This window comes from Pseudomonas sp. OV226, from assembly GCF_003148705.1.
In the GTDB taxonomy this organism is placed as follows: Bacteria; Pseudomonadota; Gammaproteobacteria; order Pseudomonadales; family Pseudomonadaceae; genus Aquipseudomonas.
Genome location: NZ_QGGS01000025.1, coordinates 1 through 53996 on the forward strand (window position 1 = coordinate 1; position 53996 = coordinate 53996).

Consider the following 53996-nt stretch of genomic DNA (forward strand, 5'->3'; position numbering starts at 1 on the left):
CGAGCTGCGCCGACGTTACAAGCTCAAGGCTGGCGCTAAGGTCAGCGCATAAGAGGCTACTTCGGCGTCGAAACCTCTCTCGCATAGGCCTGGCACGCCTTCAGCGCAATCAGTCCCTGATCGCCGGCGTCGGTGATGGCGACAATTCGTTGAGCATGCGCTGGGTCAAGTCGGGCGCGCGCTCCTCCATGAACCACGCCGACGGCTTCGGTACCGGCTGGCATTGAACAGCCACTGGCTGGATCCGTGGTGTCGAGAAGGACTGACAGCCGCAAATCAGAAGTGGCAAGGCGATCGCGCAAGCGCGCCTGATCAGTTTGAGCATCTGTCAGTTCCTTGTGGTGGGTTTGATCGCTGGTCGTCAGCCGCTGCTCGAGCACCAGCCGCTTGTCTTGATCGGCACGCATCTGGGCGGCGGCTGCGTTGCTGATGGCGGTCAGGTCGACCTGATGCAGCCCAGCCTGTTCGGCGAGCTGCTTGCCATAGCGCCAGTCCTGAAACCGCCAGGCGCTGCCGGCGGCGACTAAAGCCAGCGCCAGCGCGCCAACCAATTTCCACGGAACGGCGGTCATACCAACACCTTCAGAGCCTTTGCGTAGAGCGCGTCACGATCCTGCGCACCGTTCGGCACACGCCCCTTTCGACCGGTGTTGATGATGCTTCCGATATTCGTGTTATCGCCGGCATCGGCCAAGGTGTTCAGCCCATGGGTAGCCCAGAACCAAGCGGCGGACATGCAGGCGTATTGCGGTTGCTCCAGTTGCTCGGGATGATTGATCAGGTCCACACCTAGCGCTTCACCGCATGCAGCGTAGTTGGCCCGTCCGGTGATTTGGATCAGACCCCGACCGCGATACTTGAAGCCGTCGCCTGCCACGGTATTACCCAGGTCCGCCCTACCCTCGTATTTTTTCTGGGCAGCCGTCGGCCCCCAAATCTCACGCACATAAACCAGTTGGCCGGATTCATGCCCGATCTGGGCAATGAACGCAGCAACCCGCTTGGCGCCCACGATTTGGTACCGCTGCATCGCGGTGTTGATGACAGGTGCAAAAACGCCGGCTCTTTGGCCGGCGTTCGGGAGTATCTGCAGCAACTGCTGCGCGGTTATGGGCATTACTTTTCTCCAGGAATAAAAAAACCGCCCGGAGGCGGTTTGTTTTAACCAACGATTTCAGTCACTGGTTTTGATGTAGAACGAGAGCAGTCTCGCATCGTCGCTGCCGGACCACGCAGGGCTAAAAGCCTGGTTGGAGTAAATAGAGACTTTATCGCCTCTTTCAAGATTCCCCAACTTCAGCTCACCGTGCTTGCTTTCGGCTGAAAGACTTATCCGGTCGAGTTCGCCATTTTTCCCATAGGCCACAATTTCTTGCGTAGAACATCCTTCGGACTCAAAGAGCGTGCTGAAACACTCCAGCGTCATATTGCAGATTGATTTCTCTACGACTAACTCGGCAGCCGGGGCACACCAGCGATAACCGTTGGCGTTTTCATAGGCCCCGCGGCCAAATCGGATTGATGCATCCTTCGCTCGATGAGGAAATATCTCATCAAGTCGGCCTTGTTTTTTGGCGCATATTGCGAGGTTCATCTGCTCAGCGGAATCTAGCAGCAAGTCCCCCATGATCGGCGCCATGGGATCACTAGGGGAAAACCAGCCATTGACGGTGCCGATGAATTCGACCTGCGTTAACCCGGCGATGTGTAAAGCGTTTACAAGATGATCTCTTGGGTACGGCCGCTCGAGGGTATCAAACTCACGCATAACCTCCATGTACTCAGGCTTTATTTCTCCGCGCCGATTCTCAAACTCGATCAGTACAATTACACCATCCGGCTTTAAAGCTGCAGAAAGATGTTCAAGCGCAGTAATCGGATCGACAAAGTGGTGCAAACAGGATTCCAGCCAGATGTAATCGAACGTCCCGACCAAATGACTTGGCAACGGAGAAGTCTCGATATCATGAACAGAAAATCTTGATGCTGCCTCTGTCTCGGATACAGACAACGAAGCGTCCCTGGAAAGCCGCCTAGCCGCGAGGTTTACGAAGTCCTCAGATATGTCGATCCCGTAGGTCCAATACCCCATCTTACTGAGCAAGTGGGATACCCAGCCCCCTCCGCAAGCAACATCAAGAATTCTTGACCCTAGTGGTGGCTTCAAGAACTGTAAGGCGTTCGCAAAGTTGTTGATGTAATGGACGGACTCTGTGATTGCCGGGCCTGGATCACTAGCGCCAACAGAACTGAAGGGCTTGTTCATCGCAAACTCTTCAATGCCTTCACGGCCAAGTTTCTCAACAAATGCGGCTACGTACTTCTCTGCGCCCGCCTTCCAGTCAACTCCTTTTGGAATATCCTCGTTGATCGCCTGCAACAAACTCTCTCTGTTTAACATCCACTGTCACCGAGCCGTAAGTTTTCGTGCGCGCACGATAGCATGAAAAATTGCGGCCGGTGACAGGGCTCACGCGGTGAAAACAAAGCTATCAAACCGCCGGTGGTGCCGGCCACACAGGTGATGGAGTGCTGATATCAACTGCCTCCAGTTCGCGATAATAGGTCTGCCAGGCCTTTGCCTTTACCGTCTCAGCATCTGTCGCATTACCCAAGGTCAGCGAAAGCATAAACGGAGTCATGGCCTGCGAAGCGATTGTGAACAGCGCGTTTTGCTGAGCTTGGTTCTCGGCCAGAATCTGCTCTGGAGTAGGCTGATATGGAACAGGCGCGGCAAAAATACCATCCTGATAGGTCCATCCCTCGACAGGCATAGGGACAAGATCTGTGATGTCATAGGTCGACTCCAGAAACCCCGGGGTACGACGCTCTGTAATCGGAATCTCTTTACCGATGCGGCTAGGATCTCCCTCCACCCACCCAGGCATCTCTGCGTCATAAACTATCGGCTGGATAATTTCTTGAATGGAGCCGCTATATACATATGCATGAGTCTTCAAAATGCAAACTCCTCAATGATAAGAATGCCACCGACTCCATTGCCGCCAGCCAGTCCCGCACCACTACTTATCCCTGCTTGTGCGCCGCCTCCACCAGAACCATACCCAGCCCCCGCCGCACCAGCGCCATAGCTTGAGCCAATACCGCGGCCGCCAGCGCCAAATGCGCTAGATGCCCCTCTGCCAGACTGATAGGCGTTGGTATTCAGCGATACTGCTGGCTCTCCCGACTGTCCAGCACCATTAAAGATGTTGCCACCCGAGGCCGTTCCAGAGTTTAGTGTGTTGCCCTGTATGGTCGGTGGGACTTGTGCGGCTGCAGCTGGAGAGCCCGGTCCGCCTGGGGCAGAAAATAGAGCGCCGAGCGCAGTGCTTCCGCCAGCCCCACCACCAGCACCCGCAACACCAACACCGCCAGCGCCAACCACAATAGATGCACCGGAAAACCCAGAGGTGTAGAAGCCCTCGCAAAGGGCGCCCGCAGATCCGCCAGCCCCACAGCCAACCTGCGTAGATGTGGTAATGGGGGAGCCCGCACCAGCACTGCCAGCACCTTGACCGATTGCATGTATCGCAGTAGTCAACGCTAATGGCGTAAATGTCGAAGCCGCTGTGACAAATGCGGCGCCGTTTACCGATACCTGAAGCGTGCCGGCGTTGTTGATGTAGACCGACTTACGCAACAGTCGGCCCGTGGCCTGGCCAAGCTGCATTGCATGCAGTGGCTTTGTAGCCGGGGCAACTTGCGATGCACCTCCCAACGACTCAAGGATGATCCATGCACCATTGCCGCCGTTTACCCCGGCTTGAACCAAGTACATCAGCACAGCTATTCCGGCTGGAAGCTCGCCGCCCTGCAATGGCTGAAGGCCAAGACCATAAATCGGCTTCGCCGCAAGCCCGTCAGGGGCGTAGGTTGAGGCGCCCGGGTTCAAGTTGGCAATGCTCACACGCTGCACATAACCGGTGGCCGGAAGTACCGTGAGTGCCGGCGTGTTCGCTGCCGCGTAGGCGCCTGCGGTTCCGGTATCAGTGAGGATGGTCGCCTGTTTATTCACGGCCCGAATGGCGGCTGTCAGTTGGGTGAAATTCGACTTGGAAGGCGTAACACCCCCCGCACTCAAAACCCCCAAGATCTCCATCATGACCATGTTCATGAATTCGGCAGGCATGATGGTTGCCGAAACGCCAGTTGCCGGGTTTCCATCAGTGAAGAAGCCAGGTGTTCCGGCGGCAGTGCTCGCCGGGATGACGGCCGCCGCACTTGAGTTATCAATTTGATACATCTAGAGCCTCACGAATAATGGAATTGCAGAATGGTGTGTGCCGGTTTGGCTTCGGATAATTCGCACTCGAGCACTGAGTTTCCCCATGAGGCCAATGGGTCGCCCATGGCGGATTGCCCAGTGCGGAAATAGGTAATCGTGTTGAGTGGCGAGTTGATGGCCCAGGTAAAAAACCAATCTTCTCCACCGAGTGGCTGACCACAGGTGCTTTGTCCGCATCGAAACGGTGCGTATTGCGTGATAGTCACCGTATACCCAAGCCCCAGCGCAAAAGACTCGAAGAACTGGATCGATTGGCCGCCTGTGTTGGTGAAGCGCGCAACAACCTGGTTCCGGCGCCCCTGAAACGTCGGAGAGACACCTGCGCACGGGTCAGGCAAGCCAAGCGTCGACTCCCATTCTCCAAGCAGGTTTACGGTCGTCGCTGGAAACGCATCAACCAACAAACCCAAGGCCGAATCACTGAGTCGTTGGAAGGTGGGGGCGAAGCAGGAGACTGCCTGTGCATGGACACTGCTGAGTTCTTTCGGCCAAACACGGCCGCGCGGAAGCAGCCCAAGCAGCGCGGATGTGAAATCGGCGCTGGTGAACGAAGGCTTTGGCATAGGAGATCAGCTATAGGTAATGGTGCCGAGAGTGGGGAGGTAACCGAGGACGTTTGCTATGTTCGCAACCGGCGAAGTGATCACGAACCCCTTGGTCGATGCGATTGCCGCGATCGCTGAGTCGATGTCAGAAAGCGCCACAAAAGACCCATCTGTCACTGGCACCCCTAGTCCCACAAACACCTCTGCGATGGCTGCTGCAACGGCATTACGGGTGGTTGTCGAAGCCCCTGTCAGTCCAGTAATCGTGAAATCTTTCGGGGCAGCGATTGGCGAGCAGACGTAGACCAGTGCTGTAACCGGCTGTTTCGGAAAAATACTGTTGGCCACTGTGAGCTGATCGCCGGCGGCAAGGTTGCCGGAGGTGACCCTGTTGTCGCTGGACGAAATGCCGTTTGTTCCCTGAGGAAATCCCTGATGATCAGCGTTTGCCTGATCAAACATCACATAGACCACAACGGTTCCGGTACCGAAACCGTTCGGGGCGCACCACGCCCGGGTCACACCCTGGACTGCCTTGGCCCAGATTGGGTAATCGGTAACAGATCCACCGTTTGGCGTGTTCTGGTAAGCCTCCAGCATGCGCTGGAAGAACGCATCGTCCTCCTCCTGCTCGGCGCCGCCAGTAATAACGGTTGTTACCGTACCACTGGACGGAATCCCGGGAATGGAGACCCCCAGTGTCATCAGGCTTCCTACCGGCGTGTTTCCGAGTTCTCCAGCCACATCGGCCTTTACCTGAACCGTCACCGTCCCACCAACGCCTACAGTGGCGCTTGCCTGCACAGTGAAAGTCGTCGAGTCGCTACGGGTGATCTCTGTGCCAATATCGATTATGGCCCCGACGGTCCCGGGAAAAGTGACGGCGCCAGCGGCGAACGATGCAGTCTTGGGATAGACATTCTTCAGCGCCCCCCATGCGTACAAGTACTCGCCCGATGAGGTGTAGGGCACTGCTTGCTTGGCGATCCAATCCAGATATCCATAGTTCAGATGGCCAAGCCCGGCAACAGCCTTGCCAAGGATCTGAAGATTGGAAAAGCGTAGTAACCCGTCAGCGGTGGGAAGTCCGGAGGTGATGTCGGACGCTACCCGCGATCGCAGCTCCGAGAGCGTCGGTCTCGTAAATGGCATAAGGGATGAACTCCAGGCGAAAAAAATCCCGCTCGTGGCGGGATCATAAAAAGTCAGCGGTCAGCTTGGTCGCCATGCCCAGTTGAATTTGAGCGGGATCACTGTGCCGTCGCTGCGAGTGATCGTAATGATCGAGTTCAATTGGCTGTTGTCTGCAATCGCGGTCAGCACCTTGATGCTGGAGGCCACTTCATCATCAACCATCCACTTGAGTGCCTCCTCCATGTAGATACGTGCTGTGTTGGCAACGGCGGGAGTCAGCCGTGAACGATCAAGGAGCCAAAGCCTTGAGCCGATCGGAACGTCTTCATCATCATCTCCCCACCAGCCCCGGCGATCATCGCCGCCGTCGGGTGGGATATCAGCAGCATCTGCTTCGCGATCACTGAACAAACTGATCAGTGCGGCAGTTTCCAAATCATCCCCACTGGCCAATGCGCCACCGCTGATTGACCAGTCACCCGTGCCTGATTCGACGATCCAGGTTGTTGTGATATCGCTCATTGTTGTGGTGTCGGCGTTGTCGTGCCGCTCCCGTTGTTGTGCTCATTGAAGATCAGGCGATCAGCAGCCATCGTCCGAACGCTATCGCTAATGTCGCCGTCAGCTAGGATATCGCCAGTAACGTGCAGCAACGGCGTGACCATCTCAATGCTTTCTGCTGCATTGATGGTCACCACCGTTGCATTGTTTACGGTCACGGGTGTGCCTTTGGCTTCGACCACAATGCCACCGTCCTTGGTGAGGTAGACGCTTTTTCCCCACAGGTCATAAACCATGCTTTCGCCGGAGGTCAGGCCAGCTGGCCGGCTAGCTTGATGACCAGTGGCAACCACGACTCCCTTAGATCGGTCGCCGCCCATGAAGACAATCAGAACGTCGGAACCATTGGGCGGCATGGAGGTAAATCCAAACTCGGCTATGCGGGGTGTTGCGTCGCGCGTTTCGGAGTCATTGAGTTTCACCTGCAGGAGCTGAGCGGTTTTGCTGTCGTCTGCAAACGTCACGCGCCCCCAACTAGACATCAGTTGAACTCTTCGCCATAACCGTTGAAACGCGCCAACATCATCGCGAGGCTGATTCGTTGGATGGCTCATTACGTCACCGGTGTAGAGAATTCGCCATATAGCGGCGTAAGGTTGATCGGTTGCGGCAGGAAGGCTTCAGGTGCCATCAAGGTTACCTCCGCAGTGGTCCCCGAATACGAGTTCCGCAGGAAGGTGACTTCGCTGATCAACATGCTTTCTGCGACGAATTTCAGTTTCGGCAGAGAAACGGAGACCAGAGTGTTTGGCTCCCACAGGGCGCCAGAAGAGTCTCGCCAGCTGTCGGTCGTGAGCCTGATCACCCGCGAACGTCCGAAGCGCCTGGCGGCCTCCCATTCAGCGCGTTGCACCGCAATTTCATTTCCCAGCCCACCACCTTCGGAGATGATGACCATCGCCCTGTGCCGCTTGCAGTTGAGATCCTTCACCTTGTAGAGCTGGTTACCGGCCTGCCCAAGGTCCGTGAAGGTATCAACCGATTGGATGTAAACGTTGTAATCGGAATAAATGAGGTTCGAGGAGTAGTCGATAAACGCACGCTGGACGTTTTCGCCCTCCGCAAATCCACTCGCGGCACGGCGGGTACCAGCTCTGGTTAGAAACAGGCTGCCGTCTGCAAGGTCGTAAGCAAGTACCGCAGAAAAGCGCGCCATCCTGTCGATGATGTCGAAGGCCGACTCACCCAGCATGACGTTGGTTTGAGGCAGGATCGGTAAATCAGTTACATCGGATGCCACCCGAATCCCTTCAGGAGCCCCATTGATGGTCGTGCCGTAAATTGAGGCAAGCTTCTGCGCGATCCCCAACACCGTCTGATTAGTGATCTGGCCGCCGGGCCACTCCGCAGCGCAATCAATCAGATCGGCGCACTTTGATCGACCGTTGACACGGATCGAGTGTTCGCCGGCCGTGATGCTGGGCACAAAATGATCGACATACCCGGTAATCACTGGGTCATCGCCCAAGCGAACCTGACAGGGCGCATCAGGCTCTATCGTCAAGCGATTGAGCTCGCCCGGGTAGAGCTCAGTCATTCCTATGTTGAAGTCGCTCGGCAGCCGCTCAATACCCCGAGTCACCCGGATATCCGTCCAGCCGGTCACGACCTGGTCCCCGGAGGTCAGGTAGAGTTCGTCTTCTTCCACAAGTTTTCCTTACCGGGCCAGGGCCTTGAAAGTGGTCGGCATGAATGCCGGGTGTATGGGGTCCGCCTGCTGGATCAACTCATCAGCGCGAGATGCGTCCTGATAAAGCCTGTTGGCTATGACCAACGCTGGCAGGGCGGTGCGGAAAGTGAAGGTTTCAAGGTTAGGCAGTGTCGCGCCAGTTGTGGTCAGCGCCACGACCACCGCCTGCCGGAGCGCAAGCAGCGCGTTATAGCTTTCGTCGTCACCGGTATCCCCCGCCGATAGAACCTCCGCATCGATAAAACCAGTGACGACGCCCATGGTGTCGATGGCCTCGTCATAGGAAGTTGGCACATAAGTCGCCACCACTTTCCCGATTGCCGCCAATGCCGATCGCCGCAACAACGCGGCTGTTGCGTCTTGAGCGACGACTTGCGCCGAACCAATCGCTCCCGTCCCGGTAAGAGCATCAGGGGTGTAACTGGCAAGTGGACCGAGAAGCACGATCGCATCGCCCGGGTCAGCGATACCTGCCACCAATGAATCCATGAGTGCTTGAACGGCATCGGTAAAAACCTCGCCATTACTCGCATCAAGGTTTGCGGCAGCGTCAACCAGGTTATCCATAGCTGCGTCAACGGCAGCGCGGTTTTCAGTGTTCTTGGCGATCAAGTCCGCCATCGTTGCACTGCTGTCCTTTGATTTTTTGCTGGTGATCAAGGCGCTGCTGACGTTGCCGTTGGCATAGCGCCCGAAGTCGCCAGTCATTAGGCTGGCCAGGCTGGTAATGCTGCGCACGTCCCGCGTGATTCGCCCCACCAGAACCTTGAAGTCAGCGATGACACCTACAACCATGCCGACGATGGCCTTGCCAAACTTAATCACCCCTTCGACCGCGTTGATCACAGCAGTGACACCGCCGATCACCTTGCGAACGAAGTCCAGAGCAGAGGACAAACCGAGAGCCGCCGCCAACTTATCCAGCAAGCTGCCGGAAGAAGAAGTAATGCTCGGAAATACCCGGTCGCCTGATTCGATGAAAGTGAAGCTGATCTCGAAATAACGCCCCATATCCCAACGTTCGACGACGCTCAAGCCTTCGGCCGGCACGCTGACAGTCAGAGCCCCAAGCGTTGGATGAATTAGCGCTCCGGGCCCCGGCTTCTCTGCCGCCGCCACCAACGCATCGCGCTGGGCAAGCGCACTTCCACCACCGTAGATGAAGCTGTCGGTGACGAGAAAGCCACTCATGCGGATACGCCGAGTCGAACGCCCCATGTCTTCGATATACGGTTTATCCCGACCTGGATATTCATGGAGAGCCAGTCGACGGCCAAAGCGAGCATCCCCGCCGTAGACCGCGAACGGCACCCCGCGGAACGAGGCCTTATGCAAGGTCTCAGTCCAAGTCTTGTTGGACTCCTTTGCGATCTGGATGATATCGGATAGTAAACTCATACGCCTGCCCCTACTCCGGTGTAAGCGATACGACTGGAGCCCTGCACATTCCCTTCGGACTGAACGCTCACCTTGGTCCCCTCAGTCGCACCTTTAAGCTCAACTTCGACCTTAACTTTCCCATTGGATGGGCCAGGAACGTTGCCCATGTTGTACGGGCCTTTTGGGGCAACGGGCTGGTCTTGTGAAGTCGGAGATGCAGCTGAGGTGACAGGTCCTTCCAATACTCGAGCCAGCGCAGCACGAGCAGACGCTTCGCGATCCTTCGCCTCCTCCGTGGTACCGGGTCTCAACCAGCTGCGCGAGGCAATTGCACCAGCCTCTTCAGCGGTTTTGGCCCCCCGAAGTTTTGCGCCGGCGCCCGACTCTGTTCCCTGAGTCAGTTCGTAGTTGGCAAACTCCAACTGTTTCATGGTGTCCGCGCGCGGATCCATCATGTTGAAGCCGGCCCACTTCTCGAAGTTGTCCTGCCGATCCCGGTGCCATTGGAAAATCCCGCGAGCTCTCCCCCAATCACCTAAGGCTGTGGGGTCGAGGTTACTTTCAGCAATGCCATTACCGACAATGCCGGCGGCGGCCTGCTTGCTCCAGCCTTGCGCCTGAAAATAGTCCTGAGCAAAGTTGGCCACATCCTTGTTCGTACCCTGAACCTTGTTCCAGGCAGTCGCGAGCAAATCCAGCTTCGGGGTTTTAGGCTCGTTCTCAGGTAGGCCCTGCGAAGCGCGAATGCGGCGAACCGCCTCGTCCTCACCTTGATTGAGGGACGGGGAGTACAGCATGGCGCCGGCCCCGACCGCAGCTGTTGTTAGTCCAACGGCAGCACCTGAGGCCAGCCAACTAACGCCCTGACCTGCGGCCAACGAATTCTGCGCCACCGCCACGGCAGTGGCCGCGTCTTTCCAGCGGCCGAGCAGGCTGATAAACGACAGAATCCCAACGCCCGCACGGCCAAGCGTCAAGCCCAAAGAAAGGACGCTTCCAATCAAACCTGCGTTCATCACCAGAACAACTGCGATCGCCGCGTTTTCCCAACCACCCAGCCAATCAACGATCTTGCCAATGCCTTTTCCGAAGCTGACGATCCCATCACCGACCTTCTTCCAGTCGATCTTGCCAATCCAGGTAGCGAAACCTTTCGCCCAGTCACCGACATTGGTGGCAATCAGGTCGCGATTGACCGATAGCCAGTTGGTGAACTGATCGATCAGCGGTTTCATGACGGGGATCAGCTTATCGCCGATGGCGTTCTTGGTTCCGTCCACGACCACGCCGAGACCGGCCAGCGACTGTGAAAATTCCTTGCCGCGCTTTACTGCGTCCTCGCTCATCACATAGCCAAGACGCTTGACCATGGTTTCATAGCGCTCGATGCCAGCAGCCCCCTCACGAAGGAACGGCAGCATCCCCTCCATACCAAACGCTCTGGCAATGAGTTTTTGCTTCTGCGGATCAGCTTCCTTGGCAATGGCGTTGGCCACCGCCTTGTACTGCCCAACCACATCCCACGCGCCTTCCTTGGTTTTCTTCAAGCCAATGCCGAGCTTGTTGAACATCATCAGAGCGCCCTGGTTACGCCCCCACTGCGCGTCCTGCATCGTGGTCGCCAGGTTGTCCAGACTCGAAGTGGTATCAGCAGCATCCACGCCGACCATCTTCGCCGCGCCGCGAAAGGACTGCAGCTGACCGGTCGAGATACCAATGCTGTGCGCGCTGTTATCGATGGACCGGCCGAGGTTGGCCCAGTTACTGGCCAATGCAGCAATCCCGGCCACCGAGCCGATACCGGTAATTGCCGCCATCGGCGCGACAATCGAACCAATACCTCTGGCGGCAGTGCTGGCCTCGCGACCAATATTGCCCAGATTCTTGCCGATTTTTTCAAAGCCCAACTCACGCCCCAGGCCTTTGAAGGACTTGCCAACCTCCTCAAACGGCCGAGTCAGCCGGTTGATGGAATCATTGACCTTGCGCACCGTGGCGGTGGCTTTATCCACCGCGTCGATCGTGATCGTGAAGGTATTACCCACTGTCGTTACCCCGCCATGCGCTTAGCTTGGTCATTCCACCAGCTCAATTCCTTCAAACTCAACGACCACGCCTCGCGCGGGCCCCAGCCGTAGTACTTGGTCAGTTCGGCAATCAGCTCTGGCCAGCCTCCTCCACCGGCAGGCCAGAGTCGGTAAAACCCTCGAGGAAGTTGTTTGCCGCCACCAGGTCCCGCTTGCAAAGCTTTTCTGCCGCCCCGCGCGGAATGCCGGCAATCAGACCGATCAGCGTGATCGCCGCGCCAACGGACGTGTCCGCGCGGGTGGCCTTTTCAATTTCGCCGGCATTCGGCTCCCGCAACTTCAGTTCCGAGTAAGTGATGGCGGAATCGCCCTTCCCGAGCACTACAGGCTTAACCAGGGTGATGGTGATTTCTTCTTCGAACATGGATCAATTCTCCGTTACGGAAGGGCTTTCCCACTTCACTTCGATAGTGGCGTCGGAAGATTTGGCTTCTTGTTGATCGAGGGCCCACATGTTGCGGCCGATGATGGTTTTGCCGTTGGCCAGTTCGGCCACAACAGTGGCGTTGCTCATGCCGTTGATGTCGGCCAAGCTCAGGTTCGCCGAGTCACGCAGTGTTGCGGCGATGTAGCCAGGCTGTGGCGTCTCGCTGTAACCGTGGACCCCGTCCTGACCTTTCAGGGTTTCACGGGAAACCCCGGAAACCTTGTAGGAAAAGTCACCGGCAAGCATGTAGCTCACGCCGTCGACAGTCAGGTAGCAGGTCCCGGCGAGGCGGTTGGTGTTGTCAGCCATGTTTATCTCCAGGCGAAAAAAAACCGCTCGAAAGCGGTCGTTGACGGGCGGCCTGGGTTACAGGCGGAATTGAGCGAGCAGCGCGAAAATCCGCAGCTGGTTGATCAGGGTGCCGGGCCACAACACGTCAACCCGATTGGGATTGATGCTGTTCTTCTCGACGATCAGTCCCTTGGCGAAGCCCGCGGCGTCCTGCACGTAGCCGTTGAATTCCAATTCACCGTACTGGGCGATCAGATCGGCCTTGATGATGTTGGGGGTGACGATGGCAGAGCCCGGCGCGAAGCGGGTGCCGTTGGCTGCCAGCTTGACTCGCGAATACTTGGAGGTCACCAGCGAGCGTTGAGCCCGCAAGACGAACATCAGCAGAAACAGCGTTTCGACTTGCAGGTAGCTGTCGTCGGCCGCGCCGAAGGCATTCTGCTGGTAGGTGGTGATCAAGTTCTCGATCGCCACGGTACCGTCACTGCCAACCATGAACGTCGAGATGCCATCCCACAGCAGCGTATTTCGCTCGCCCAGAATGAATTGCGAAGGCGAAGGCGGCGCCAGCACTGTGCTCAGCGTGAGCGTTTGCAGCGGACGGCCCGGATCGGCGCGCAGCGCGACAGCGGCGGTACCGGCGACATCTGCGGCCCAAATCCACGCCGGCGACGGCGAGTTATAGAAACCCATGATGCTTTCGTGCTGGTTGTTGCGGGCATTACCGGCAGTCGACAACGCCGAAACTGTTCCGCGCTGCGCAGCAAACACATGCCCGTAGACCTGATTCGCGTAACTCCACCGGCCGGTCTTGTCATTGAGCAGGTTTTTCAACGCGTTCAACGAAGCAGTATCGGTGTAAGGGCAAACAATAAAATCGAAGGGCTCATCACCCAGGTTCGCCAGTGCAGTGTCCAGCGTCGGGTTGGTGGCTCCCGAAGACATCTGCGTCAGGGTCAGGGTCAGGCCTGCCGGAACAGCCTCACCGCTCGATGAGCCTTGGTAGTTCAGGCGCAGGTCAATTTCGTTGCCCCCCAGGCCTTTGTTTTTGGCTGCGAGGGTGACCGTCGCGGTAGCGGCTGTCGCAGTCACCGGCAGATCGCTGGAACTGTTCACCAACGCGGCCAATGCGGTGGCGATATCGGCAGCCAGTTCACCAGTGGTGACGGTCAGACTCAGCAGTTGCCCGGCGATGTACAGCGAGATCACGCCAGTTGCCGTTGGGGTTCCGGCGATGAGCACCGTACCGGTCGCGGCAACACCACCGGCAGCATCCGCCAGCGGCAAAAACCAGACCTCGCCGAAATCATCGGCACGCACATAAGCGTCGGTCATCAACGCCAGCATGGAGCCCAGACCGCCCTTGGCTTTGGCGTCGCTGACGCCCTGCCCCAGTACCGGGACGTTTACCACACCGTTACCCGACGCAGTGATCTGGCCGATGATCAGGGTGCGCTGGGTCTGAGCACCGCTGTTCGCCTGGGAGTTATCGACCTCGGCATAGAACAATGGAACCCGCAGGTTCGCCGGGATATTGCTGAACGGGACGGTCATTGACGGTCACTCCCTTCATTGGCTTTGATCTTTTCCTCTTTGGCCGGTACAGAAGCAACCGGGGCTGGAGGGGTGAGAGTTGCGTCGTTGCAGTTCAGCCGGCGGGACCAATAAATATCGCCGTCAGGAACTTCGCGGCCCGCTTCTGGCAGGAAGTCGCGCTTTACCGGGTCACGCACCAGCAAACCCGGCGAGGGATAAATTCGCATGATTACTCCTGCAGATTTTCAAAAGAGAGACCGCCCTCTGCGCGCCCGTCAGGACCAGCAGTTCGTGGGGCCGGATTGACCGCATCAGGAAACGGCGCATCGACGTAGGTGCCTGAAGGATCGAAGACGTTGACCAGATCGTCTGTAACGTCGACCGAATCCAGAGGAACAATCGGCTGGACCGAAGCCACCTCTGCGGCGGGATCGAAAGGCGGGATTGGCTCCGGCCCTTCGAGTGGATAAAAGTCCTCGGGGCCTTGGTAAAACTCCATGCCCACATCCATCACCAACTCGCCCAGGTTCTGCTCACCATCACCGTCTTCAGCCATCCGGGAATGGATGAAAGGAAACTGCTGCAGGCGACTCATCAGCGGAGGGAAGTTGATCAATGCCATCTCAATCTGGCGTTGCATATCCTCCAACGCCAATATCATCGCGCCAGCCGCAGCATTACGAGGGAGCGCTTTAAGCTGAACGCGCGCGGAAATCCGGATCGTCGCCGTTACGTTGAACTGCGGCGCTGTCCGACCAAGAGATTCCTTGCTCTCCTCTGGCGAATGCAGCCAGATAATCGGGTAACTGCCGTTCCATGTTGGCCAAGATCTGGCCGCGAAAACGTTGTCACCTGCTGGTGTATTGCCTTTCAGGGCTTCAGCGGTGATTTGCCGTAACTGGGATGTGGTGGTCATTACATTTCGCTCAGCATGAGTTTGGCCCAGCCATGACTGTCGGGCCGGACCTCTGTCACCAGGTACCGTTGGTTAACGCGAGGGATAAAGACTTGGTCGTCCTGCTCAGGCGGTTGAGCAAAAGTGGAGAGGCGAACCCCCAGCACCGGCTGAGTAGAGGCAACCCCAACCATCGGGTCGATCATCTCGACCTCCCGATAGGCTGAGTCGAAAACGCCATCGATGGCATAGCCGATACCACCCGCTGGATAGAACATCACCTTTCCGGCTGGCTGCTCGCCCTCACCAAAAATGGTTTCCAGAGGACCGAGCACCAGGCTATCCCAATCGATCATTACGCGATCCTCACGGCCGGCCCGGCTGCCACACTGATGTGTGGTCCGGTCTGTTTCTTGACGACGGCATTGCCATCGACAAGAAACCCCAGTGTCGTCAAAGAGGCGACCTCAGTCGCGGACAACTTGACGGTTTCACCGGGGCCCTTTTTCTTGCCGTCGGCGCCAATCACGGTTCGGCCATTGGCCACGACAGCCTCTGCAAGAGAAGCTGCCGCTGTGCCCGCGGCCGCCATTAGCTGCCACTCGACGGGTCGCAGACCTTCGCAGCGAGACAGGCGTTGACCCGGCTTGGGATCACCAGCGGCGAGCTCTGCATGAGCAGGATGCGTTGGGCCGGGTCGTTTTCAACCCAGGTCTTCGGTGCGTAAGGCATTGCCTGGTAGTTGAAGGCCGGATCAAGGATCGAGCCGAAGGCACGGGTGCCCATCAACTGTTGGCCGGACATGATCATGTAGCCGTCTGGCAGCATTGGTTGTTCGACGCCGTTGTCGTCGATGAACCAGTCGTTGTACAGCCACAGATCGAACTGACCCCAGCGGCCTTTGTAGACGGCGCCCGGCGCAATCTGTGGACCGATGTTGATGCTGCCGGCCTCGGATTGTTTCGGGAAGAAGATCGCACCGAAGACTTTTTCATCGTTGGAGAAGGTCTTCCAAGCCGATGTGGTGAACACCAGGTCCGTGGCCTGAGCACCGGAAAGCTGAAGCATCAGGGTCTGCCATTCTTCCAGGTCATTGGCCGGAATGGTGTCTCGGCCAGCGGCGTTGAAGTTGGCCGGAATGCCCCAGCGGTTATTGCCGGTCAGGGCAATCGACAGCTGGGAGTCACGGCCGAAGTCCACCACTTCGGTTTCGAAACCCTCACCCGACACCACAACCTTGCCGGTCAGCAGCGCGGAGGCGGCCATCCATTCCAGACGACGATCGAGCATGTCGATCTGGTCGGCCATCTCGAAGGCAACGTTGGCCATCTCGCGTTCGCCAGCGGTCATGGAACCACCACCGATGCGCTCACCGATCTGACGCATGATTGGTTTGCGCAGGTCAGGGGCGCGCTTGTCCTTGATGTAGGCTGGTTTGTAGGTGTTGGTTTGGTAGCGACGCTGCTCAACCAGCTTGCCCTGCACCAGCGGGCTGATGAAAGGCGCCATGCGGCGAAGGCCGACATCGATGTCGATCGCGACGAACTCGGTTTCCGAGCTCTGAATGTTCGGGAAGAACTTGTCGAGCAGGAATTTCTGCGGACGCTTGAGCGTCGGCACAACCTGAATCAGGTCGGTGGTGCTGAAAGGAAACGAACTGGCGGCGGTCATGGGCCTCTCCAAGCAATAAAATGCTAAATCCAGCCCACAAAAAAACCCGCATCAGCGGGCCTTTGTGGACAGTAGGGTATGGGCCGAATTACGGCGCCGAGTTGTTCGACGGCGAGGCCGACGAGATCGAGGATTTGGCGAACAGCCCGTAAGGGCGCATTGCCGATACCAGGGCGGCGAGTGCCCAGGTCGAACTGAAGATCAGTTTCGACGCATTGAACTCACCGGCCAGATAAGCGCCGGCAGATACTGGGCCAGCGGTCGCATCGGCATCATCGACGAGAATGGCAACCGGGGTCTGACTGCCGTCCGATGCAGTGCGAACACACTGAATGTAGGTGCCGACCGCATCGAATACATTGATGGTGAAGGTATCAGTGGCAACGAAGGCAGTACCGCCTGCACTGATGGTGAAACCGATTTCCGCATGGGTGAAGGCGGTGCCGACGGTTGCATTGCCCAGCACAGTGCCTTCTGGGTTGGTCACCTTGAACACTGTAGCCGAGGTGGCGAGCAGCACATAGCCGCCAGTTTCCACCGCGGAGCCCACCGCCACCGTACCAACGGTGCCGTTGCCGGTGTTGCTCGAGCCTGCCACTACCTGCACAGGGTTGACGTTTTGCTGGCCCAGCACGGTGCCGCGTTTCAGCACGCCAGCACCCAGCAAAATCGGCTGGGTGACCAGGTTGCGTGCATCGGCAATCAGTTGATCAGGAACGTAGACCTGCGCCTGGACGCCGGGTTGTTGGGGATTGTCTCGAATTTCAGTTGGGGTCAGCGACATGCTGTCGATCTCCGTTTGGCGTTGGGGTTAGCGTGACTGAGGCTGAGCGCGAGCTGCGGCCGCAATGATTTGTTGCGCGACCGGCGTAACACCTGCCGGGAGATCGTCACCGCCATCAGACTCAACGTTTTTGATCTTGGCGGCATCCATGCGGTCTTTGAAACTGCCACCCTTGCCGCCTACAGCACCAGCGGCGTTGATAGCGCTGATCGCAGCATCCGCTGACATGCCGGTGTCGAAGGCAAACACGCACGCCTGTTCCGGGCTGCCGGCTTTGAAGCCGTGAGCCACAATCGCCGCGCAGCGGGCGCGCTCCTGACTAACGATGGCCTGTGTCTCATCGTCATCTTCAGCGTCAGGATCATCGGAGTCATCGTCGGCGCGTTTTGCCTTACGACCTTTGGTGTCGTCCTTATCAGGATCATCACCTTCGCCCTTGGCGCCTTTGGCATCCTTGTCGTCATCGTTGTCGTCTGCGGCTTTCTTACCTTTGCCTTTTTGGCCTTGGGCGTCGTCGTCCTTATCCGGGTCATCACCCTCACCCTTGGCACGCTTGGTTTTATCCTCGTCGTCGCCCTCATCGGCGCGCGGGTGGAAACCCAGCAGCTGGGCAAACGGCATCGCCGCACTCAGTCTGTTTCGAATGGTCATGGTCAATCCTCTGAATGGTTGGTGCTAGGCCAGCTGGGAAATCAGCGCCCGGAAAGCGGCGTCGGGCGCCGCGACAGCGTCGGCCAAACCAGCAGCAACACCGGCGGCGCCGAGGTAGGTGCCAGCCTGGGTTGCGCGAACCTTACTGGCCGCGATGTTTCGGTTACGGGCGACGGTTTCCACAAACAGTTCGCCCATGGTGTCGATGTCATCCTGGAACCGCGCCAGCGCCGGCGCCGACAGCGGGATCTCGGAATGACCGTCAGCCTTGCGATCGCCGTAGGTGATGAACGTCACCTCGATGCCGGCGGAGGTCAGCGCCTTGGAAAAATCGACGTGCATGCAGATCACGCCGATAGACCCGGTGCCCCCGGTGCGCGGGACGTAAATCCGGTCAGCCGCGCTGGCCAAGGCATAGGCCGCTGAATAGGCCGATTCATTGAGGATCGACCAGATCGGCTTGACCCCGCGAGCGCTGTAAATGGTGTCGACCAGATCGAAACAACCGGAAACTTCGCCTCCCGGCGAATCAACGTCCAGCACGATAGCCTCGACCTTGGGATCGTACAGAGCGGTCAAGAACGCCTGGCGCAGCCCGTCGTAACCCGTCATGCCACTCCATGGCCTGAGCGTCCCGGTCTTCTGCACCAGGGTGCCGTGAATGGGGATCACCGCCACGTTCCCGACCAGGTCATAACCGGTATCGCGCGACTCCCGATCGGCGTAGCTGTAGCCATCCCCTTCCAAAGCGAGGGGTGTCAAGTCGATGGCATCACCACTGACCCGCATCATCCGGCCGATGCCCATTCGCTCGGCCAGGGCGGCCATGATGACCTCAGCTTTCTCCGGCCGAATCGCTACCGGCACATTGAAGAGCCGTTGAGCAAGATGTCCAAATTGCATTATTGAGGCCTCGGTTTCTCTATGGCTTCATCCGCCGACGTGTATCCGCCCGGGATCTGCATGCCAGCCCATGTTGGACAAGGGATGCCCAGTTCTTTGAACTTGTCGATTTCACGTTTGCGCTGTTCGAGCACTTCCTCGTAGTCCAGACCCTGCTCCATGCATTCTTGTTGAAGCGTGGAAAGCCCCGCGTCCATGCCCAGTACGGCGCCTTGTTTCTCCGCCACCGGATCGATCCAGCCCCTTGCAGGGCCCATCCATTCAGCGCGTGAGTACATCGACCGGCATTCCATGAACTCTGGAGCACCATGTGGCAGTGGATAGTCGTCGACCTCCATGGACTCCTCCATGAAGCAGCCCAACACCGGCTGGGCGGTGTTATTGGCAAAATCGTTACGGCGACGCGTCAGGGTCTTGAACGCCTCCAACAGAGCACCGCGCGCGGAGCTGTAGTTGGTGTCCGACCAGTCGTGCGACATCTGCTGCGCCGACAAGCCGGTGGCCGAGGCGAAGTTGTTCAGGAACGATTTTTCGAATCCCGCGAAGTTGGCATTCGGGCGCGTAGCAGTAACCGCATGAATCTTTTCACCCGGGAACAGAATTGGGAGCCTCGACTCACCCAGCATGGTTTTCTTTCTGTCGTGGTAGTCGGCCCGCTGGTCCTGATAGGCGGACATGTCATCACCCTCACCGACCGCTTCAGCCACCAGACTGTGATCGAACGGGCTTTCGATGTAGGCACCAAAAATCGAGTTGATCACCGCGGCGTCCAACTCGACCGCATCGTACTTGGCGAGCATTTTCATGCGCTGCAGGATCGGCGCGAAAATGCCGGAGCCCCCGCGGTGCTGGGACGCACGATCATGGTCATAATCATGAATGATGACTGGCCGACCCCATTCGGTTTCCCGTGGGATCTGCTCCCAGGTCACGCTATCAGCGGCTGCCCACCAGTCACCCTGATGGGCCTTGCGAATCCAGTACGCCTTGGCAGCGCCGAAACGATCGAGAATGACGCCACCACGGGATGAAGTGGAGTCGAACTGCTGTTGCGGGTTACTCAGCCGGTCAGGGTCGATCAGTTGGATGGCCGTCGAGTAGCGTGCACGGCCAAGGCCAACCCGATCCGGGATGTAACATGCCTGCATCAATGAATCACCGTCGATAAGCTTGTGACGAAACCCCAGACGCATCATTTGAGTAATGGTCAGCGAACGCTGCGCATCACAGTAGCGCCCGGTGTCGAACGCCCAACTCCGATAGTTCGCGCTGGCGACTTGCGCAAATTCATGCGCCCACGTGGCGTCAAACGCTTTTTTCCCGGTGTACGCCGCCAGGGCGCGCCAGTCCGGCTTGATCAACGGGCGGAAGTGCCCGCCAATGGCATTGTCGAGGATGCGAGTAACCGCACCCGAAGCCCAGCCGTCGTTTCGAACCAAGTCACGGACCCGAGAAACGATCCGATCACGGTACATGTTGAGTTCGCCATCGGGCGAACCAAGGACCGGGTTCCAACCAGCAACGTGCTCGCCGCGAATGTCCGCAGCGTCATAGGGTGCGCCGCCACCAGGTGCAAGCGCTTTTCCCCGGCTCGGCCGCAGAGGCTGGATCGGCTTGCCGTCGAGCCCAACAATCGATACAGGGTTATTCATCACTTGAACCTGAATGTAATAGGTCGACGGGCCTGGCAAACAATTCCGAGTTGCTGTTGCAGCATCAGAATGATGTTTGCCAGCTGGGCGATATTGGCTCGCGTGTAGGTGATGCTCTTGGAGCCATCACCCTGGGTGTACGTAGCGGTCTCGATCTTTCCGCCCGTTGATAACTGGATGTAAGCCTGCTGCGCGTTCTGCAACGACACCTGCAAGGACTCCCGGGAAATGCCCGCCAGCAAACTACTGTTTGGACCACAACGGCTCATGGGATAACCCCAGGTCAGCCCCGCCGAAGCGGGGAGTTTTACGCGAGCCGGCTGGCCAACGTTTTTTTCTTGGCGGGTTTCGACGGGATGATCTGAGGGCCGGTTTTCTTGCCATCAGATTCAGACTCATCCAGCGAAACTGACGGCTCCGGCTCTGGGCGATGAACGGGAACACCAATCAGCGCATTAACCTTTTCCGCCAGCTTATTCAGCTTGATGCCCATGTGCAGAAGCCCGCACAACGCGGCATATCCGTACACACGACAGTCGAGACCTTCGTTTGCGCGGCCTGGACGAGGCTCCCAGACGCGATACTTCACGCCCCCGGTTTCCTTCACCACCGATCGTTCAGCGGTCAACTGGGCGAAGTAGTTGATGTCTCGACTGACCGGAAAGTGCATGTAGCCCGGCCCGGGTTTGTCCTTCATCAAGCGCGTAACGATGGTGTCTTTAGCCGCGTTTACACCCAGCATGACCGGCCGATAGGTGGCCTTGCTGCGCCGGCTTGGAACCTTCGTCGGCCAGACCGGAGAACGTTTGCCGTTTCGCGCCGATTCGCCTTTGATCGCCCATATTCGGCGACCGATGCGCGCCTTGCAGAAGGCATACACTGCCTGCGTATGGTGACCGCCGGAGTCAAAACAGGCGGCCATCACCGGAAAGGCGTAACCGTCGGCGCGGTACCAGATACGCTTGAGGTACGCATCGAGCAAGGCCTGGGTTTCCGGCTGATCAAACTCGCCTTCAATGACGTGGTAATCGATCGACCAGGACTCTTCATTGACGCCCCAGCCGATGACTTCCATCTCAAGACGATAGTCCTGGCAGTCGATACCGACAGTGATCAACGCGACCCCGTCGGGCACCTCGGCGGCCCAGATTTCACAGCGCGCCGCCAGGCTTTCGATTTGGATCTCCCGGCCGGAGTTCTTCCGATACGGAAGGCCAAGCTGCGTGTTGTAAAAGGCGAGCTTCATGTCCTCGTCGTCGCCACAGGCCAACCATTTGCGGGCGATGTCTGCCGGCTTGTCTTTAGACCAGGGGCTGTACAGCTTCGACGCGGTGAAGCCCGCGTGTTCGTTATCAACCGGGTGACTGCCACAGGTTGGGCAGCGCGCCAGATAAACCGAATGCCGAGGGCTTTCGGAAAGTGTCCACACGCGCTCTACGGCACCAACACGGTCGAGATTCCAAGAGGCTTCGTATTGCTCCAACGGCTGATGCCGATCACCGCAGCACTGAAAGACCTTGGTCTGATGCCAGCGAATGCTGCGCAACGACTTGAGTCGGTCACCTTCGGACCACTGATCGCCACACCCCTCGCAATACATCCGCGCGGTCTTCGGCAGGTGAGCGCCGGTGTCCGGATCTTTCTGCCAATGGACGTGTTTGAAAAACTCGGGAAACTGCCGATGCCCGCAGGCTGGACACGCCACAGAGGCGCGGCGCTGATCGGAGGCCAGATAGCTTTTCTCGATCCGCGACTCATCTTCCACTGTCGGGGAGCAGGCCCGTACCGAAAGCCAGTTGGCCCCGAAGCTGGCCGTCCGCTCTTCGGCGAGCATGATCGGATCGCCCTCACGGGTAATCGGGTATTTGTCGACCTCGTCACTCAGCAGAATGCGGATCGGACGCCGCGCCAGGTTGTCCGGGCTACCGGCGCCGGCCAAGGCCAAAAACCCACCGGGGAAGGCCTTGTACAGCAGGGTCTCATCCGAAGAGCGGGTCTTGCCGCTGCCCACCAAGGCGCGCAGAACCGGTGTCGTGCGGACCAGTGGGCTGATGCGCTCTTTCGAGAACTGCTCGGCGGCCGCTTCCTTGGGTTGCAGCAATAGCATCGGGCACGGATCAAGGTGCGCGAAATAGCCGAAGATGTTTTCCAACAGCGCGGTTTTCAAAAGCTGGGTACTGACCATCACCGTGATGACGTGCACACCGGCTTCGGTCACCGCCATCATCGGGCCGCGGGCGACTTCAACGGTGGAGGTTTCCCAGTTGCCGGAAATCGCACCGGCCTCTTTGGCCAAACGACGGTACCGATCTGCCCAGTCGGGAACAGTGATGCGCGGCGGCGGCGTCCAGCCTTGGCGATAAGCGAGAACCAGGCGATCAGGTTTCGTTAGCGAACTCGACCTCAATTTCTGGCTCGCCGAGTTGGCTGATGTGTTTGTGGACATACTCCGTCAATGCTCCGACCACACGATCAGCCTCAAGCCCAAGGTCCGCGGCCAAGAGTGGGCCAACACGGGTAGGCCAGTTGAGCCAGGCATCACGTGATGCCCGCGCTTGTTCAAATAGTATTTTTTCAGCGATCTCCAACGAGACCAGGGCGCCCGACTTCTGCTCGTACTCGAGCTGACGCAACAGCGCCAGGTAGTTCTCCTTTCGGCGCAGGGCCTCGGCATAGTCGTGGGCGGCCACGCCGCCGTTTTCCAACAACCACAACGCCTGCTCTTCGAGCGACTCACCCTCGACCGGTACGAGGTTGGCTGCGCGCGGCGCAACCTGCGAACTGCGAACCGCTGGGTTCGCATTTGGGTTCGCACTGTTCGCAGCCTTCGCATTGCCTTCACGCCAGCTGCTTCCGGCCAGCGTCGGATCAATCGAGCCATCGGCGAAAGCCACGAGGCGATTGAGCTTCAGCGCTTTTCGAACCAGCGTGTCGGACACGCCTTCGCGTCTCGCGAACTCGCGAATGGAGATGCCTTCTTTCATTGTCGGGCCCGGGGTGCGAACACCTTTGAGACTTCATAGCTGGGGGAGCAGCGAGGCGCGCAATGCCCTCGATGCCAGAAGGGCGCAGAGGGACCCAACATGGGGGGGGTACCCCTCCCGGGGACGCCAAAGCGCACCACCATGGTGCAAAAAGGGAACCTCACCGTGCGGTCGCGAGCGCGTGCCCGATGGCCTCGCTGAACACGATGTTGAAGCGTCGGTTGACCAGTGCCTGAGCGCGACTGCGGTAGTTCAGGTGCTTGGTCACGGCCAACGCGTCGCCGAATCGGATCAGCAGCTTGAGATGTGCCGCGATCTTCTTCTTCGCCGGTATCCGCTGCCATACACCGTTGACCATTCCGGCCTTGGTCTTGACTGGACCAATGAACACATCGGGTCGGGCCTTCAGCCGCTCCAGCACCTTGCGAGGCAACTGCCCGTACTTGTCGAGCTTGATGTTCTTCGGGTTGAGCAATGCACGACCCGACAGAACGTGCGAGCCACCAGTTTCGTATGGCTCCAAATACTTGGCCGCGATGGGTTTGACATAGACGGTCGCCGTCAGCGTGTCCTTCCTTGCACCCTGGACACCCAACGAGTTCCGTGTGAATGGCCGAGGCTGCTTGAATGTGGATGCGATGTTATCGATCTCATCATCCGCAACCTCTGTGGCGATGGCAGTCAATGCAACGGCTGTCGCATAACCTATCTGCTTGTAGGCCAGCGCTGAGAGCTTCTTGCTCAGTTCCTTCACGTCATATCTGACGGATATTCCGATTGGCCCAGACATGAAGGATCCTCGCTCAGCTGCAGCGCCTATAACTTAGGCTGATTTGTTTTATCCGGGGCTTTCGTCTTCTCGCACCCCATGCAGTGCTCACAGTTCAACATCCTGCAGAGCCACGCTTTCACGCGCTGCCAATACGTGACCATGAAGATGTGCCGAGCACCGGCAAGGGCTAACGATACGTGCAACGTCAGACCAGCCGCAGTGGGGCCAATGAAAATGTTCTGTTCACGATTCACCACCACAAAACCACTGATCGCGATCGCGGAATAGATCAACTTCCCGAGAATGCCATCCCTCACCTTGCCACTCAGAACACACCAGAGAGCCCACAGCGCGATCAATCCACACGCTATTGAGTTGATCAGTTCGTAGTTCATGGTGGATTACCTCCTCCAAACCGCTGGCGGATAAACGCCCAGAGGTCGGCGGCTTTGATTGCTCGCGTGATTGCGGCAATCAACGACCCGCCAAAGGTCCCCAGCAAGAATCCAATCCCCGCAACACTTCGTGGCTCCACCACACCCAAATAGGCGCTGATCAAGCCAGTTAAGTAGTGTGCGCACACTGCGCCGGAGAAAATGAAGATCGCCCAGGCTTTACGATCAACCAGGTCGTCCTTGTGCCAAAAGCTTGCAGCGACCGCTCCAAGCAAGCCGGCCACAAACCATGAATCCAACCTGTCGAGCAGGCGGTATAGGAAATCCATGCGCTCGACTCCGCTGTTGGCATGATTGAGAAAAAGGCCTGCAAGGCCGAGGGGATAACCCCAAAAACGAAAAAGCCCCGACGCAGAGTCGAGGCCTTGAATAGGTGTGCGGTCTTTCCCGCCGTCCGCCGAAGAGATTCGCAACGCTGGCACCCAAATGCACCAGTCTCGTCGTTCGCTCGCGTGCCATCCAGCAAGCACTGTTAGGGTCTGGATGCACGGGCTGCCGGTGTTTTGTCGTAGCACTGCACGACCGGCTGATCAGTGTCCAGGCCTTCCCGAAGGCTGCCCTGGCTACAGTGGATCGAAATGGTTGCGAGGGCCGGATTCGAACCGACGACCTTCGGGTTATGAGCCCAACGAGCTGACCGCTGCTCTACCACGCAAAAACGAAAAACCCGGCTCAAGGGCCGGGTTCTGGAAGGAGTGTGCGTTGGAGGTAAGTTGCGCACTGTGGGAAAATTAACTGCAAACCCCCACCATGTCAACAGATTACGCTACTGATTCTTCCTTCTCCGCGTGAATCAACTGCCATACCGGTGATTGGGCCTCTAGATCCACTTCCTTGATGACGCCTTTCAGTGATTCCCACAACTCTAACCAGTCGCGATTCCAGTGCTTCGGCTCGATCGATACACCGAAGAAAGCATTCATTTCAGCAGCCACCCGGGCTGGGCCCCATTCGGCGGCACCGGTGACCTCAGCTTTGTACGACTGCAATGCCAGCGTCACCAGGTATTGAGCCTTCACACGCTTGGCCGAGGTCAGATCGGGGAGCTGAGCCTTGGCGGTGATCAACAGCACAGCATTCATTACGTGCTGCATGGTCAGGCACGGGTGGTAAAGGAAGTGCCCGAATTGCTGCACCTGAAAAGGCAACGTGCCGATGGCGCGCTGAACCTTACCCATCATTGTCAGGTGTGCCGCTCGGGCCGTGGATCGACCGATCGGTGTTCGGCGAGTTTCGCTGATGCTGATCTTCTGGCGGGCGACCTTGATGCGCTCTTCCTTGTCCTCACCCATGGCGGCAAACACCACCTCATGCTGGCGAGCTCTGGCTCTTCTGGCGATGGTGGCAGACTTGGCCGAGTCGATGGCTACGGCGGATATTGAGGCATTCGACTCATGCTGCGAGTCGGTCCAGGCTTGGCGCGCTCCGATCAGTTTCATAGTGACTCTCCCCAGCAGAAATTAGAACGGCGATCAGTCGCCGGTGTAGTTCGATGCGCCGGCACCGCGGCGGTTGTTCTGTTCATATTGTTCGTGGGCCCCGCCCTGTGCCTGCCTTGCCCTGGCTAATTCGGCGGTCGCATTGCGCAGCTTCATGCTCAGTTGCGGTACCAGTTCTTCCAACGGCATCGCGTCACCAGTGGTGCGGCAAACCCAGCCGGATGCATTGCAAACCAGACAGTCGAGGCGGTGGAAGACACCCTCTGTACTGCCAGCACCGCGACAGGTGCTGCACTCCATCAGCGGCTTGAGTTCACGACGGAAAGCTGGTCCGTGACTCTTCTTCATTTGCTGGCCTCCATCAGCTGTTTGTGAACTGCGTGCAGGTCCAGAAAGCCGTCTTCATTTCTTGAATGAATTCGAAGCTCCTGCCCACCCACCAAAAACAGCACCAAAACCTTCCCACCCTCGACACCACTGGTGATGCTGATCGAGCTGACATCGCCAGGCTGAACGGCCAGATGACGGCGTGGATCGACTAAAATCATCATTTTTAAACCTCGCCTATGGTTGATTCTTGAAAGGCCTCGCAACCCTTCTGTTCTGTGGCTTCCAGCGGATTACCCGAATTTCCGTTTCTACCTTCCTCCAACCCGTGAATCAGGGAAAACCCCTTGCCGTCTAAATGGCCGTGCCACAGCTCAAGGGCTGCGCGCTTGCGCTCTTCAACGGTGGTATGGATGTAGGCCTGCACGTTGTGGCCCATGGCGTGGTTGATCAGCATCTCGCCAATCAGGAAGTCGATGCCGAGATCTGCCCAGCCGGTACGGGCCAACTTGCGCAGGTCGTGACTGCTCCACTCGCCCTGCCCCAGCCCGGTGAACACGGCGCTGGCCTGGCCTTCGCTCATGCCCTTTCCACTGCGGGAGCGAAACAGGCAATCGCCGTCGTAATGGCTCGCCTGTTGCGCCGCGCGGTACCGGATTAGAAGGGTGCAAACTTGATCGGTCAGTGGGAGCGAGTGCTCGACTCGGGTCTTGGTGTTGCCCACCGGCAGATACCAGGTGCGTTCGGACAGGCTGATGTGCGACCACTGGGCTTTGCGGGTTTCACCGATGCGCGTGCCGTGGCAGAGCATCATCAGCGCGAGCATGGCCGGCTGTGGATCGGACTCGAAAAGGTCATGCAACTGGCTCAGCAGCGCCTCGATCTGCACACCGCGAAGGCGCGCCGGCTTGGCTTTGATCTTGGTCTTGGAGAAGTCGCTGAACTTGATGCCGGTCATAGGGTTGGTCGGTATCAGGCCCAGCGTGTGAGCCTGACGACAGGCGACCACCAGCAAGCCGAAAATCAGCCGCACAAACTCCAGCGACAACGTCTCCTGAAGCGGCCACATCAGCTGGGTGTCGAGGGTGCCGTGACGAACATCGGCTATCGGTAGATCACCCACGCGAGGTATCAGGTGGCAAACAATCGCTGACTTACCCGTGGCCTTACGCTTGTCAGAGAGGTTGCGGTCGCGGCTCATACGGTCGGCGTACCACCTCAGCAACTCGCCCAACGTTGCCCAGGGCGATACTGCCGCACCCGCTTCCGGATCCGAACCCAGCCGCATACGCAGATCAGGCAGCGCAGCCAACACGGCCTTCGCCGACAGGTCGGGATAGGCGCCGATCCGATTCCACTTCTTGCGAACGACCAGACTCCACGTTCCGCGCGGACGAGCCTCAGTGAAGCGGAAGTAAAGACCTGGGTGCCGAGGGTCACGCATCAGCACGGCGGCCGGATCATCGGCACGACGGCGAATTTCGGCATCGGAGAAGGCCACTGTCATAGTCATTGGATCACCACGACAGTTGGGGATAGACGGAGGTAGTCACGTATTGCTTCTACCGCTTCGAAATGCCCCCGGCACACGATCGCCAAGTAGCCTTGTTCGTTGAGTTTTCGAATGCGCTCGTGCTGCTCCGCTGAGACACCCGCGTCATTCGGCGGCGTAGCCTTGAACTCGATGTACAGACCGAAGTACCCACCACGTGCCATGGTCAGCACCAGGTCAGGAATACCGGCCACAACGCCCTGTTGTTTTAACTTTCCGGCAACAGATTTGTGACGGTGACCGCCGTTTGGGACGTGGTAGATCAGGTCAGCCACCTTTGGCATCCGGGCGCGCAACTCAGAGATCAGAGCCGCCTGCTCGATGCCTTCACGATCAAGGCGCGGGGCTCTGGCTCTCGGTGGCGTGGGCGACTGCTTTGCAATGGACTTCATTTGCGGTCGCCCCGCGCTTTCCGGTACCGATCATCGAGGCGTCGGCAGATTTCATAAAGCGCCCAAGAGGCGAGAATCATCAGGACGAGCAGGGTTCGTGGATCGATCATGCAGCCCCCTTCACGGTAAGGATTCCGGCCCGGATCAAGGCCTCGTGTGTTTCAGCGATGGCGCGCGGCATGTCCTGCCAATCGATCTCGCCGGCGGCGCGGCCGTCAATGACGTCGTGACAGCCGCTGCATGCGTAGACGGCGACGGTGTCGAAGCCCTTAATACCCATGCCCTTCTGCCCGCAAGGCAGATGAGCGAGCACCGTCGTGGCCGGATCGAAGTTGCAGGCACCAGGTGCGCGAACAGTGCATTCTTGGCCGTTGGCCGAGGCTCGGAGTTTTTTCGAGGTCACGCGCATACCCGTTCCCCCGTCGTGATGTCGATTACCTCGAAGGTGGTCGACCACATTGACTTTCCGAATCGCAAAGCTGCAGCCGAGTCCGCAAACAACGCTACCGCGCGGTCCGGCTGGAGGCCCTGCTCCCATTTGTAACCGCAGCTGTGCACGGCGAAGTGGTACTCGGCGGGGTTAGTCGGAGCGAGGCGAGAGTCAGGCACGAGTAACACCTCCCGACCGCTGCGCGCGGAGCGCCGCCAATGCTTGATTGCCTACCTCCGGGGTGCGCTCTGATGCTGGACCGGCCAACTCCGCTACCGGCACCGGGCCGAGTTGCTCCCCCATCCAGACCTTGCGAACCTGCTCCAGATACCGCTTCTCGAAACTGATCAAGCCCAGATCACGACTGAGCAGTGGCAGGCTGTTAAACCCGGCGGCCGCGGTCGCATGGTAGACGGCCGGGTGAAACCACTTCGCGATGCCGTGCATCGTTGGATGGCAGTTGCGAAGGGCCTGCTTGTAAGCCGTCTCCACGCTCGGCAATGGCGGGCTGAGCATTTCCGGCGTCGGCACGCAGCCTTGAATGAACTTGCCGGGGCTCGGGATGAAGTCGGACGGCTCGGCGCGGCAACGGATCAGGCCGATGTCGATCTGCTCCTGGGTGCAGATACCGTTCTCGATGAAAGCCAGCAGCCAGGTCGCCTTTGATTCCATGTAGGCCTTCTTGTCCGGCCACGCCTGGCGCCAAGCCGTGCGGATCGTACGCAGCTCGCGAAATAGCTGGTTGATCACCTTGCCGGTTTCGCGAGCCTGATCTTGCTGGGCCTGCGCCGAAACCTCGGTGCTCGCTTCGATGAATTCGCCGTGGCGAACTTTGGTCATGGCCTGGGCCGCTACCGTGGAAACCATTTTCATTTGGCACCACCTTTCATCCATTCGATGTTGGTGTCGTCGAACTCATCCGTCTTCGCTTCGGTACCGGCGTTTTTGGTCTTGTCTCGCTTCACCCACTTGACCAGTTCGAAGCACCAACCAGCTGCGCTCTGGACTGATGCTGGGCGGGCAACGTAGAAACCCATGAACGTTTCGAGCAGTTGATCAGTGATGACTTCGGCGGGGAGTTTGGCAATCGCAAGCTGGTCGGCGAGTGCCTTCTCGTTCGGAGACCAAGCGGCGAACATGGCGAAGCGTTGGCGATCATCCAGCGCCTCGATAGCGGCCTGATCCTGTTCAGCAATCACATCGGCAATCGGCTGCCGCTGCTGCTGTTCGGTTCCTTGATGGTTAATTGATGTATTGGGTGCAGCGGCTGCACCCCGTTCTGTTCCAGGCTGCACCCCGCTCTGTTGTGAGTTGCACCCCGTTGCGTCATTTGCACCCCGATTTGAACGGGGTGCAGGATTTGCACCCCGTGATAGTTGGAGGTCGTAGACAACTGGGCGGCGGTCATGACGGCCGATGTAAACGGCGGCGATCGCCTGATTGCCCTGAAGGATCAATCCGGACTTTTCCAAGTCATCCAATTTGTAACGAACAGTTCGCTCGGAAAGACCGGTGTCCTGCGCAAGAGTCGAGGCGGACGGAAAGGCGCCAGCACCATTTGAACCAGCGTAATTGGCCAAGCAGAGCAGCACGTGACGTGCACTTGGGTCTTTGAGGGATTGCGTGGGCAGAGAGAGCGCCCATGACATTGCTTGAACGCTCACAACGTGATTCCTTGAAGTTGTTCCGCCAGCGTGACGATGCCCGAACGGGTCACCATCACTTGTTCGACGACCTTGATGTCTTGCCCTTCCCCGCCGCCGACCTTGATCAGCTTGTGCTTGAGCCAGCCGGTGTTCAGCCGAGGCTGATACGCGACCCAGCTTGAATGGGCGGTGCGACGATGAATCCAGCGATTCTGATTCAGCCAGGCGAACAGCTTTGTCGGACGAACACCGAGAAGTTGAGCTGCAGTGGTGATGCAAACGTCACCCTGGGTTCTGGCCAAGCGCTGGAGCGCTTCGACCTTCGGCGTCTGCTTATCGATCACATGCTGAAGCTGGAGACTTTGTTCGGCCTGAGATGCGGCGAGTCGAAGCGCCGAAGGAAGATCTTTAGGGATTGTGAAAGCCTGTCGCGACACGTTTTCCAACTCGCTTAAACGTGTCACGACACGATGACGAAGCGGGATGCTGTAACCAGTTAACAGGGTTTCAGTCAGGATGCGGTCCAGGTGGAATTCAGCGGTGTAGTCACGCCCATCCTTGACCTCATGGAGATGGCGCAAATCTGCGCCATCGTCTGCAAGGGCCTTGCGCATCACTCGGATATCCCGGAGGACGTCCTTGTGCTGCTTGCCGGTGAGTTCGGCGATCTCCCTGCTCGACATGGTGACCGTATTGCTTGGAGCGACGATCGTGTTCATAATGGCCCCTCAACTGTTGTAAGTTTTAAAGAAGCCGGTCTAGCCACCGGCTTTTTTGTGTCTGTTATTTGGGTACTGGATGGATCAACAGCCATTCCGGTGCACTACCTCGAATCCCCGCTAAATCCGATACTGACGCCAATGGACCTTCAGGCTATTTCTCAGTGTTTCGAAGGTCTTCCCGAATCCCTTCAAGGTCTTCCTTGAGTAAATCGAGGTGGTGCTGCATGGCTTCCAATCGCTCCATGGTGTTTTCGGTGGTAGGCACAGCCCCCGCTATGCCACAGCCTTTTTTGGGTGCGCCTCGGCAAGCAACCAGCCGACATCAAAAGGCTTGCCTTTAGCTGCCGCCAATTCGGCGATTTTTTTGGCGTATTGGGTTTCACCGGTGTACTCAGTGCGCGGCAAGGCATTCGCGACAAGCCACTTGTAGATGGCTCGTGGTGTCTTCTTGCAGGCCAGGGCCACGGCTGGAACACCCCCGGCATCATCAATCGATTTCTTGAGCGGCCGCATATGGCCTCCGAGTCAAATATGAACTTACAGTACATATTATGTCGGAACTGAAAGTACATGCAAGGGCATGCGATATTGAACCTATGGTTCATATCGAAGATATCCGCGCCGCTTTCGTCATCCGGCTAAAAAAAGCCCTAACCGCCCACGGCATTGATCAGTGGGGGGCAGGTGCTCGACTGGCTGAAATCGCCAAAGTGACGCCGAAGGCTGCAAGCAAATGGCTGAATGGTGAGTCTCTGCCAGGGCCTGCCAAGATGAGCGCTATTGCGGATGCGCTCGGCGTAAAAATCGAGTGGCTGCAGCATGGTTCCGGTAACGAGCCCGCTTTTTCAAAGCTTGCAGAAGTCGGTAGTGGCGAAACTGAAAGTACCCCACCTTCAGCGGCGGATATCGTTCGGAACATGCTTGCCAAGCAAGGTAAAGGACTGTCTGACGATGCTCGCAGACGATTACTTGCGGTCGCTGAAGCAGATGAAGGCGGCGGTGCAATTGAAATCGATTACCGGCCTGGTGTCGCGGGTGATGAAGTCTGGATTGCACATTACGACGTCCGAGCCGCGATGGGCGGCGGGCAGATTCCGCACGACTACCCCGAGATGTTCCAGGATGTGCGTGTCAGCCCCCAGCATTTGCGCGAGATGGGTGTTGAGTTTAAAGAGCACTTCCACCTGAAGATGGTGACAGGATGGGGCCAGTCCATGGCGCCCACGATTAAGCATCGAGACCCGCTGTTGGTAGACGTCAGCATCCGGGAGTTCGTGGGCGACGGGATCTACATGTTCTCTTGGGAAGGTCATCTCTACATCAAGCGCCTTCAGTGGATCGGCGATGATCAGATCAAGATGCTTTCCGATAACGATAGGCATCCGCCGCAGACGATCAGGGCCGATGAGACCTTCATCCAGGCTCGAGTGCTGCTGGTCTGGAATGCGAACCTGGTGTAGCTGGATTGTGGCCTGTGTATCAGAAGTTCTGAAAATGCCGAAGAAAAAGCCGGAAAGTCAGGCTGCGGTGACCGCCGCTGAGATAGAGCGCTCTATCCAAGCCTTGAACAAAATGGCTGAGCGTCTGTGGGGTGATGGCCGAGAATCTGAGGCGAAAGCCCTCCTCGATGCCTTAGACGCATTAAACCGGGCGCTGGACCGAATCAGGATCGGCGAAAGTCGCAGAGTTCTTCATTGAAGACCGTCTGGAACGAGGGTTGATGGCATGGCGCACACACTTCAATACCCGATAGGTAAGTCAATCCGCGTCATCGAGACTGAGGTGGAAAATCTGCTCAATTTGACTAAAGCGCTCAAAGAAGCCGGGGATACCGAGCGGGCTAGGGCTGTCGCAATGCAGGCGCAGAAGCTTGTTGAGGCGGCGGTGGGGCTGAGAATTGCTATGACCGGCTGAAAGACCTGGGGTGGCAGCGATTTGCAAGGAGTGATGATGGGACTCAATAAGCCAGTGCAAGACCTCAAGCGCGACCTCCTGGGTGTCGCATTAATGAGGTCAAGGGCGGGCAAATAACACGAACCAAATAGGTGAGGCAGCAGGGATTTGTAGTAGTCAGCAAGAAAAACAATACGCCGGAGGCCATCCGCGGACGGCGATCAGCTACTTACCAAAATGGGGTTACACTCGAATGACTGACAAGCCAAAGAATCCTCCAAGTCCTCCGCCGCGCCCTACAAGCCCTCCCTCGAGGCCTACGCAGGATGGCTGGCCTACAAAGGAAAGTGGTCGCGGAGGTAATATCTCAGAGAGCCGGCCAATTCCGCCTCCGCCACGTCGAGATCCTTGAAGTGAACGAAACCGCCCAGCAAGAAACAGAAACTCACGAGTTAGGGTTTTATGTTCAGCGCAATATTCGCTACCACATGCGGCGAGGAGCGTTTTTCCTTCGCTGGGGTAGGTTTACCGCCTTTGTTGGAGTAGTTTTCGGATCGGCAACTGTCACATCGTTGGTTGCGAGCTCAAATGCCTATCTGATCGGTGCGTCAGCTCTCATAGTTACATTGGCCTCAGCAGTTGACCTGGTTGTAGGTACAGGCCAGCGCGCTTGGCTGCACAACGATCTTCGTAAGCGCTATTTGGACATAGAGGCTGCAATGCTGGCCGATGATCAGCAGGCTCTCATGTCGAAGATTCGTCACTACAGGAGCCAGATTCGCCGTATCGAAGCTGATGAACCACCAACACTGTCAGCATTAGAGGTTTTAGCTCGTAACGATGTGATCAGGTCCATGTACCCAAAAGATCAAGCGGACAAGCATGTAAGTAAACTCGGCTGGTTCAAGCGCACATCAGCTCAGTGGTTCGACTGGGATACATCTGAAGCTTAAACGCAGAAGCATCACCAAAGCCCGGCCACTGTGCCGGGCTTTTTCGTTCTAGCCTTGCGCCCTCCCTCGTAGGATCTACACTGACCACGAGACTGCTGAAGGATCAGCGAACTGTTTTTTTGCCCGTTCATGCGGGCTTTTTTTCGTCCTGATTCCGCCCTCCCCGGCTACCACCCTTTTGAAAGCCTGGTCCGTCACTGATCGGCCCGTTCGTTTCTGCAATATGCTTTTCACGAAGCGCTCACAGAATCGAGCGCAGATTGCTCGCACTCCTTTGAAGAATCCCAATTAGGTCCGCCCACACGCGGGCCATTTTTTTGACCTTCAGAAAGGCGCCGGCTCCTCCACTGGCTCCATCACCTCTACCGGTCGATCCTCATCGGTGCTCGCCTCCCACTTCAACGTCACCGACTCGTCGTCGTTGAACGTCATGTCTATGCCATCCGTCTCGTTTAACAGCCCCATCACCTCTTCCCACTCCCGGTCACCATCCGTGTCCAGGCGATGGATCGTCACCCAGCGCTGAGTCTGAGCAACCGGGTGATTGATCATCGAAGAGACCCGCAGGCCGAGCCGTTCTATTCCGGTGATTTCCTGACGAACGATCTGCTTTGACTGCTTTTGCGGCTTTGCCATCCCACTCCCCTTTTGCTGTATATGCATCCAGTATCAGACGACTATAGCGAAGCGGTCCACAGCGGTAAATCCCCAAATGCGTCAGGTGTGGATTTCCATCAGCAATGTGCTTTTTATAAAAATATGTACTTCTGGTACTTGACCAAATATGAACTGTTGGTTCATATTTCACTCAACGCAGCGATACACCGCCGCGAGGAACACCAGACACCGCTCTTTAACAGTCAGCGCAACAAACAACAGACCGCATTGCCTCTACCGGCGACCGGCGAACAGACAGGCCCGAAAGCCTGCCAACGACAGGACAACCCTGTACGGCTGATCGATGGTGAAACGCCATAACCGTGTGAATGACCCGGCAAGCAATGCGCACCGCCCCTCCGGCGGTAATAGGACGGACAGTTTCACTGATGCACCTGGTTCTCCGGGTGCATTGGGAAATCAACCGAGAGGTACACAGCATGGAATCAACAATCAAAAGCGGCACATGGATCGGCCATCTCGGCCGAGGCCTTGCCCGTCGAGAGCTTCAGTTTCTGCTTTCAGTTGCCCAGGGATTGACCGCCAAACAGATCGCCAGGGCGTTCGATGTTGAACCTGGGACAGTGGTCAAGCGGATATCCAACGCAATGTTCAAGCTGGGTGTTCACCGCCAAACCGCACTGGTCGCCGAGGCGATGCGCCGAGAAATAATCGTTGGACTGGCTGACTGCCCGAATCCTCAAGGCCCAGCTGGGGAATCTACTGATGGTGTTTTTATCGCGTAAACGACGGCAAAGCATCACTGCTGCACCTTGGCGACAGGGTGCATCGGGATGTCACCCAACCCAGAGGAACACCCATGAAATCGAAAGCGTTATTGCTGGCTGTGCTGCTGAGTGTTTCAGCGATCGCCAGCGCGGCACCGCCTCCCCTGCGCTTCTGCTCCGGTGGTGAAGGCGGCTTTTACGAAAGCCTGGCCACCAGCATCGGCAACACCATCGCCAAGCAGGACGGTGGCGAGGTGAAGGTGATCAACACCGGCGGCTCGGTTGAGAATGCCGAGAAGCTGAAGGACGGGGCCTGCGACATTGCGGTTATCCAGAACGACGCGGTGATCAGTTTGCCGATGCCGGCCGACCTCAAGGTCAGCGATGCACACCAGGAGGTCATCTACTGGCTACACGGTAAGTCCGGTGTCGATGACTTCGGCAAGATGGAAAAAGACAGTGTGGCGGCGAAGTACGCCTTCGCTGCGGTGTCGGGATCCGGGGCATTGGTTACGGTCCGCAACTGGATCAAGACCGACAAGGATTACGAAGGCGCGCGCATCGTCGAGTTTGACGACTGGTACAGCGCGGCCGAAGCAGTCGCACAGGGCTATGTCACGAAGGCCGGTGTGCGCATTGAGATCGCCGGCATGTTGTACATCGGTCGCGCCGGGAAGATCCCGAACGACATCACCGCCGACTTCAGCAAGCAGATTCTCATCGGCGAGGTTAACGATAGTTCGTTCGAAGACGCCAAGGACGCCAACAACAACCCGCTTTACACCCACTGCGTTGTCGACAAAGAAGGCCAAAGCGGCCTGGACACTTCTACGATGGGCAAGCCTGACACCTACTGCCTGCGCGCTCAGATCGTGTTCAACAACGACTACCTGAAAAGCATGCAGCCAGACGAAGCGAAGAAAGTCCGCCGCGCTGTGGATAAGGGCATCAACAGCGTAGTGAAGGTGGTTCGGTGATCAGTCGCTTGCTCACCGCAATGCTGCTAGGCCTTGGCCTGCTTGTGGGAGCGAGCTTTCTACACATCATTTCTGTCGCGTACCTGGCTGGCGTTATCTCCGGCCTCGCCCTGGGCATGGTGATGTGGTTCCGCTTCGCTCGATAGCATCATTTCTGCCCATTCAATGAGTGGGCAGAGGGACACAAAAGACCGGAAACAAATTGCACCTTTTCGGAAAGGTTTTTCCAACACACCGAGGGATCACCCATGCATCCATCATTTCAAGAGCGCATCGACGAACTCGGTGTGCTGCTGCAACAAACCAACGCCGCACGCGCCGCGTTCTTCGGCCGTACCAGTCGCCAGATGCCACCTAAACCGGTGCGCTTCCAGGTCACGGGCGAAAGCGTTGGCATGTTCCGCGTCGTCGACCTCACCACCGGCAAGACTCGCGCCTTCCGCCAGGACTATAAGGCTGCTCACGACCTCGCCATGCAGTTTGAAGCAAAGGCCAATCGCCTCCCCGGAGGTGCGCAGTGATCGGCGTACCGATGCCCCACCCGCGTGAGTCGATCATCGAGACTCTGAACCAGCAGCTGGAACATTACTTCGGCACCGGCAAATCGGTGCAGGAAGTCGCCCCGGGCGTAAGCGGCGTTAAGGACAACACGTTCGGTACCGCCCATACCAACAAGCTGCGCGCCGAGCGGGACAAGATCGCACCCAGGCTGAAGGAACTGGCCGAGGCCGGCACACCAGTCGCCAAGGCCGCCAAAGAGTACGGCATGGAAGCCAAGCGCGCCCGCCTCATCGCCCGCGAGAACGGATTCAAGTTCACATCGTGAGGCGCCTAAACAACCAGGTGCGCCAGCGCCGACGACAGACACACATCCACCTCCCTCCGAGCGGTCTCAGCCATGACGATGACAGTGCTGCACACCATCGGCCCGAATGGCGGCCACACCTTGCCGAGAGGCACCCGGCCATCGAAGCCGATTCGGTGGGACGTCAGCGTCTGGCTGACCCTACCCAGCGGCGAGAAGACCATCCACGCAATGACAGTGCCTTGCGCGCTGATGTTCGACCTGGTGCCAGCTGTAAATGAGCGAGTAACTGAGTTGATTGCCGAGGTCGGTGACACGGTTATCGCCGCCGGCTGGCTCGCACACGGTCGGGGCATACCGAAAAAGAAGAGGAAGAAGTAGTGGCGAAAGACAACGCACAGATCCAGCGTGACAAGCGCGCCAAGGAGAAAGCCTTACTCGACCGGATCGGCGCCGAGAAACGCACCCTGATTGTTTCGAAAGCGCTGGCTGATGCACTTCAGGTGCTTGGCGAGCGTCACGAGTTCGAGGAATGGCAAGAGACGGTGTCGACGTTCTTGATCAACCTGGCCGCTGCGCCCGCCGAAGAGTCCGCCAGCTTCGCCAGCATGTCGCGACCTGAAATTGTGGTGACAGAAAAGCAGTCTCGACAGCTTGATAAATTCGCCAAGACCGGCATCGAAGAATAGCTATCATCGATTAAAAAATCGAAGTGGCTATTCAGCGCTTGGCAAGTTCGGAGTGTGACCATATAGCGCTGCAAGATATCATCTTAGATCGCCATGGTTTTATCTGATCATCAAGAGACTCATCATGATCATCAACGAAACCAAATAGAAGAAGAGCACCTAAGTACACTGAATACTCAGCTGTAAACATTGATGAATACCATAGCAACAGGCGTTCGCTTTCAGAAAGCTGGACCTTTAACATCTTCAATGAAAAAGCTTTAAACTCATCGCTCGATTTCTCGTTGAGTATGAACCCCAAAACTAAAAACACTGAATCAATATAAAGACCTACTAACGGCCAATTAGACCTCCTCCATTTTTTGAATACTTCTTCTGCGGATAAAAAAACCTCCATGTCGTCTTCGCGAGTCTGCACACGAATGCGGACACGCGTTGACAGAGCGTCCCTTAACCCCATGGCCGCATGATGCTGTGCCTGATGTCCTGTAGCATAATCATCGCCCATTGATCCCACGTAGCCTTTAACACGCAATTTAGTACTTAGTGCATTTTCATTCATTAACCCAACCAATTGAAACAGACGCTGCTCTCTCAACTGTTCATCATGTCTACTTTCTCCTTCTTCATTAGCCGAAACTTGGACACGGAGAGTATAAAGAATCGCAATGAAAGCAAAGAATGAAAATATCGGATTTAGAACTCCTCCAAAATAATCGCCGAACTGCCCCCACTTTTCTTGATCGGCAAGTACATTGGTGGAAAACTCTGAAACATACCGAACCGCGACACTAAATATCACAAATAATGCAACAACTGCCACTACTAGCAAACCCTTATCAAGTTCCTTCAGCTTCGCCATTCCTATTGCCCTCGCAAATGACACGACACTACCTGACCCACTTATAGAACGCCAGCCGGCGAGGATCCCATATGTCCGCACAACAGAAGAAACACCCCTTCGATTTCAAAACACAATACGGACTTGGCTTCAGCACGCAGGACGATGAGATCGTTGTCGACTTCTTCTGTGGTGGCGGCGGCGCCGGTACCGGGCTGGAAATGGGCCTGGGCCGTGCGGTGAACGTCGCGAAGAACCACAGCCACCAGGCGATCAGCATGCACACCGTGAATCACCCTGGCGCCGTGCATTACACCACCGACGTATTCGAGGGTGATCCGGACACCGAGTGCGGCGGCAAGGCCGTAGGCTGGTTTCACATGTCGCCAGACTGCACGCATCACAGCCAGGCCGCCGGCGGCCAGCCACGCAAACGGGAGATTCGCAATCTGTCGTGGATCGGCCTGAAGTGGGCCGGAAAGAAGAAGCCCCGCGTCATCAGCTTGGAGAATGTTAAGCAGATTCTTCAGTGGGGGCCGCTCATCGCTAAGCGCTGCAAGGCGACCGGCCGAGTAATGAAGTTGGGCGGCGCCATTGCCGAGCCGGGCGAGGTCGTCCCGGTCCACCAGCAGTTCCTGGTCCCTGATCCGAAGCGGCGCGGTCAGACCTGGGCAACCTTCGTCGCCGAGCTGCAGCACTTGGGATACGTCGTTGAATGGCGCGTGATCAAAGCCTGTGACTTCGGCGCGCCAACGACCCGGGAACGCCTGTTCATGATTGCCCGTTGCGACGGTCAGCCGGTTGTCTGGCCTGAGCCAACCCACGCCAAGCATCCGGTCAAGGGTCAGCAGAAATGGCGCACCGCCGCCGAGTGCATCGACTGGACGATCCCGAGCAAAAGCATCTTCGACCGGCCCAAGCCATTGGCACCAGCCACCCTTCGCCGGATTGCCAAGGGCATGAAGAAGTTCGTCATCGATGCCGCTGCCCCGTGTATCGTACCGATCGCGAACTGGTCAGGCGAAAGCGTCCAGTCGGCGCACGATCCACTGCGCACCGTTACCTCTTGGCCGCGCGGCGGTTCGTTCGCCATGGCCAGCCCAATCATAGCGCCAGCCATGCACCAGGGCAGCGACCGGATTAACGACCCGCACGCCCCGCTGCCGACTGTGACATGCGCCAACCGAGGCGAGCTCACATTGATCAGCCCGACGCTGATTCAGACTGGATACGGCGAGCGCGCCGGACAGGAGCCCCGGGTGCCGGGTCTTGATCAACCGCTCGGCACCGTGGTTGCCGGCGGCGTTAAGCACGCTCTCGCTGCAGCGCACCTGGTGAAGTTCCGGTTTGCGGACGAAGGCAAGGCGCTCGATGAGCCGCTGCCAACCATCACCAGCGGTGGCAACTACCAGCGCCCGGCCGGTGCTGCCCACGCGATGGGTATCTCGACAGTGTTCATGGCCCAGATGAATGGCGGCTTCAACACCACCGACGCCAAGAGCATCGAAGACCCGATGACCACGGTTACCAATACCGGCAGCCAGCAGCAATTGGTGACCGCCAGCCTGCTGCACCTACGCGGCAACTGCGATGCACGGGATGCCGACGATCCGATCCACACCATCAGCGCTGGCGGCACCCACCACGGACTGGTCACAGCTTTCATGGAGCGCCAGTTCGGCGCCAGCGTTGGCCAGGCAGTGGACGAACCAGCACCAACGATCACGGCTGGTGGCGGCGGCAAGAGCTCGCTGGTCGAGTTCCAGCTTTCGCCAGAGGTTGAAGCAGGCGCCCTGCGCGTCGCGGCATTTCTGATCAGCTATTACGGCACCGAGAATGTGAGCGGCGCCGGCGAGCCAGCACCAACGATCACCACCAAGGATCGCCTGGGCCTGGTCACCGTCACCATCAAGGGCACGCCCTACGTGATCGTCGACATCTGCCTGCGCATGCTTCAACCGGCCGAGTTGTACAAGGCTCAGGGCTTCCCCGCCGACTACATCATCAGCCACGGCGCCGACGGCAAGCCGTTCACCAAGACTCAACAGGTCCACATGTGCGGCAACAGCGTCAGCCCGCCGCCGATGGCGGCGATCGCGCGGGCCAATGACCCGTGGCGTATGTCCGAGCGACAGTTGGTCGCGGCGTAAATCAAGCAAGCCATGCCTGCCATGGAAACGTGTAGATCCATTCGATAACTTGATAAATGTGATTGATCGTCAGATCGATCAACACCTGCCGGATTATTTCTTCAACCGTGTGTTTCATTGGGTAGCCCCTCAATTGATCTCCATGGCAAGAGCGTTTCTCTTACCTAGAGGCCGTCAATTAATCAGGGGCTGCCTTTTTAATCCTCTTGGGCTTTTTCCAACTCCCCACTCCACCGCCCGGGCATGACCCGGCATAGGACGCCCCATGCCCACAGAAAACAAAATCCCAGTCATCTACGTGGCCGGCCCCTATCGCGCAGCAACCCGCGAACTGATCGCCGAAAACATTGCGGTGGCCAGGTCGGTCGCGGTCAGCACCGCACGCCTCGGCTGGTTCCCGATCTGCCCCCACACGAACACCGCGCACTTCGACGATGACTTGCCGGACCAGGATCAGTTCTTCCTCGATGGCACCATGGCGCTGATGGAGCGATGCGACGCTGTCGTGCTGATCAACGGGTGGCGATATAGCGCGGGCACGCTCGGCGAGGTTCACCGGGCGCGCGAACTTGGCATCCCAATCTTCGCGTGCCTGGAGGATCTGCCGACCGCAGCCGAATTCAACGGTATGACGGTTGTGAATGCCCATGATCTGGTGTCGATGGAGATTGCAGGCTGATCAATCCTGCTTCTTCTGCCAATACTCCATTCGCTTTACCGGGTCAGAGACCGTTTTGCCACATTGCTCGGCGTAGTTGTTTAAAAGAATTGAAAAATTTGCGCCGTCATTGTCGATCTCTTTCATCATCGACTTTATAGCCATCTCAGTTCTTGCCAGAGTCAGTTTCTCATTTGTGAGTGCAGTCGAGTACTCCATTGCGGTATCTGCAGCATTTCGGCCACGCTCAGCCAATTCTGGATGCTGAGTGTCGAAAACTTTCGCTGAAACCAAATAGAAACCTGCGCACTCAGCTAACTCATGCGCAAGATTGGTGATTGCACGCTGAGGCTCGTACGCGAAAGCCACATTAAAGGGCAGCGCCAACACAAACAAAAAATACCTGACCAATTCTGAGCGTCCTTTGTTGCTTGCGAGTGCCGGCACGGAATGCCTCAGTAAAGCACATCAATTCCCTCCCCCTTCAAAGTCAGCCGCTATAGCGGCAAGGACGAAGTCATGCCTGAAGAAATGAAAACGGCTTGGCCAGAGCACTACCGCTACATCGACACCATTGGGCCCGATGGTCTTGAAGTGCACTGCATCACCTACCAAGTGATCGGCGAGACGGCGCAGTGCTACTACATCGGCGACAAACATACCTGCGACCTGGTCAACGGCCCGCAATACAGCTGGACCGCCGAGGCCGTGAAGAAACGCCGCAAGCGCGTCTTGAAGGAAGGCGGAACTTGGGGCCGACGCTTTGCCTACACCGACAAGGCACTGGCGCTGCGATCGTACAAGGCGCGCAAATCTTGGCAGATGCGGCACGCGCAATTGTCGATGGAGCGGGCCAAGGCGGCTATTGGGTACTTCGGCAACCTCGAAGTCGAAAGCACGATTCCTGTCGAGGCCGTGACAATCCCGAACGAATACATTCAGGGCTTGGGCTGGGGGGATTATTGATGATCCTGCTCACAGCACCAGCCCTCGCCTGGTTCGCCTATGTGTACTGCTACAGGGGGAGGCGGTGATGACAGACAAGATGCGCGAAGAGTTCGAGGCGGCTTTCGTCCAGCACCAGGTTGCCAGTCATGGCGAGGGCTTCCGCTCCTCTGCCGTCCATATGCTCAAGCGCGATGGCAACTTTGAGAAACCTCCAACCTACTACGAACTGCACCGCCGCGAGCAGGGCATGTACGACTCGTTCTGGGTGGAAATAGTCTGGTGGGCATGGCAGGTATCCCGCGAATCGCTGGTGATCGAGCTGCCGCCGCCTTATCCCGTTCCAGAGGAACCAGAGGAAGCGCTGGATGACAGCTACATGGACGCCTATCACGCGGCCAACGGTATGCGTCATGCCTGCTCAAAATTCATCGAAGCCGCTGGCCTGAAGGTGAAACCATGAATCTCTGCGATTGCTACGTCACTGAAGTACTCAGCCAACCCTACCGCAAGTTCGGCAACTGGTGGGTAGATGTCTCCTACGAAAGCTGGGGTTCTCCCAGCAAGACTCAGCTGATGTTTTCCACCGAAGCAGGCGCCGCCGCTGTGACAGTCGGCCACCACTTCCTTGCCTGACCAGCTGTAAACCCGAATCTTACAACTCAGCCAGCCTGCCGGTGTGCGGCGGGCGAAGGAATAATCATGTCTGAACAATTTACCGTCCATGAATGGGAAGGCGTCCTGCGAGGCCGCGCGATCCCGGGCGACTCTCTGTGTGGCGAAACCACAGCCCGATATGTGCACCGCAAGCTTGCGGAGATGTCCGCCGAAAACGAATCGCTTCGAAAGGCGCTGGGCGGAATGCTTTTCGCCTTCGATGACGGCGTAGGGCGCGACTGGTCGGCTGAGCTGCTCGATCACGCGCGAACCCTGTGCCCTGCGGCTGAATTCAAAGCTTAAACCCATCACCACCTTCTGCCGCCACGCGCGGCATGGAGCATCATCATGGCAGCAGCAGAACAGATACCGGCTGAGTACCTGTCCGACAAGATCGCCGAGAAGAACTTCGCGGAAATGGTCGGCACGACCCGGCGCGCACTCCAGGGCAAGCGCCAGCGCAACATCATCCCGAAGGGGGTGTGGAACGAGATTGATGGGCAAATTTACTACAGCATAAGGAGATATGAGGCATGGCTAGAAAGCCTTTGGGATTGCCCGCCGGAGTTGAATTCGCGGGCCAGTCAGTCCGGATTCGCTTCACCTGGAAATTCCGCCGCTGCGAGACCCTCCCCTATCCCCAAACGCCAAAAGGCATTAAAGCAGCCGCAGATCTACGCGCTACAGTAATCAGCCTCATCAAGCACGGCGTGATGGACGACCAGCGTTACGCCGAGCTGTTCCCGAACTCAACCTACTCCACCTATTCTGCGACACCGCTCTTCGGCGGCTATGCGCAGACCTGGCTCGACAGTCGGGAAGTCGTGGGCGGAACCCGGAAGAACTACCGGATATCCCTCAACCTTTATTGGATGCCTCACTTGGCGTTGCTGCCGATTGATCAAATCAGTTCGGCAACGCTGCGAAAAATTGTAAGTGAGACACCGTGGAAATCTTCGACAGTGAAACGCTCGGCGATCCAGCGCCTGCACACGATGTTTGAGTGTGCGGTGAATGACGAGCTGATCACACGGAACCCGGTTGGCTCGATTGAACTGCCGGTGAAGGCGAAGAAGCCGGTGGATCCATTTACGGTAGTGGAGGCGGATTTGATAATCGGGCACCTATATAAGGTGCTGACCGGTTCGATGCTGGTATACGCGGCGTACTTCGAGTTCGCGTTTTACACCGGCATGCGGCCAGGGGAGATAGCGGCGTTGCGCTGGGATGAGGTGAATACAGAGGCGCGCGTCGCCAACGTGTGTCGGATCGTCGCGGACTACAAGATAGAGGAGCGCACGAAAACCCGCGAAGCTCGGCGAGTCATGCTGAACAGCAGGGCATTAAATGCAATTGAGGTGGCCAAGAGTGTGGCCGATTTGAGGGCGAAGCAGAGCCGGCGGCATCACAAGCATTCACCGTACGTGTTCCCGCCGACCAAGAGCTTTGAGTTTATCCAGCAGGCCAGCGTGACCGACAAACACTTCAAGGCGGCACTGGCCGCATTGAAGATCAGGGCCAGACGGCAATACAACTGCCGTCACACATACGCTACCATGTGCCTCATGGCAGGCATGAACCTCGGGTTCATTGCGAATCAGCTCGGCCACAGCGTGCAAATGCTACTGTCGACTTACGCCCGGTGGATCAATTCCAGTGAAGACTGGAGCGAAGTCGGGAAGCTTGAACAAAGCCTGATTGGTACAAAATTGGTACAGACAGAAACCGTACCCCTCTAGAACCCATACGGAATACAGCTCTGTGACATTGGAACAGAATTACACCGCGATCCTTGGCCAACTGGGCGAAGACGTCTCCCGCGAGGGCCTGCTCGACACGCCAAAACGTGCCGCCAAAGCCATGCAGTACCTCTGCCGCGGTTATGAACAGACGCTCGAAGAAGTCACCAACGGTGCCTTGTTCAGCTCCGACAACAGCGAAATGGTGCTGGTCAAGGACATCGAGTTGTACTCGTTGTGCGAACACCACCTGCTGCCGTTCATCGGCAAGGCCCATGTCGCTTATATCCCGAGCGGCAAAGTATTGGGCCTGTCGAAAGTCGCGCGCATCGTCGATATGTACGCCCGCCGCTTGCAGATCCAGGAAAACCTCAGCCGCCAGATCGCGGATGCGGTCCAGCAGGTCACCGGCGCCCTGGGCGTTGCGGTGGTGATCGAGGCCAAGCACATGTGCATGATGATGCGCGGTGTGGAGAAACAGAATTCGTCGATGATCACCTCGGTGATGCTCGGTGAGTTCCGCGAAAACGCCGCCACCCGCAGCGAGTTTCTCAGCCTGATCAAGTAACAGGCCGCACGAAGAAAACCGGCATTCATCGCCGGTTTTTTTTCGTCCGCAAAAAATCAGGTAAGCTGCGCGCCCTTCTTCATTCGCACCGTGAGGCTTTCAACGTGTTCGTAAAAGCGCTTCGTGTCGGCCTTGGCCAACTGATCATCTTCATCGACTTCATCACCCGTCCGGGCAAGAAACAGCGCCCTGCCGCTGCTCAGGCTCAGGTCGAAGCGGCCGCCAAGGGCCTGACACTGTATCAATTCCACGCCTGCCCGTTCTGCGTGAAGACCCGCCGCTCCCTGCGCCGCCTGAACGTGCCGGTGGCCCTGCGCGATGCGAAGAACAACGAGCAGGATCGCCAGACTCTGCTGGAACAAGGTGGCAAGATCAAAGTGCCGTGCCTGCGTATCGAAGAGAACGGCCAGACCACTTGGATGTATGAGTCCAAGGTGATCATTGATTATCTGGACAAGCGATTCGCGGCAGCCTGACACCGCAAACTCCAGACAAAAATAAACCGGCCCTTGAGCCGGTTTATTTGTTTCTGCCCCCCCCCTCAGGCTGCTTTAGCCGCCAGAGCCTGACGCACGACCGCCGCCAATCGCTTCAGCCCTTCATCCAGTCGAGCCGGGTCAATGTGACTGAAGTTCAGCCGCAGATGCCCGTGATGGTTGTCCGGCTCGGGAAAGAACGGTTCCCCCGGCATGAATGCCACGTCATTGTCCAACGCCGCATTGAGCAGGGTTCGTGTGTCCATTGGCTGTTTCAACGTCAGCCAGAAAAACAACCCACCCTGGGGCACGTTCCAGTCCGCCAGATCGGCAAAGTGCGTTTGCAGTGCTGCTTCAAATGCGTCTCGACGGCAGCGGTAGAAGTTGCGCAACTCACTCAGGTGCTGCTGGTATTTCTCGGTGCCGATCCATTGCAGCGCTTGCCATTGGCCAATCCGGTTGGTGTGCAGGTCCGCCGATTGCTTGAGCTTCAACAAATGCGGAAACAGGTCTGGGCTGGCAATCAGGTAACCGACACGCAGGCCCGGCAACAGGGTTTTCGAGACGGTGCCGGTGTAGATCCAGCTGGCTTTCTTCAAGCGACTGACAATCGGCGTGGCGCTGGCGCCGTCGAAGGTCAATTCGCGATAAGGCTCGTCTTCGATCAGGGTCACACCGAACTCGTCGAGCAATGCCGCCACGGCATCGCGCTTGGCCTCGCTGTAACGCACTGCCGATGGGTTCTGGAACGTTGGAATCAGGTAGATGAACGCCGGACGATGTTTTTCCAGGCGTGCGCGTAACTGCATCAGGTCCGGGCCATCCGCTTGCTGCGGCACGGTGATGCAGTCGGCACCGAACAGCTGGAAGATCTGCAACGCCGCCAGATACGTCGGTGCTTCGAGCAATACCTCGGTGCCTTTATCGATATAGAGCTTGGCCGCCAGATCGAGGGTTTGCTGGGAACCGCTGACCACCAGCACCTGACTCGCCTCGCACGGCACGCCCAGCGCCCGCGCCTCTGCTGCCAGGGCTTCACGCAATGCGGGTTCGCCTTCGCTCATGCCGTACTGGCCCATGGACAACGGCAAGTCGGCCCATTCCACCTTCGGCAACATGGCTTCGGCCGGCAAGCCACCGGCAAACGACATCACTTGCGGACGTTGAGCGGCCGCGAGGATTTCTCTGATCAAAGAACTTTTGAGGCGCGAGACACGTTCGGAAAAAGCCATGAGAGTCACCGGTAGCGAGGCCTGAGGAAAATGAGTCAAACTTGTTGACCGAAATTACGACAGACCTGACGGATACGTCAACATGATTGACCTTAAAAACCCGACATCCCAGCAACAGGCCATGGAAGCGTTTTTCTTTGGCTACCAGGCGTTCACCGCCAAAGCCGATGAAATGCTCGAACGTCGCGGCTTGAGCCGGGTGCATCAACGCATCGTGTTTTTCATCGCCCGTTATCCGAACCTCAGCGTGAAGGAGTTGCTGGCGCTGCTCGGCGTGAGCAAGCAAGCGCTGAACATGCCGTTGCGTCAGTTGGTAGAGATGCATTTGGTGAACAGTGTTGCGTCAGAAACTGACAAGCGGAAACGCCTGCTGGAGTTGACTGAGGATGGCGCGCGGTTCGAGCAATCGTTGCGGCGCGAGCAAGTGAAATTGCTTGAGCGGGTGTTTGCCGAGGCCGGGGAGACGGCGGTGAATGGGTGGTTGGCGGTGAACAAGGCGCTGGGGCAAACCCAGGTGCTTGCGGACTGAGTGTTCTGGTTGATGGATTTGTAGTGGGTGGTTTGGCCCCTTCGCGAGCAGGCTCACTCCTACAGGGGAATGCGGTCAACTGTGGGAGCGTGGCTTGCCCGCGATGGCGTCCTTCCTGGCGATATACCCCTATCGCCAAATATTTCGTCGACAAAATCAAAAACATTATTTGCTTTCTTTGTATACAAAAGCATAATCCACTTCGTGCGAGTTTCTGACCGTACGGTCAACAAATTCGCAAGTGCCTCAAAGGGCCGCTGCCACCCTCATGGGTCCGGCCCTGGAAATAACAATAAAACTCTTGAGGAGTACTCGCTGTGGAAAGCCGCAAATCCGAAGCATCGACGCTGGATCTCTCGCCGCCTTTACGCAATGGCTGGCTGGAGCGCATCTTTAAACTCAGCTTGCATGGCACCACGGTGAAGACCGAGCTGATCGCCGGTCTGACAACCTTCATCACCATGGCTTACATCATCTTCGTCAACCCGAACATCATGGCCGATGCCGGCATCGATCACGGCGCCGCGTTTGTCGCCACCTGCATCGCCGCTGCATTGGGTTGCCTGCTGATGGGCCTGTACGCCAACTGGCCGGTCGGCCTGGCGCCGGGCATGGGACTGAACGCCTTCTTTACCTACACCGTGGTCGGCACCATGGGCTACAACTGGGAAACCGCCCTCGGTGCGGTGTTCGTGTCCGGTGTGTTGTTCATGATCCTGACCTTTTCGCGGATTCGCGAATGGCTGCTCAACAGCATTCCGGTCAGCCTGCGCTTCGCCATGGGCGCCGGCGTGGGGCTGTTCCTGGGCCTGATCGGCCTGAAAACCGCAGGCATCGTCGTCGATAGCCCGGCGACCCTGATCAAGCTCGGCTCCCTGCGCGAACCCGGCCCGCTGCTCGCCGCCGTTTGCTTCTTGATGATCGCCATCCTCAGCTACCACAAAGTGTTCGGCGCGATCCTCATCAGCATCATCACCGTGACCCTGGCTGGCTGGGGTCTTGGCCTGGTGCATTACGAGGGCATCATGTCCGCCCCGCCGAGCCTGGCCCCGACCTGGATGGCCATGAACCTCGCCGGCGTCTTCAACGTCAGCATGATCAGCGTGGTCCTGGCTTTCCTCTTTGTGCACATGTTCGACACCGCCGGCACGCTGATGGGCGTGGCCCAGCGCGCCAACCTGGTCGGCGCTGACGGCCGGATCGAAAACCTCTCCCGCGCGATGAAAGCTGACAGTGCGTCCAGCGTATTTGGTGCGGTTGTGGGTGTTCCGCCGGTTACCAGCTATGTGGAAAGCGCCGCGGGTGTTGCGGCGGGTGGGCGCACCGGCCTTACGGCGGTCACCGTCGGCGTGCTGTTTATCGCGGCGATGTTCTTCGCCCCCCTGGCCGGGATGATCCCAGCCTATGCCACCGCCGGCGCGCTGATTTATGTGGCGATGCTGATGATGGGCGGCATGAAGCACATCGAATGGGACGAAGCTACCGATAGCATTCCGGCGATCGTCACCGCGATCATGATGCCGCTGACCTTCTCGGTCGCCGACGGCATCGCACTGGGTTTCATCACCTACGTGGCGCTGAAGGCCGGTACCGGTAAATACAAGGAAATCTCCGTCAGCTTGTGGGTGCTCTGCGCGATCTTCATCGCCAAGTTCATCTTCTTGTAAGCGGTCCTCGTTTCAACCCGCCTCACCCACCGGGTGGGGCTTTTGCACATTTGGAGGAAAGTGATGAGTCTGGAAACCTGGCTGCTGTTCAGCGGCGCTGCGCTGGTAGTGATCCTGATCCCGGGGCCGCTGTCTTTGCTGATGATCAGCAACAGTCTCAATTACGGTTTGCGCCGTTCTTACCCGGCGTTTCTCGGCGGTGTCATTGCCTCGATTTGCTTGCTCAGTGCCTCGGCGCTGGGCCTGGGCGCCTTGCTGTTGGCGTCGGAACAACTGTTCAGCGCGCTGAAAATCGTCGGCGCGCTCTATCTGTTCTACCTCGCCTGGCAGAGCTGGCAGCAATCGCGCCAGCCGTCGGTGGGCGCCGAAGTGCCTCTGGCGGCGCCAGTGCCGCGCTTTCGTGCCCTGTTCGGGCGCGCGTTTGTATTGGGCGCGAGCAACCCGAAAGACATTCTGTTCTTTGCCGCCTTCCTGCCGCAGTTCCTCAGCGCCGAGCAGCCGTTCCTGCCGCAGTTGCTGGTGATGATTGCGACCTGGACCGTGCTCGATCTGCTGTGCAAGTTGGCTTATGGGCTGGGTGCGCATGGTGCGGCGCGGTATTTGCGTAGCGGCAAGGGGCAGAGCTGGTTTAACCGGGTGAGTGCGGGGTTGTTTGGTGGTGCAGGCGCTGCATCTTTGTTGAGCCGCTAAGAGCATCGCGGGCAAGCCCGCTCCCACAGGGTTATGTGAGCGCCACAACTCCTTGTGGGAGCGGGCTTGCCCGCGATGGCGTCGGCACAGGCAACATTTCTCCAGACGAAAAAAAGCCCGCAGTGTGAGCGGGCGAAAGACCAAAGAAGCTATATGCGCAGTCGCTTCCAGGTTGTGGTAGCTGCTTGGGGGATCAGCTGCCGCGGTACGTGGAATAGCTATAGGGCGAAATCAGCAGTGGCACATGGTAGTGATCCTGCTCGGCAGAGATGCCAAAACGCAGCACCACCACATCCAGAAATGCCGGCTCCGGCAGCGCAACGCCACGGGCGCGGTAGTAATCGCCCGCATGGAACTGAACCTGATAGACCCCGGTACGGTAGTCATCGCCTTGCAGCAGGGGTGCATCGACCCGACCGTCGCTGTTGGTTATCGCGCTGGCGACCAATTCCAGCTGCGATCCTTCAACGCGGTACAACTCGACCTTGATCGAGCTGCCCGGGCAACCGTGTGCTGCGTCCAAAACGTGTGTAGTCAAACGTCCCATTGATTCTGCGCGCCTGCCTGCGTCAAGCAGTCAGACCTCGCGCCTCCCGAAGTCAGTTAAAAAGGAGACCGCACCGGTTCGGAGCACGAAACGCTGCGGCGAGCGATTGATTAAGACACTTTTCAAAAAAATTGTACACAATAAAAACGACATATTTACCTCGATGCCCGCCAGTCGGGAATTTCCGGCGAATTTGCGCCACCTCATAAGATCAGAGGAGCCTCTACCATTTAGCTGACCGGTCAGGCAGGTTTCTTGCAGTATCATCAATTCATGACAGTTCGCGAAAAATGCAAAAATTCAGGCTTACAAAGTGAATATAAAGTTGTATACAATCAGCCCATCGCTGTGACGCCAGCCTGGCACTCAATGTTCAGGCACGTCGCGCCAACGTCATCACCGAATTAAGAAGGAAGACTGCAGTGAGCGCTGACTACCCACGCGACCTGATCGGTTACGGCAGTAACCCTCCTCACCCACATTGGCCGGGGAACGCCCGCATTGCCTTGTCTTTCGTACTCAATTACGAAGAAGGCGGCGAGCGCAACATCCTGCACGGCGATAAAGAATCCGAAGCCTTCCTCTCCGAAATGGTCTCGGCGCAGCCACTGCAAGGCGCGCGCAACATGAGCATGGAATCGCTTTACGAGTATGGCAGCCGTGCCGGTGTCTGGCGGATTCTGAAGCTGTTCAAGGAATTCGACATTCCACTGACCATCTTCGCCGTGGCCATGGCCGCCCAGCGCCACCCGGACGTGATCCGCGCGATGGTCGATGCCGGCCACGAGATCTGCAGCCACGGCTATCGCTGGATCGACTACCAGTACATGGACGAAGCCCAGGAACGCGAGCACATGCTCGAAGCGATCCGCATCCTCACCGAAATCACCGGTGAACGTCCGCTGGGCTGGTACACCGGTCGCACCGGCCCCAACACCCGTCGCCTGGTGATGGAAGAAGGCGGTTTCCTCTACGACTGCGACACCTACGACGACGATCTGCCCTACTGGGAACCGAACAACCCGACTGGCAAGCCGCACCTGGTGATCCCGTACACCCTGGACACCAATGACATGCGCTTCACCCAGGTCCAGGGTTTCAACAAGGGCGACGACTTCTTCGAATACCTCAAAGATGCGTTCGACGTGCTGTACGCCGAAGGCGCCGACGCACCGAAAATGCTCTCGATCGGCCTGCACTGCCGCCTGATCGGCCGTCCGGCGCGTCTGGCATCGCTCAAGCGCTTTATCGAATACGCTAAAAGTCATGAACAGGTGTGGTTCAGCCGTCGCGTCGACATCGCTCGCCACTGGCACGAAACCCACCCGTACCAAGGGGCTGCGAAATGAGCACCTTTCAAACCGTCAAACCTTCGAGCCTGAGCCGTGACGCGTTCGTCGCCGCTTTCGCCGACATCTACGAACATTCGCCATGGGTGGCCGAGAAGGCCTTTGACCTGGGCCAGGACGCTTCGATCGACGAGATCGAAACCCTGCACCAGCGCATGAGCGACATCCTGTTGAGCGCCGATCACGCAAGCCAGCTTGCCCTGATCAACGCTCACCCGGACCTGGCCGGCAAAGCTGCCGTCCAGGGCCAACTAACCGAAGCCAGCACCCATGAACAGGCTGGCGCCGGTATTCACCAATGCACGGCCGAAGAGTTCCAGCGCTTCACCGAGCTGAACGACGCCTACAAAGCCAAGTTCAAGTTTCCCTTCATCATGGCGGTAAAAGGCAGCAACCGGCATCAGATCCTCGCAGCGTTCGAAACGCGCATCCACAACTCGGTCGACACCGAATTCAAATGTGCGCTGGCAGAGATCAACAAGATCGCCCTGTTCCGATTACTGACCCTATAGCAAGCCTGGCCCGAGTGGATTCAAGAACGCTGATTCACCCAGGGCCTCGCAAGCATCCCAAGCCAACTTATTAAAGGCAGACAAGAAGAATGAAAGCTTACGCCGTACCTTTCGAGAAGTTCGTCAACCTGGCCGACGCCCGCCTGGGCACCAAAATCATCTCGGTCACCGATGACTGGTTCGCTGATGCCAACCGCCTGTTCCAACCGACCCCGGCTGTGTGGAAAGAAGGCGTGTTCGATGACAACGGCAAGTGGATGGACGGCTGGGAGTCGCGCCGCAAGCGCTTCGAAGGCTACGACAGCGCGGTGATCCGCCTGGGCGTACCGGGCTCGATCAAAGGCGTCGACATCGACACTTCATTCTTCACCGGCAACTTCCCGCCGTCGGCCTCCCTGGAAGCCTGCTTCCTGGCTGAAGGCGAGCCGACCGAAAACACCCAGTGGGTTGAAGTTCTGTCCGCCGTCGAACTGCAAGGCAACAGCCACCACTTCCACGAAATCAACAACGATCAGGCGTTCAGTCACCTGCGCTTCAACATCTACCCGGATGGCGGCGTGGCCCGTCTGCGTGTGTACGGCGTGCCGCACCGCGACTGGTCGGCTGTTGGCGACAACGAGCAAATCGACCTGGCCGCAGCCCTGAATGGTGGCCGCGCCCTCGCCTGCTCCGACGAACACTTCGGTCGCATGAGCAACATCCTCAACCCGGGTCGTGGCATCAACATGGGCGACGGCTGGGAAACCGCACGTCGTCGCACGCCAGGCAATGACTGGGTGATCGTCGCGCTGGGTCATGCCGGCGAGATTGAAAAAGTCATCGTCGACACCCTGCACTTCAAGGGCAACTACCCGGACACTTGCTCGATCCAGGGCGCCTTCGTGAAGGGCGGCACCGACAGCCAGATCGAAACCCAATCGTTGTTCTGGCGCGAATTGCTGCCGGCGCAGAAACTGGAAATGCACGCCGAACACACCTTCGCCGAGCAGATCAAGGCATTGGGCCCGATCACCCACATCCGCCTGAACGTGTTCCCGGATGGTGGTGTGAGCCGCCTGCGCGTACTGGGCAAGGTCGCTAAATAAGCGCTGAACCCAATCGCGGGCAAGCCCGCTCCCACAAGGAACTGTGGTGTACACAAAACCTGTGGGAGCGGGCTTGCCCGCGATAGCAATAGAACAGACAACAACGAATTCAAGGTAAGAAGACAGCATGCGCACACTGACGATTGAACCGCTGACCAAAGAAGCCTTCGCCCCTTTCGGTGACGTGATCGAAACCGACGGCAGCGATCACTTCATGATCAACAACGGTTCGACCATGCGTTTTCACAAACTGGCGACGGTTGAAACCGCGAAGCCAGAAGATAACGCGATCATCAGCATCTTCCGCGCTGACGCGCAGGACATGCCGCTGACCGTCAGCATGCTGGAGCGTCACCCGTTGGGCAGCCAGGCGTTTATTCCGCTGCTCGGCAACCCTTTTCTGATCGTGGTCGCGCCACTTGGCGATGAACCTGT

72 protein-coding genes, 1 tRNA gene and 1 pseudogene (1 of these 74 running past the window's edge) are annotated in these 53996 nt (G+C 57.9%); 28 read left to right on the plus strand and 46 right to left on the minus strand.

Annotated features, from left to right (window positions below; translation table 11 throughout):
- Positions 1-56 precede the first annotated feature (56 nt).
- From C7534_RS27270 to C7534_RS27475, 41 genes are all read right to left on the minus strand, one after another.
- Positions 57-572: a lysis system i-spanin subunit Rz gene (locus C7534_RS27270; protein WP_109787647.1), complete on the minus strand. Its 516-nt coding sequence runs from the start codon at positions 570-572 to the stop codon at positions 57-59.
- On the minus strand, positions 569-1117 hold the full coding sequence (locus tag C7534_RS27275; protein ID WP_109787648.1) for a glycoside hydrolase family 19 protein: 549 nt from the start codon (positions 1115-1117) through the stop codon (positions 569-571). Before C7534_RS27275 ends, C7534_RS27270 begins: the two co-directional genes overlap by 4 nt.
- Positions 1118-1174: 57 nt before the next feature.
- Positions 1175-2401 (minus strand): class I SAM-dependent methyltransferase, encoded by a 1227-nt coding sequence (locus C7534_RS27280; protein WP_109787649.1) that lies wholly within the window; start codon positions 2399-2401, stop codon positions 1175-1177.
- Positions 2402-2492: 91 nt separating this feature from the next.
- Complete coding sequence (locus tag C7534_RS27285; protein WP_109787650.1) at positions 2493-2960, minus strand: tail fiber assembly protein; 468 nt, start codon at positions 2958-2960, stop codon at positions 2493-2495.
- Positions 2957-4246: a hypothetical protein gene (locus tag C7534_RS33130; protein WP_109787651.1), complete on the minus strand. Its 1290-nt coding sequence runs from the start codon at positions 4244-4246 to the stop codon at positions 2957-2959. Before C7534_RS33130 ends, C7534_RS27285 begins: the two co-directional genes overlap by 4 nt.
- Positions 4247-4254: 8 nt before the next feature.
- On the minus strand, positions 4255-4851 hold the full coding sequence (locus tag C7534_RS27295) for a YmfQ family protein (protein ID WP_109787652.1): 597 nt from the start codon (positions 4849-4851) through the stop codon (positions 4255-4257).
- Between the two features lie 6 nt (positions 4852-4857).
- Positions 4858-5985 carry a baseplate J/gp47 family protein gene (locus C7534_RS27300; RefSeq protein WP_109787653.1) on the minus strand — a complete coding sequence of 376 codons (1128 nt, stop codon included), beginning with the start codon at positions 5983-5985 and terminating at the stop codon, positions 4858-4860.
- Positions 5986-6045: 60 nt separating this feature from the next.
- Positions 6046-6489: a phage GP46 family protein gene (locus C7534_RS27305; RefSeq protein WP_109787654.1), complete on the minus strand. Its 444-nt coding sequence runs from the start codon at positions 6487-6489 to the stop codon at positions 6046-6048.
- Positions 6486-7082, minus strand: coding sequence for a phage baseplate assembly protein V (locus tag C7534_RS27310; RefSeq protein WP_109787655.1), 597 nt, complete (start codon positions 7080-7082; stop codon positions 6486-6488). Before C7534_RS27310 ends, C7534_RS27305 begins: the two co-directional genes overlap by 4 nt.
- On the minus strand, positions 7082-8176 hold the full coding sequence (locus C7534_RS27315) for a phage baseplate assembly protein (RefSeq protein ID WP_109787656.1): 1095 nt from the start codon (positions 8174-8176) through the stop codon (positions 7082-7084). The genes C7534_RS27310 and C7534_RS27315 overlap by 1 nt, the downstream gene beginning before the upstream one ends.
- A gap of 9 nt (positions 8177-8185) precedes the next feature.
- Positions 8186-9616 carry a DNA circularization protein gene (locus tag C7534_RS27320; protein ID WP_109787657.1) on the minus strand — a complete coding sequence of 477 codons (1431 nt, stop codon included), beginning with the start codon at positions 9614-9616 and terminating at the stop codon, positions 8186-8188.
- Complete coding sequence (locus C7534_RS27325) at positions 9613-11643, minus strand: phage tail tip lysozyme (protein WP_109787658.1); 2031 nt, start codon at positions 11641-11643, stop codon at positions 9613-9615. Before C7534_RS27325 ends, C7534_RS27320 begins: the two co-directional genes overlap by 4 nt.
- A 112-nt stretch (positions 11644-11755) precedes the next feature.
- Positions 11756-12049, minus strand: a complete 294-nt coding sequence (locus C7534_RS27330; protein WP_109787659.1) for a phage tail assembly protein — start codon at positions 12047-12049, stop codon at positions 11756-11758.
- Between the two features lie 3 nt (positions 12050-12052).
- Entirely contained in the window at positions 12053-12421 is a 369-nt protein-coding gene (locus C7534_RS27335) for a phage tail tube protein (protein WP_109787660.1), read from the minus strand.
- A 57-nt stretch (positions 12422-12478) separates the two neighbouring features.
- Entirely contained in the window at positions 12479-13957 is a 1479-nt protein-coding gene (locus tag C7534_RS27340) for a phage tail sheath subtilisin-like domain-containing protein (protein WP_109787661.1), read from the minus strand.
- Positions 13954-14166 carry a DUF2635 domain-containing protein gene (locus C7534_RS27345; protein ID WP_109787662.1) on the minus strand — a complete coding sequence of 71 codons (213 nt, stop codon included), beginning with the start codon at positions 14164-14166 and terminating at the stop codon, positions 13954-13956. The genes C7534_RS27340 and C7534_RS27345 overlap by 4 nt, the downstream gene beginning before the upstream one ends.
- A 2-nt stretch (positions 14167-14168) precedes the next feature.
- Positions 14169-14855: a phage tail protein gene (locus tag C7534_RS27350; RefSeq protein ID WP_109787663.1), complete on the minus strand. Its 687-nt coding sequence runs from the start codon at positions 14853-14855 to the stop codon at positions 14169-14171.
- Entirely contained in the window at positions 14855-15190 is a 336-nt protein-coding gene (locus C7534_RS27355; protein ID WP_109787664.1) for a head-tail joining protein, read from the minus strand. Before C7534_RS27355 ends, C7534_RS27350 begins: the two co-directional genes overlap by 1 nt.
- Positions 15190-15426 carry a hypothetical protein gene (locus C7534_RS27360; RefSeq protein WP_109787665.1) on the minus strand — a complete coding sequence of 79 codons (237 nt, stop codon included), beginning with the start codon at positions 15424-15426 and terminating at the stop codon, positions 15190-15192. Before C7534_RS27360 ends, C7534_RS27355 begins: the two co-directional genes overlap by 1 nt.
- Positions 15426-16505 (minus strand): major capsid protein, encoded by a 1080-nt coding sequence (locus C7534_RS27365; protein ID WP_109787666.1) that lies wholly within the window; start codon positions 16503-16505, stop codon positions 15426-15428. The genes C7534_RS27360 and C7534_RS27365 overlap by 1 nt, the downstream gene beginning before the upstream one ends.
- A gap of 88 nt (positions 16506-16593) precedes the next feature.
- The gene (locus tag C7534_RS27370; RefSeq protein WP_109787667.1) at positions 16594-17289 is read right to left on the minus strand and encodes a head decoration protein; all 696 of its coding nucleotides are present in this window, start codon (positions 17287-17289) and stop codon (positions 16594-16596) included.
- A 27-nt stretch (positions 17290-17316) separates the two neighbouring features.
- Positions 17317-17940, minus strand: a complete 624-nt coding sequence (locus C7534_RS27375) for a hypothetical protein (RefSeq protein WP_146206199.1) — start codon at positions 17938-17940, stop codon at positions 17317-17319.
- A 24-nt stretch (positions 17941-17964) separates the two neighbouring features.
- The gene (locus C7534_RS27380) at positions 17965-18843 is read right to left on the minus strand and encodes a S49 family peptidase (RefSeq protein ID WP_109787669.1); all 879 of its coding nucleotides are present in this window, start codon (positions 18841-18843) and stop codon (positions 17965-17967) included.
- Positions 18843-20495 (minus strand): phage portal protein, encoded by a 1653-nt coding sequence (locus C7534_RS27385; RefSeq protein ID WP_177412291.1) that lies wholly within the window; start codon positions 20493-20495, stop codon positions 18843-18845. Before C7534_RS27385 ends, C7534_RS27380 begins: the two co-directional genes overlap by 1 nt.
- Positions 20495-20764 (minus strand): gpW family head-tail joining protein, encoded by a 270-nt coding sequence (gene gpW / locus C7534_RS27390; RefSeq protein WP_109787670.1) that lies wholly within the window; start codon positions 20762-20764, stop codon positions 20495-20497. The genes C7534_RS27385 and gpW overlap by 1 nt, the downstream gene beginning before the upstream one ends.
- Positions 20765-20802: 38 nt before the next feature.
- A complete protein-coding gene (locus C7534_RS27395; protein WP_109787671.1) occupies positions 20803-22791 on the minus strand; it encodes a phage terminase large subunit family protein in 1989 nt (662 codons plus the stop codon).
- 82 nt (positions 22792-22873) lie between these two features.
- Positions 22874-23479, minus strand: a complete 606-nt coding sequence (locus tag C7534_RS27400; protein WP_109787672.1) for a hypothetical protein — start codon at positions 23477-23479, stop codon at positions 22874-22876.
- Positions 23480-23639: 160 nt separating this feature from the next.
- The gene (locus C7534_RS27405; RefSeq protein WP_256594826.1) at positions 23640-24233 is read right to left on the minus strand and encodes a hypothetical protein; all 594 of its coding nucleotides are present in this window, start codon (positions 24231-24233) and stop codon (positions 23640-23642) included.
- A 62-nt stretch (positions 24234-24295) separates the two neighbouring features.
- Entirely contained in the window at positions 24296-24646 is a 351-nt protein-coding gene (locus C7534_RS27410) for a hypothetical protein (RefSeq protein ID WP_109787674.1), read from the minus strand.
- Positions 24643-24975, minus strand: a complete 333-nt coding sequence (locus C7534_RS27415; RefSeq protein ID WP_109787675.1) for an MFS transporter — start codon at positions 24973-24975, stop codon at positions 24643-24645. Before C7534_RS27415 ends, C7534_RS27410 begins: the two co-directional genes overlap by 4 nt.
- 310 nt (positions 24976-25285) lie before the next feature.
- Positions 25286-25361, minus strand: a tRNA-Met gene (locus tag C7534_RS27420).
- Between the two features lie 106 nt (positions 25362-25467).
- On the minus strand, positions 25468-26145 hold the full coding sequence (locus C7534_RS27425; protein ID WP_109787676.1) for a hypothetical protein: 678 nt from the start codon (positions 26143-26145) through the stop codon (positions 25468-25470).
- Between the two features lie 33 nt (positions 26146-26178).
- Positions 26179-26493, minus strand: a complete 315-nt coding sequence (locus C7534_RS27430; protein WP_109787677.1) for a hypothetical protein — start codon at positions 26491-26493, stop codon at positions 26179-26181.
- Positions 26490-26696 (minus strand): hypothetical protein, encoded by a 207-nt coding sequence (locus C7534_RS27435; protein WP_109787678.1) that lies wholly within the window; start codon positions 26694-26696, stop codon positions 26490-26492. Before C7534_RS27435 ends, C7534_RS27430 begins: the two co-directional genes overlap by 4 nt.
- A gap of 2 nt (positions 26697-26698) precedes the next feature.
- Positions 26699-27985: a tyrosine-type recombinase/integrase gene (locus tag C7534_RS27440; RefSeq protein ID WP_109787679.1), complete on the minus strand. Its 1287-nt coding sequence runs from the start codon at positions 27983-27985 to the stop codon at positions 26699-26701.
- A complete protein-coding gene (locus tag C7534_RS27445) occupies positions 27982-28416 on the minus strand; it encodes a VRR-NUC domain-containing protein (RefSeq protein WP_109787680.1) in 435 nt (144 codons plus the stop codon). Before C7534_RS27445 ends, C7534_RS27440 begins: the two co-directional genes overlap by 4 nt.
- Positions 28417-28522: 106 nt before the next feature.
- Entirely contained in the window at positions 28523-28825 is a 303-nt protein-coding gene (locus C7534_RS27450) for a nuclease domain-containing protein (protein WP_109787681.1), read from the minus strand.
- Between the two features lie 192 nt (positions 28826-29017).
- Entirely contained in the window at positions 29018-29719 is a 702-nt protein-coding gene (locus C7534_RS27460; protein WP_109787683.1) for a replication protein P, read from the minus strand.
- Positions 29716-30495 carry a helix-turn-helix domain-containing protein gene (locus C7534_RS27465; RefSeq protein ID WP_109787732.1) on the minus strand — a complete coding sequence of 260 codons (780 nt, stop codon included), beginning with the start codon at positions 30493-30495 and terminating at the stop codon, positions 29716-29718. The genes C7534_RS27460 and C7534_RS27465 overlap by 4 nt, the downstream gene beginning before the upstream one ends.
- A gap of 11 nt (positions 30496-30506) precedes the next feature.
- Positions 30507-31211, minus strand: a complete 705-nt coding sequence (locus tag C7534_RS27470) for a phage regulatory protein/antirepressor Ant (RefSeq protein ID WP_109787684.1) — start codon at positions 31209-31211, stop codon at positions 30507-30509.
- 276 nt (positions 31212-31487) lie between these two features.
- A complete protein-coding gene (locus C7534_RS27475; RefSeq protein ID WP_109787685.1) occupies positions 31488-31727 on the minus strand; it encodes a hypothetical protein in 240 nt (79 codons plus the stop codon).
- Positions 31728-31810: 83 nt separating this feature from the next.
- Here C7534_RS27475 and C7534_RS27480 point away from each other — a divergent pair, with 83 nt between their 5' ends.
- The 4 genes from C7534_RS27480 to C7534_RS27495 all read left to right on the plus strand — a co-directional run bounded on the left by C7534_RS27480 (position 31811) and on the right by C7534_RS27495 (position 34060).
- Positions 31811-32674, plus strand: a complete 864-nt coding sequence (locus tag C7534_RS27480; RefSeq protein ID WP_109787686.1) for a LexA family transcriptional regulator — start codon at positions 31811-31813, stop codon at positions 32672-32674.
- Between the two features lie 34 nt (positions 32675-32708).
- A complete protein-coding gene (locus C7534_RS27485; protein ID WP_109787687.1) occupies positions 32709-32912 on the plus strand; it encodes a hypothetical protein in 204 nt (67 codons plus the stop codon).
- Between the two features lie 27 nt (positions 32913-32939).
- Positions 32940-33128, plus strand: a complete 189-nt coding sequence (locus tag C7534_RS27490) for a hypothetical protein (protein WP_109787688.1) — start codon at positions 32940-32942, stop codon at positions 33126-33128.
- Between the two features lie 392 nt (positions 33129-33520).
- Positions 33521-34060 (plus strand): hypothetical protein, encoded by a 540-nt coding sequence (locus C7534_RS27495; protein WP_109787733.1) that lies wholly within the window; start codon positions 33521-33523, stop codon positions 34058-34060.
- A 324-nt stretch (positions 34061-34384) separates the two neighbouring features.
- On the opposite strand, the gene C7534_RS27500 is transcribed toward C7534_RS27495, so the two are convergent.
- The gene (locus C7534_RS27500; RefSeq protein WP_109787734.1) at positions 34385-34696 is read right to left on the minus strand and encodes a DUF1654 domain-containing protein; all 312 of its coding nucleotides are present in this window, start codon (positions 34694-34696) and stop codon (positions 34385-34387) included.
- An 87-nt stretch (positions 34697-34783) separates the two neighbouring features.
- Here C7534_RS27500 and C7534_RS27505 point away from each other — a divergent pair, with 87 nt between their 5' ends.
- The 7 genes and pseudogenes from C7534_RS27505 (at position 34784) to C7534_RS27535 (ending at position 37916) form a co-directional block, all read left to right on the plus strand.
- Entirely contained in the window at positions 34784-35038 is a 255-nt protein-coding gene (locus tag C7534_RS27505) for a hypothetical protein (protein ID WP_146206201.1), read from the plus strand.
- A 119-nt stretch (positions 35039-35157) separates the two neighbouring features.
- Positions 35158-35391: pseudogene (locus tag C7534_RS27510) on the plus strand (response regulator transcription factor); the annotation flags it as partial.
- A gap of 146 nt (positions 35392-35537) precedes the next feature.
- Positions 35538-36422: a hypothetical protein gene (locus C7534_RS27515; protein ID WP_109787690.1), complete on the plus strand. Its 885-nt coding sequence runs from the start codon at positions 35538-35540 to the stop codon at positions 36420-36422.
- A gap of 248 nt (positions 36423-36670) precedes the next feature.
- Positions 36671-36943, plus strand: coding sequence for a hypothetical protein (locus C7534_RS27520; protein WP_109787691.1), 273 nt, complete (start codon positions 36671-36673; stop codon positions 36941-36943).
- A complete protein-coding gene (locus C7534_RS27525; RefSeq protein WP_109787692.1) occupies positions 36940-37248 on the plus strand; it encodes a hypothetical protein in 309 nt (102 codons plus the stop codon). Before C7534_RS27520 ends, C7534_RS27525 begins: the two co-directional genes overlap by 4 nt.
- Positions 37249-37320: 72 nt before the next feature.
- On the plus strand, positions 37321-37608 hold the full coding sequence (locus C7534_RS27530; protein WP_109787693.1) for a hypothetical protein: 288 nt from the start codon (positions 37321-37323) through the stop codon (positions 37606-37608).
- Positions 37608-37916: a hypothetical protein gene (locus C7534_RS27535; RefSeq protein WP_109787694.1), complete on the plus strand. Its 309-nt coding sequence runs from the start codon at positions 37608-37610 to the stop codon at positions 37914-37916. Before C7534_RS27530 ends, C7534_RS27535 begins: the two co-directional genes overlap by 1 nt.
- A gap of 31 nt (positions 37917-37947) precedes the next feature.
- Here C7534_RS27535 and C7534_RS27540 read toward each other — a convergent pair whose 3' ends face one another.
- Entirely contained in the window at positions 37948-38778 is an 831-nt protein-coding gene (locus C7534_RS27540; RefSeq protein WP_109787695.1) for a hypothetical protein, read from the minus strand.
- A 71-nt stretch (positions 38779-38849) separates the two neighbouring features.
- On the opposite strand from C7534_RS27540, the gene C7534_RS27545 reads away from it, so the two are divergent.
- On the plus strand, positions 38850-40907 hold the full coding sequence (locus C7534_RS27545) for a DNA cytosine methyltransferase (protein WP_109787696.1): 2058 nt from the start codon (positions 38850-38852) through the stop codon (positions 40905-40907).
- Positions 40908-41172: 265 nt separating this feature from the next.
- Positions 41173-41586 carry a DUF1937 family protein gene (locus C7534_RS27550; RefSeq protein ID WP_109787697.1) on the plus strand — a complete coding sequence of 138 codons (414 nt, stop codon included), beginning with the start codon at positions 41173-41175 and terminating at the stop codon, positions 41584-41586.
- Here C7534_RS27550 and C7534_RS27555 read toward each other — a convergent pair whose 3' ends face one another.
- Entirely contained in the window at positions 41587-42012 is a 426-nt protein-coding gene (locus C7534_RS27555) for a hypothetical protein (RefSeq protein ID WP_256594828.1), read from the minus strand.
- Between the two features lie 72 nt (positions 42013-42084).
- On the opposite strand from C7534_RS27555, the gene C7534_RS27560 reads away from it, so the two are divergent.
- From C7534_RS27560 to C7534_RS27585, 8 genes are all read left to right on the plus strand, one after another.
- Entirely contained in the window at positions 42085-42531 is a 447-nt protein-coding gene (locus C7534_RS27560) for a hypothetical protein (RefSeq protein ID WP_109787699.1), read from the plus strand.
- 67 nt (positions 42532-42598) lie between these two features.
- Positions 42599-42973 (plus strand): hypothetical protein, encoded by a 375-nt coding sequence (locus C7534_RS27565; protein ID WP_109787700.1) that lies wholly within the window; start codon positions 42599-42601, stop codon positions 42971-42973.
- Complete coding sequence (locus C7534_RS32650; protein WP_177412292.1) at positions 42970-43146, plus strand: hypothetical protein; 177 nt, start codon at positions 42970-42972, stop codon at positions 43144-43146. Before C7534_RS27565 ends, C7534_RS32650 begins: the two co-directional genes overlap by 4 nt.
- Before the next feature lie 66 nt (positions 43147-43212).
- Positions 43213-43470, plus strand: a complete 258-nt coding sequence (locus C7534_RS27570; RefSeq protein ID WP_109787701.1) for a hypothetical protein — start codon at positions 43213-43215, stop codon at positions 43468-43470.
- Between the two features lie 45 nt (positions 43471-43515).
- On the plus strand, positions 43516-43857 hold the full coding sequence (locus C7534_RS33000) for a hypothetical protein (RefSeq protein WP_256594829.1): 342 nt from the start codon (positions 43516-43518) through the stop codon (positions 43855-43857).
- On the plus strand, positions 43761-44906 hold the full coding sequence (locus C7534_RS27575; RefSeq protein WP_256594830.1) for a site-specific integrase: 1146 nt from the start codon (positions 43761-43763) through the stop codon (positions 44904-44906). The genes C7534_RS33000 and C7534_RS27575 overlap by 97 nt, the downstream gene beginning before the upstream one ends.
- 22 nt (positions 44907-44928) lie before the next feature.
- Positions 44929-45474, plus strand: coding sequence for a GTP cyclohydrolase I FolE (folE, locus tag C7534_RS27580; RefSeq protein WP_010456659.1), 546 nt, complete (start codon positions 44929-44931; stop codon positions 45472-45474).
- A gap of 104 nt (positions 45475-45578) precedes the next feature.
- The gene (locus C7534_RS27585) at positions 45579-45950 is read left to right on the plus strand and encodes a glutathione S-transferase N-terminal domain-containing protein (protein WP_046027105.1); all 372 of its coding nucleotides are present in this window, start codon (positions 45579-45581) and stop codon (positions 45948-45950) included.
- Between the two features lie 65 nt (positions 45951-46015).
- Here C7534_RS27585 and C7534_RS27590 read toward each other — a convergent pair whose 3' ends face one another.
- Positions 46016-47182, minus strand: a complete 1167-nt coding sequence (locus C7534_RS27590; protein WP_109787704.1) for an aminotransferase-like domain-containing protein — start codon at positions 47180-47182, stop codon at positions 46016-46018.
- Positions 47183-47264: 82 nt separating this feature from the next.
- Here C7534_RS27590 and C7534_RS27595 point away from each other — a divergent pair, with 82 nt between their 5' ends.
- The 3 genes from C7534_RS27595 to C7534_RS27605 all read left to right on the plus strand — a co-directional run bounded on the left by C7534_RS27595 (position 47265) and on the right by C7534_RS27605 (position 50068).
- Positions 47265-47711, plus strand: a complete 447-nt coding sequence (locus C7534_RS27595; RefSeq protein WP_046027107.1) for a MarR family winged helix-turn-helix transcriptional regulator — start codon at positions 47265-47267, stop codon at positions 47709-47711.
- Between the two features lie 317 nt (positions 47712-48028).
- On the plus strand, positions 48029-49378 hold the full coding sequence (locus C7534_RS27600) for an NCS2 family permease (protein ID WP_109787705.1): 1350 nt from the start codon (positions 48029-48031) through the stop codon (positions 49376-49378).
- Positions 49379-49441: 63 nt separating this feature from the next.
- The gene (locus C7534_RS27605; RefSeq protein WP_046027109.1) at positions 49442-50068 is read left to right on the plus strand and encodes a LysE family translocator; all 627 of its coding nucleotides are present in this window, start codon (positions 49442-49444) and stop codon (positions 50066-50068) included.
- A gap of 193 nt (positions 50069-50261) precedes the next feature.
- On the opposite strand, the gene uraH is transcribed toward C7534_RS27605, so the two are convergent.
- Positions 50262-50615: a hydroxyisourate hydrolase gene (uraH, locus tag C7534_RS27610; RefSeq protein ID WP_046027110.1), complete on the minus strand. Its 354-nt coding sequence runs from the start codon at positions 50613-50615 to the stop codon at positions 50262-50264.
- Positions 50616-51037: 422 nt separating this feature from the next.
- Between uraH and puuE the strand changes: the two genes are divergently transcribed.
- From puuE to C7534_RS27630, 4 genes are all read left to right on the plus strand, one after another.
- Positions 51038-51964 (plus strand): allantoinase PuuE, encoded by a 927-nt coding sequence (gene puuE, locus C7534_RS27615; protein WP_109787706.1) that lies wholly within the window; start codon positions 51038-51040, stop codon positions 51962-51964.
- A complete protein-coding gene (gene uraD / locus C7534_RS27620; protein WP_109787707.1) occupies positions 51961-52476 on the plus strand; it encodes a 2-oxo-4-hydroxy-4-carboxy-5-ureidoimidazoline decarboxylase in 516 nt (171 codons plus the stop codon). Before puuE ends, uraD begins: the two co-directional genes overlap by 4 nt.
- Positions 52477-52565: 89 nt before the next feature.
- Positions 52566-53561, plus strand: coding sequence for an allantoicase (alc, locus tag C7534_RS27625; protein ID WP_046027113.1), 996 nt, complete (start codon positions 52566-52568; stop codon positions 53559-53561).
- 127 nt (positions 53562-53688) lie between these two features.
- Positions 53689-53996: the 5' portion of an ureidoglycolate lyase gene (locus C7534_RS27630; RefSeq protein WP_008146154.1), read on the plus strand. It continues 196 nt past the right edge of the window; 308 of the gene's 504 nt are visible here — the first part of the coding sequence; the start codon lies at positions 53689-53691; its stop codon lies off the right edge, out of view.

What these genes read in the sequence shown, in the direction of transcription:
- C7534_RS27270 (WP_109787647.1), bottom strand. Translation starts at nt 572, where the DNA reads ATGACCGCCGTTCCGTGGAAATTGGTTGGCGCGCTGGCGCTGGCTTTA.
- C7534_RS27275 (WP_109787648.1), bottom strand. Translation starts at nt 1,117, where the DNA reads ATGCCCATAACCGCGCAGCAGTTGCTGCAGATACTCCCGAACGCCGGC.
- C7534_RS27280 (WP_109787649.1), bottom strand. Translation starts at nt 2,401, where the DNA reads ATGTTAAACAGAGAGAGTTTGTTGCAGGCGATCAACGAGGATATTCCA.
- C7534_RS33130 (WP_109787651.1), bottom strand. Translation starts at nt 4,246, where the DNA reads ATGTATCAAATTGATAACTCAAGTGCGGCGGCCGTCATCCCGGCGAGC.
- C7534_RS27295 (WP_109787652.1), bottom strand. Translation starts at nt 4,851, where the DNA reads ATGCCAAAGCCTTCGTTCACCAGCGCCGATTTCACATCCGCGCTGCTT.
- C7534_RS27300 (WP_109787653.1), bottom strand. Translation starts at nt 5,985, where the DNA reads ATGCCATTTACGAGACCGACGCTCTCGGAGCTGCGATCGCGGGTAGCG.
- C7534_RS27305 (WP_109787654.1), bottom strand. Translation starts at nt 6,489, where the DNA reads ATGAGCGATATCACAACAACCTGGATCGTCGAATCAGGCACGGGTGAC.
- C7534_RS27310 (WP_109787655.1), bottom strand. Translation starts at nt 7,082, where the DNA reads ATGAGCCATCCAACGAATCAGCCTCGCGATGATGTTGGCGCGTTTCAA.
- C7534_RS27320 (WP_109787657.1), bottom strand. Translation starts at nt 9,616, where the DNA reads ATGAGTTTACTATCCGATATCATCCAGATCGCAAAGGAGTCCAACAAG.
- C7534_RS27330 (WP_109787659.1), bottom strand. Translation starts at nt 12,049, where the DNA reads ATGTTCGAAGAAGAAATCACCATCACCCTGGTTAAGCCTGTAGTGCTC.
- C7534_RS27335 (WP_109787660.1), bottom strand. Translation starts at nt 12,421, where the DNA reads ATGGCTGACAACACCAACCGCCTCGCCGGGACCTGCTACCTGACTGTC.
- C7534_RS27340 (WP_109787661.1), bottom strand. Translation starts at nt 13,957, where the DNA reads ATGACCGTCCCGTTCAGCAATATCCCGGCGAACCTGCGGGTTCCATTG.
- C7534_RS27345 (WP_109787662.1), bottom strand. Translation starts at nt 14,166, where the DNA reads ATGCGAATTTATCCCTCGCCGGGTTTGCTGGTGCGTGACCCGGTAAAG.
- C7534_RS27350 (WP_109787663.1), bottom strand. Translation starts at nt 14,855, where the DNA reads ATGACCACCACATCCCAGTTACGGCAAATCACCGCTGAAGCCCTGAAA.
- C7534_RS27355 (WP_109787664.1), bottom strand. Translation starts at nt 15,190, where the DNA reads ATGATCGATTGGGATAGCCTGGTGCTCGGTCCTCTGGAAACCATTTTT.
- C7534_RS27360 (WP_109787665.1), bottom strand. Translation starts at nt 15,426, where the DNA reads ATGGCGGCCGCGGGCACAGCGGCAGCTTCTCTTGCAGAGGCTGTCGTG.
- C7534_RS27365 (WP_109787666.1), bottom strand. Translation starts at nt 16,505, where the DNA reads ATGACCGCCGCCAGTTCGTTTCCTTTCAGCACCACCGACCTGATTCAG.
- C7534_RS27370 (WP_109787667.1), bottom strand. Translation starts at nt 17,289, where the DNA reads ATGTCGCTGACCCCAACTGAAATTCGAGACAATCCCCAACAACCCGGC.
- C7534_RS27375 (WP_146206199.1), bottom strand. Translation starts at nt 17,940, where the DNA reads ATGACCATTCGAAACAGACTGAGTGCGGCGATGCCGTTTGCCCAGCTG.
- C7534_RS27380 (WP_109787669.1), bottom strand. Translation starts at nt 18,843, where the DNA reads ATGCAATTTGGACATCTTGCTCAACGGCTCTTCAATGTGCCGGTAGCG.
- C7534_RS27385 (WP_177412291.1), bottom strand. Translation starts at nt 20,495, where the DNA reads ATGAATAACCCTGTATCGATTGTTGGGCTCGACGGCAAGCCGATCCAG.
- gpW (WP_109787670.1), bottom strand. Translation starts at nt 20,764, where the DNA reads ATGAGCCGTTGTGGTCCAAACAGTAGTTTGCTGGCGGGCATTTCCCGG.
- C7534_RS27400 (WP_109787672.1), bottom strand. Translation starts at nt 23,479, where the DNA reads ATGAAAGAAGGCATCTCCATTCGCGAGTTCGCGAGACGCGAAGGCGTG.
- C7534_RS27410 (WP_109787674.1), bottom strand. Translation starts at nt 24,646, where the DNA reads ATGAACTACGAACTGATCAACTCAATAGCGTGTGGATTGATCGCGCTG.
- C7534_RS27415 (WP_109787675.1), bottom strand. Translation starts at nt 24,975, where the DNA reads ATGGATTTCCTATACCGCCTGCTCGACAGGTTGGATTCATGGTTTGTG.
- C7534_RS27425 (WP_109787676.1), bottom strand. Translation starts at nt 26,145, where the DNA reads ATGAAACTGATCGGAGCGCGCCAAGCCTGGACCGACTCGCAGCATGAG.
- C7534_RS27430 (WP_109787677.1), bottom strand. Translation starts at nt 26,493, where the DNA reads ATGAAGAAGAGTCACGGACCAGCTTTCCGTCGTGAACTCAAGCCGCTG.
- C7534_RS27435 (WP_109787678.1), bottom strand. Translation starts at nt 26,696, where the DNA reads ATGATGATTTTAGTCGATCCACGCCGTCATCTGGCCGTTCAGCCTGGC.
- C7534_RS27440 (WP_109787679.1), bottom strand. Translation starts at nt 27,985, where the DNA reads ATGACTATGACAGTGGCCTTCTCCGATGCCGAAATTCGCCGTCGTGCC.
- C7534_RS27445 (WP_109787680.1), bottom strand. Translation starts at nt 28,416, where the DNA reads ATGAAGTCCATTGCAAAGCAGTCGCCCACGCCACCGAGAGCCAGAGCC.
- C7534_RS27450 (WP_109787681.1), bottom strand. Translation starts at nt 28,825, where the DNA reads ATGCGCGTGACCTCGAAAAAACTCCGAGCCTCGGCCAACGGCCAAGAA.
- C7534_RS27460 (WP_109787683.1), bottom strand. Translation starts at nt 29,719, where the DNA reads ATGAAAATGGTTTCCACGGTAGCGGCCCAGGCCATGACCAAAGTTCGC.
- C7534_RS27465 (WP_109787732.1), bottom strand. Translation starts at nt 30,495, where the DNA reads ATGTCATGGGCGCTCTCTCTGCCCACGCAATCCCTCAAAGACCCAAGT.
- C7534_RS27470 (WP_109787684.1), bottom strand. Translation starts at nt 31,211, where the DNA reads ATGAACACGATCGTCGCTCCAAGCAATACGGTCACCATGTCGAGCAGG.
- C7534_RS27475 (WP_109787685.1), bottom strand. Translation starts at nt 31,727, where the DNA reads ATGCGGCCGCTCAAGAAATCGATTGATGATGCCGGGGGTGTTCCAGCC.
- C7534_RS27480 (WP_109787686.1), top strand. Translation starts at nt 31,811, where the DNA reads ATGGTTCATATCGAAGATATCCGCGCCGCTTTCGTCATCCGGCTAAAA.
- C7534_RS27485 (WP_109787687.1), top strand. Translation starts at nt 32,709, where the DNA reads ATGCCGAAGAAAAAGCCGGAAAGTCAGGCTGCGGTGACCGCCGCTGAG.
- C7534_RS27490 (WP_109787688.1), top strand. Translation starts at nt 32,940, where the DNA reads ATGGCGCACACACTTCAATACCCGATAGGTAAGTCAATCCGCGTCATC.
- C7534_RS27500 (WP_109787734.1), bottom strand. Translation starts at nt 34,696, where the DNA reads ATGGCAAAGCCGCAAAAGCAGTCAAAGCAGATCGTTCGTCAGGAAATC.
- C7534_RS27515 (WP_109787690.1), top strand. Translation starts at nt 35,538, where the DNA reads ATGAAATCGAAAGCGTTATTGCTGGCTGTGCTGCTGAGTGTTTCAGCG.
- C7534_RS27520 (WP_109787691.1), top strand. Translation starts at nt 36,671, where the DNA reads ATGCATCCATCATTTCAAGAGCGCATCGACGAACTCGGTGTGCTGCTG.
- C7534_RS27530 (WP_109787693.1), top strand. Translation starts at nt 37,321, where the DNA reads ATGACGATGACAGTGCTGCACACCATCGGCCCGAATGGCGGCCACACC.
- C7534_RS27540 (WP_109787695.1), bottom strand. Translation starts at nt 38,778, where the DNA reads ATGGCGAAGCTGAAGGAACTTGATAAGGGTTTGCTAGTAGTGGCAGTT.
- C7534_RS27545 (WP_109787696.1), top strand. Translation starts at nt 38,850, where the DNA reads ATGTCCGCACAACAGAAGAAACACCCCTTCGATTTCAAAACACAATAC.
- C7534_RS27550 (WP_109787697.1), top strand. Translation starts at nt 41,173, where the DNA reads ATGCCCACAGAAAACAAAATCCCAGTCATCTACGTGGCCGGCCCCTAT.
- C7534_RS27560 (WP_109787699.1), top strand. Translation starts at nt 42,085, where the DNA reads ATGCCTGAAGAAATGAAAACGGCTTGGCCAGAGCACTACCGCTACATC.
- C7534_RS27565 (WP_109787700.1), top strand. Translation starts at nt 42,599, where the DNA reads ATGACAGACAAGATGCGCGAAGAGTTCGAGGCGGCTTTCGTCCAGCAC.
- C7534_RS32650 (WP_177412292.1), top strand. Translation starts at nt 42,970, where the DNA reads ATGAATCTCTGCGATTGCTACGTCACTGAAGTACTCAGCCAACCCTAC.
- C7534_RS27570 (WP_109787701.1), top strand. Translation starts at nt 43,213, where the DNA reads ATGTCTGAACAATTTACCGTCCATGAATGGGAAGGCGTCCTGCGAGGC.
- C7534_RS33000 (WP_256594829.1), top strand. Translation starts at nt 43,516, where the DNA reads ATGGCAGCAGCAGAACAGATACCGGCTGAGTACCTGTCCGACAAGATC.
- C7534_RS27590 (WP_109787704.1), bottom strand. Translation starts at nt 47,182, where the DNA reads ATGGCTTTTTCCGAACGTGTCTCGCGCCTCAAAAGTTCTTTGATCAGA.
- C7534_RS27595 (WP_046027107.1), top strand. Translation starts at nt 47,265, where the DNA reads ATGATTGACCTTAAAAACCCGACATCCCAGCAACAGGCCATGGAAGCG.
- C7534_RS27605 (WP_046027109.1), top strand. Translation starts at nt 49,442, where the DNA reads ATGAGTCTGGAAACCTGGCTGCTGTTCAGCGGCGCTGCGCTGGTAGTG.
- uraH (WP_046027110.1), bottom strand. Translation starts at nt 50,615, where the DNA reads ATGGGACGTTTGACTACACACGTTTTGGACGCAGCACACGGTTGCCCG.
- uraD (WP_109787707.1), top strand. Translation starts at nt 51,961, where the DNA reads ATGAGCACCTTTCAAACCGTCAAACCTTCGAGCCTGAGCCGTGACGCG.
- alc (WP_046027113.1), top strand. Translation starts at nt 52,566, where the DNA reads ATGAAAGCTTACGCCGTACCTTTCGAGAAGTTCGTCAACCTGGCCGAC.